This is a genomic window from Amycolatopsis sp. lyj-346 (assembly GCF_046548975.1).
Classification (GTDB): domain Bacteria; phylum Actinomycetota; class Actinomycetes; order Mycobacteriales; family Pseudonocardiaceae; genus Amycolatopsis.
This window is the reverse complement of the sequence record NZ_JAJPWT010000005.1, coordinates 334,388-389,556: the sequence shown is the minus strand read 5'-3', so window position 1 is coordinate 389,556 and position 55,169 is coordinate 334,388. Positions and strand designations below refer to the sequence as shown.

Annotated in this window: 62 protein-coding genes and 1 tRNA gene (2 of these 63 running past the window's edge); 54 read left to right on the top strand and 9 right to left on the bottom strand. The window is 70.6% G+C overall.

Going from position 1 to position 55,169, the window contains the following annotated elements; translation table 11 throughout:
• The 27 genes from ACLJQE_RS19605 to ACLJQE_RS19475 form a co-directional block, all read left to right on the top strand.
• Positions 1-412 carry the 3' portion of a hypothetical protein gene (locus tag ACLJQE_RS19605; RefSeq protein WP_410640698.1) on the top strand. 5 nt of this gene lie to the left of the window's left edge, so the window shows 412 of its 417 coding nt (coding positions 6-417); its start codon lies off the left edge, out of view; the stop codon is at positions 410-412.
• A gap of 3 nt (positions 413-415) precedes the next feature.
• Entirely contained in the window at positions 416-934 is a 519-nt protein-coding gene (locus ACLJQE_RS19600; protein ID WP_410640697.1) for an NUDIX domain-containing protein, read from the top strand.
• Positions 931-1,317: an SsgA family sporulation/cell division regulator gene (locus ACLJQE_RS19595; protein WP_410640696.1), complete on the top strand. Its 387-nt coding sequence runs from the start codon at positions 931-933 to the stop codon at positions 1,315-1,317. The genes ACLJQE_RS19600 and ACLJQE_RS19595 overlap by 4 nt, the downstream gene beginning before the upstream one ends.
• A gap of 44 nt (positions 1,318-1,361) precedes the next feature.
• Positions 1,362-1,679: a hypothetical protein gene (locus ACLJQE_RS19590; protein WP_410640695.1), complete on the top strand. Its 318-nt coding sequence runs from the start codon at positions 1,362-1,364 to the stop codon at positions 1,677-1,679.
• A complete protein-coding gene (locus tag ACLJQE_RS19585) occupies positions 1,676-1,882 on the top strand; it encodes a hypothetical protein (RefSeq protein WP_410640694.1) in 207 nt (68 codons plus the stop codon). The genes ACLJQE_RS19590 and ACLJQE_RS19585 overlap by 4 nt, the downstream gene beginning before the upstream one ends.
• A gap of 13 nt (positions 1,883-1,895) precedes the next feature.
• A complete protein-coding gene (locus ACLJQE_RS19580; RefSeq protein ID WP_410640693.1) occupies positions 1,896-2,258 on the top strand; it encodes a hypothetical protein in 363 nt (120 codons plus the stop codon).
• Positions 2,259-2,288: 30 nt separating this feature from the next.
• On the top strand, positions 2,289-2,858 hold the full coding sequence (locus ACLJQE_RS19575; protein ID WP_410640692.1) for a hypothetical protein: 570 nt from the start codon (positions 2,289-2,291) through the stop codon (positions 2,856-2,858).
• Positions 2,855-3,379, top strand: coding sequence for a lytic transglycosylase domain-containing protein (locus tag ACLJQE_RS19570; protein WP_410640691.1), 525 nt, complete (start codon positions 2,855-2,857; stop codon positions 3,377-3,379). Before ACLJQE_RS19575 ends, ACLJQE_RS19570 begins: the two co-directional genes overlap by 4 nt.
• Before the next feature lie 308 nt (positions 3,380-3,687).
• Positions 3,688-3,879, top strand: coding sequence for a hypothetical protein (locus ACLJQE_RS19565; protein WP_410640690.1), 192 nt, complete (start codon positions 3,688-3,690; stop codon positions 3,877-3,879).
• Between the two features lie 79 nt (positions 3,880-3,958).
• Positions 3,959-4,138 (top strand): hypothetical protein, encoded by a 180-nt coding sequence (locus tag ACLJQE_RS19560; protein WP_410640689.1) that lies wholly within the window; start codon positions 3,959-3,961, stop codon positions 4,136-4,138.
• A gap of 99 nt (positions 4,139-4,237) precedes the next feature.
• Complete coding sequence (locus tag ACLJQE_RS19555) at positions 4,238-4,426, top strand: hypothetical protein (protein WP_410640688.1); 189 nt, start codon at positions 4,238-4,240, stop codon at positions 4,424-4,426.
• Positions 4,427-4,444: 18 nt separating this feature from the next.
• Positions 4,445-4,750 carry a hypothetical protein gene (locus ACLJQE_RS19550; RefSeq protein WP_410640687.1) on the top strand — a complete coding sequence of 102 codons (306 nt, stop codon included), beginning with the start codon at positions 4,445-4,447 and terminating at the stop codon, positions 4,748-4,750.
• 54 nt (positions 4,751-4,804) lie between these two features.
• Positions 4,805-5,068: a hypothetical protein gene (locus tag ACLJQE_RS19545; protein WP_410640686.1), complete on the top strand. Its 264-nt coding sequence runs from the start codon at positions 4,805-4,807 to the stop codon at positions 5,066-5,068.
• Between the two features lie 126 nt (positions 5,069-5,194).
• Positions 5,195-5,896 (top strand): hypothetical protein, encoded by a 702-nt coding sequence (locus ACLJQE_RS19540; RefSeq protein WP_410640685.1) that lies wholly within the window; start codon positions 5,195-5,197, stop codon positions 5,894-5,896.
• Positions 5,897-6,038: 142 nt separating this feature from the next.
• Positions 6,039-7,247 (top strand): hypothetical protein, encoded by a 1,209-nt coding sequence (locus ACLJQE_RS19535; RefSeq protein WP_410640684.1) that lies wholly within the window; start codon positions 6,039-6,041, stop codon positions 7,245-7,247.
• A 141-nt stretch (positions 7,248-7,388) separates the two neighbouring features.
• Positions 7,389-9,779, top strand: a complete 2,391-nt coding sequence (locus ACLJQE_RS19530) for an FtsK/SpoIIIE domain-containing protein (protein ID WP_410640683.1) — start codon at positions 7,389-7,391, stop codon at positions 9,777-9,779.
• A gap of 345 nt (positions 9,780-10,124) precedes the next feature.
• Complete coding sequence (locus tag ACLJQE_RS19525) at positions 10,125-10,274, top strand: hypothetical protein (RefSeq protein ID WP_410640682.1); 150 nt, start codon at positions 10,125-10,127, stop codon at positions 10,272-10,274.
• 23 nt (positions 10,275-10,297) lie between these two features.
• Entirely contained in the window at positions 10,298-10,669 is a 372-nt protein-coding gene (locus ACLJQE_RS19520) for a hypothetical protein (RefSeq protein WP_410640681.1), read from the top strand.
• Positions 10,670-10,697: 28 nt separating this feature from the next.
• Positions 10,698-11,474, top strand: a complete 777-nt coding sequence (locus ACLJQE_RS19515; protein ID WP_410640680.1) for a hypothetical protein — start codon at positions 10,698-10,700, stop codon at positions 11,472-11,474.
• Positions 11,475-11,549: 75 nt separating this feature from the next.
• Entirely contained in the window at positions 11,550-12,038 is a 489-nt protein-coding gene (locus ACLJQE_RS19510; RefSeq protein WP_410640679.1) for an RRQRL motif-containing zinc-binding protein, read from the top strand.
• A 17-nt stretch (positions 12,039-12,055) separates the two neighbouring features.
• Positions 12,056-12,763, top strand: coding sequence for a DUF4417 domain-containing protein (locus ACLJQE_RS19505; protein WP_410640678.1), 708 nt, complete (start codon positions 12,056-12,058; stop codon positions 12,761-12,763).
• A 140-nt stretch (positions 12,764-12,903) separates the two neighbouring features.
• A complete protein-coding gene (locus ACLJQE_RS19500) occupies positions 12,904-14,028 on the top strand; it encodes a hypothetical protein (protein ID WP_410640677.1) in 1,125 nt (374 codons plus the stop codon).
• Positions 14,029-14,114: 86 nt separating this feature from the next.
• Positions 14,115-14,288 carry a hypothetical protein gene (locus ACLJQE_RS19495; RefSeq protein ID WP_410640676.1) on the top strand — a complete coding sequence of 58 codons (174 nt, stop codon included), beginning with the start codon at positions 14,115-14,117 and terminating at the stop codon, positions 14,286-14,288.
• Between the two features lie 299 nt (positions 14,289-14,587).
• Positions 14,588-16,171 (top strand): YfjI family protein, encoded by a 1,584-nt coding sequence (locus tag ACLJQE_RS19490; protein WP_410640675.1) that lies wholly within the window; start codon positions 14,588-14,590, stop codon positions 16,169-16,171.
• Positions 16,172-16,771: 600 nt separating this feature from the next.
• Positions 16,772-16,972, top strand: coding sequence for a helix-turn-helix transcriptional regulator (locus tag ACLJQE_RS19485; RefSeq protein WP_410640674.1), 201 nt, complete (start codon positions 16,772-16,774; stop codon positions 16,970-16,972).
• Entirely contained in the window at positions 16,969-18,396 is a 1,428-nt protein-coding gene (locus tag ACLJQE_RS19480) for a tyrosine-type recombinase/integrase (RefSeq protein WP_410640673.1), read from the top strand. The genes ACLJQE_RS19485 and ACLJQE_RS19480 overlap by 4 nt, the downstream gene beginning before the upstream one ends.
• Before the next feature lie 78 nt (positions 18,397-18,474).
• Entirely contained in the window at positions 18,475-18,651 is a 177-nt protein-coding gene (locus ACLJQE_RS19475; RefSeq protein WP_410640672.1) for a hypothetical protein, read from the top strand.
• Between the two features lie 142 nt (positions 18,652-18,793).
• Here ACLJQE_RS19475 and ACLJQE_RS19470 read toward each other — a convergent pair.
• Positions 18,794-18,866, bottom strand: a tRNA-Arg gene (locus ACLJQE_RS19470).
• 149 nt (positions 18,867-19,015) lie between these two features.
• Here ACLJQE_RS19470 and ACLJQE_RS19465 point away from each other — a divergent pair.
• From ACLJQE_RS19465 to ACLJQE_RS19455, 3 genes are all read left to right on the top strand, one after another.
• A complete protein-coding gene (locus ACLJQE_RS19465; RefSeq protein ID WP_410640671.1) occupies positions 19,016-20,116 on the top strand; it encodes an epoxide hydrolase family protein in 1,101 nt (366 codons plus the stop codon).
• A gap of 171 nt (positions 20,117-20,287) precedes the next feature.
• Positions 20,288-21,208: a cation diffusion facilitator family transporter gene (locus ACLJQE_RS19460; protein ID WP_410640670.1), complete on the top strand. Its 921-nt coding sequence runs from the start codon at positions 20,288-20,290 to the stop codon at positions 21,206-21,208.
• 162 nt (positions 21,209-21,370) lie between these two features.
• On the top strand, positions 21,371-21,526 hold the full coding sequence (locus ACLJQE_RS19455) for a tetratricopeptide repeat protein (protein WP_410640669.1): 156 nt from the start codon (positions 21,371-21,373) through the stop codon (positions 21,524-21,526).
• Here the strand turns inward: ACLJQE_RS19455 and ACLJQE_RS19450 are convergent.
• Together ACLJQE_RS19450 and ACLJQE_RS19445 are read right to left on the bottom strand one after the other, a co-directional pair.
• On the bottom strand, positions 21,523-22,230 hold the full coding sequence (locus tag ACLJQE_RS19450) for a DUF305 domain-containing protein (protein WP_410640668.1): 708 nt from the start codon (positions 22,228-22,230) through the stop codon (positions 21,523-21,525). The genes ACLJQE_RS19455 and ACLJQE_RS19450 overlap by 4 nt on opposite strands.
• Positions 22,227-23,033: a DUF3105 domain-containing protein gene (locus ACLJQE_RS19445; protein ID WP_410640667.1), complete on the bottom strand. Its 807-nt coding sequence runs from the start codon at positions 23,031-23,033 to the stop codon at positions 22,227-22,229. The genes ACLJQE_RS19450 and ACLJQE_RS19445 overlap by 4 nt, the downstream gene beginning before the upstream one ends.
• Before the next feature lie 196 nt (positions 23,034-23,229).
• On the opposite strand from ACLJQE_RS19445, the gene argS reads away from it, so the two are divergent.
• The 8 genes from argS (at position 23,230) to prfA (ending at position 33,711) form a co-directional block, all read left to right on the top strand.
• Positions 23,230-24,885: an arginine--tRNA ligase gene (argS, locus tag ACLJQE_RS19440; protein ID WP_410640665.1), complete on the top strand. Its 1,656-nt coding sequence runs from the start codon at positions 23,230-23,232 to the stop codon at positions 24,883-24,885.
• Positions 24,886-24,888: 3 nt separating this feature from the next.
• Complete coding sequence (gene lysA / locus ACLJQE_RS19435; RefSeq protein ID WP_410640664.1) at positions 24,889-26,319, top strand: diaminopimelate decarboxylase; 1,431 nt, start codon at positions 24,889-24,891, stop codon at positions 26,317-26,319.
• Between the two features lie 21 nt (positions 26,320-26,340).
• A complete protein-coding gene (locus ACLJQE_RS19430) occupies positions 26,341-27,666 on the top strand; it encodes a homoserine dehydrogenase (RefSeq protein ID WP_410640811.1) in 1,326 nt (441 codons plus the stop codon).
• Complete coding sequence (gene thrC / locus ACLJQE_RS19425; RefSeq protein ID WP_410640663.1) at positions 27,663-28,724, top strand: threonine synthase; 1,062 nt, start codon at positions 27,663-27,665, stop codon at positions 28,722-28,724. The genes ACLJQE_RS19430 and thrC overlap by 4 nt, the downstream gene beginning before the upstream one ends.
• Before the next feature lie 103 nt (positions 28,725-28,827).
• Positions 28,828-29,715: a homoserine kinase gene (thrB, locus tag ACLJQE_RS19420; protein ID WP_410640661.1), complete on the top strand. Its 888-nt coding sequence runs from the start codon at positions 28,828-28,830 to the stop codon at positions 29,713-29,715.
• Positions 29,716-30,125: 410 nt separating this feature from the next.
• On the top strand, positions 30,126-32,144 hold the full coding sequence (rho, locus tag ACLJQE_RS19415; protein WP_410640660.1) for a transcription termination factor Rho: 2,019 nt from the start codon (positions 30,126-30,128) through the stop codon (positions 32,142-32,144).
• Positions 32,145-32,327: 183 nt separating this feature from the next.
• Positions 32,328-32,558: a 50S ribosomal protein L31 gene (gene rpmE, locus ACLJQE_RS19410; protein ID WP_410640659.1), complete on the top strand. Its 231-nt coding sequence runs from the start codon at positions 32,328-32,330 to the stop codon at positions 32,556-32,558.
• Between the two features lie 82 nt (positions 32,559-32,640).
• Entirely contained in the window at positions 32,641-33,711 is a 1,071-nt protein-coding gene (gene prfA / locus ACLJQE_RS19405) for a peptide chain release factor 1 (protein WP_410640658.1), read from the top strand.
• 26 nt (positions 33,712-33,737) lie between these two features.
• Here prfA and ACLJQE_RS19400 read toward each other — a convergent pair whose 3' ends face one another.
• The 4 genes from ACLJQE_RS19400 to ACLJQE_RS19385 all read right to left on the bottom strand — a co-directional run bounded on the left by ACLJQE_RS19400 (position 33,738) and on the right by ACLJQE_RS19385 (position 37,336).
• Positions 33,738-35,003 carry a mannosyltransferase family protein gene (locus ACLJQE_RS19400; RefSeq protein ID WP_410640657.1) on the bottom strand — a complete coding sequence of 422 codons (1,266 nt, stop codon included), beginning with the start codon at positions 35,001-35,003 and terminating at the stop codon, positions 33,738-33,740.
• Positions 34,996-35,427 (bottom strand): GtrA family protein, encoded by a 432-nt coding sequence (locus tag ACLJQE_RS19395; protein ID WP_410640656.1) that lies wholly within the window; start codon positions 35,425-35,427, stop codon positions 34,996-34,998. Before ACLJQE_RS19395 ends, ACLJQE_RS19400 begins: the two co-directional genes overlap by 8 nt.
• Entirely contained in the window at positions 35,424-36,428 is a 1,005-nt protein-coding gene (locus ACLJQE_RS19390; RefSeq protein WP_410640655.1) for a glycosyltransferase family 2 protein, read from the bottom strand. The genes ACLJQE_RS19395 and ACLJQE_RS19390 overlap by 4 nt, the downstream gene beginning before the upstream one ends.
• A gap of 119 nt (positions 36,429-36,547) precedes the next feature.
• Entirely contained in the window at positions 36,548-37,336 is a 789-nt protein-coding gene (locus ACLJQE_RS19385) for a TIGR03619 family F420-dependent LLM class oxidoreductase (protein ID WP_410640654.1), read from the bottom strand.
• Positions 37,337-37,506: 170 nt separating this feature from the next.
• On the opposite strand from ACLJQE_RS19385, the gene prmC reads away from it, so the two are divergent.
• Complete coding sequence (prmC, locus tag ACLJQE_RS19380; protein WP_410640653.1) at positions 37,507-38,373, top strand: peptide chain release factor N(5)-glutamine methyltransferase; 867 nt, start codon at positions 37,507-37,509, stop codon at positions 38,371-38,373.
• Positions 38,374-39,032: 659 nt separating this feature from the next.
• Here the strand turns inward: prmC and ACLJQE_RS19375 are convergent.
• Complete coding sequence (locus tag ACLJQE_RS19375; RefSeq protein WP_410640651.1) at positions 39,033-41,006, bottom strand: M6 family metalloprotease domain-containing protein; 1,974 nt, start codon at positions 41,004-41,006, stop codon at positions 39,033-39,035.
• A gap of 793 nt (positions 41,007-41,799) precedes the next feature.
• Between ACLJQE_RS19375 and ACLJQE_RS19370 the strand changes: the two genes are divergently transcribed.
• The 14 genes from ACLJQE_RS19370 to ACLJQE_RS19305 all read left to right on the top strand — a co-directional run bounded on the left by ACLJQE_RS19370 (position 41,800) and on the right by ACLJQE_RS19305 (position 53,699).
• Complete coding sequence (locus ACLJQE_RS19370; RefSeq protein WP_410640650.1) at positions 41,800-42,450, top strand: L-threonylcarbamoyladenylate synthase; 651 nt, start codon at positions 41,800-41,802, stop codon at positions 42,448-42,450.
• A 74-nt stretch (positions 42,451-42,524) separates the two neighbouring features.
• Positions 42,525-43,682: a glycosyltransferase family 4 protein gene (locus ACLJQE_RS19365; protein ID WP_410640649.1), complete on the top strand. Its 1,158-nt coding sequence runs from the start codon at positions 42,525-42,527 to the stop codon at positions 43,680-43,682.
• Between the two features lie 47 nt (positions 43,683-43,729).
• Positions 43,730-44,173 (top strand): hypothetical protein, encoded by a 444-nt coding sequence (locus ACLJQE_RS19360; protein ID WP_410640648.1) that lies wholly within the window; start codon positions 43,730-43,732, stop codon positions 44,171-44,173.
• Positions 44,174-44,717: 544 nt separating this feature from the next.
• Positions 44,718-45,503: a F0F1 ATP synthase subunit A gene (gene atpB, locus ACLJQE_RS19355; protein ID WP_410640647.1), complete on the top strand. Its 786-nt coding sequence runs from the start codon at positions 44,718-44,720 to the stop codon at positions 45,501-45,503.
• Between the two features lie 58 nt (positions 45,504-45,561).
• Positions 45,562-45,819, top strand: coding sequence for an ATP F0F1 synthase subunit C (locus ACLJQE_RS19350; protein ID WP_043777226.1), 258 nt, complete (start codon positions 45,562-45,564; stop codon positions 45,817-45,819).
• Between the two features lie 29 nt (positions 45,820-45,848).
• Positions 45,849-46,409: a F0F1 ATP synthase subunit B gene (locus ACLJQE_RS19345; protein WP_410640646.1), complete on the top strand. Its 561-nt coding sequence runs from the start codon at positions 45,849-45,851 to the stop codon at positions 46,407-46,409.
• Positions 46,410-46,415: 6 nt separating this feature from the next.
• Entirely contained in the window at positions 46,416-47,240 is an 825-nt protein-coding gene (locus ACLJQE_RS19340; protein WP_410640645.1) for a F0F1 ATP synthase subunit delta, read from the top strand.
• A 57-nt stretch (positions 47,241-47,297) separates the two neighbouring features.
• Positions 47,298-48,938: a F0F1 ATP synthase subunit alpha gene (gene atpA, locus ACLJQE_RS19335; protein WP_410640644.1), complete on the top strand. Its 1,641-nt coding sequence runs from the start codon at positions 47,298-47,300 to the stop codon at positions 48,936-48,938.
• A gap of 11 nt (positions 48,939-48,949) precedes the next feature.
• A complete protein-coding gene (locus ACLJQE_RS19330) occupies positions 48,950-49,885 on the top strand; it encodes a F0F1 ATP synthase subunit gamma (RefSeq protein WP_410640643.1) in 936 nt (311 codons plus the stop codon).
• Positions 49,885-51,312: a F0F1 ATP synthase subunit beta gene (gene atpD, locus ACLJQE_RS19325; protein WP_410640642.1), complete on the top strand. Its 1,428-nt coding sequence runs from the start codon at positions 49,885-49,887 to the stop codon at positions 51,310-51,312. Before ACLJQE_RS19330 ends, atpD begins: the two co-directional genes overlap by 1 nt.
• 114 nt (positions 51,313-51,426) lie before the next feature.
• The gene (locus ACLJQE_RS19320; RefSeq protein ID WP_013229521.1) at positions 51,427-51,792 is read left to right on the top strand and encodes a F0F1 ATP synthase subunit epsilon; all 366 of its coding nucleotides are present in this window, start codon (positions 51,427-51,429) and stop codon (positions 51,790-51,792) included.
• Between the two features lie 25 nt (positions 51,793-51,817).
• Complete coding sequence (locus tag ACLJQE_RS19315; protein WP_410640641.1) at positions 51,818-52,252, top strand: DUF2550 domain-containing protein; 435 nt, start codon at positions 51,818-51,820, stop codon at positions 52,250-52,252.
• A gap of 60 nt (positions 52,253-52,312) precedes the next feature.
• The gene (gene aroA, locus ACLJQE_RS19310; RefSeq protein ID WP_410640640.1) at positions 52,313-53,551 is read left to right on the top strand and encodes a 3-phosphoshikimate 1-carboxyvinyltransferase; all 1,239 of its coding nucleotides are present in this window, start codon (positions 52,313-52,315) and stop codon (positions 53,549-53,551) included.
• A 1-nt stretch (position 53,552) separates the two neighbouring features.
• Positions 53,553-53,699, top strand: a complete 147-nt coding sequence (locus ACLJQE_RS19305; protein WP_410640639.1) for a hypothetical protein — start codon at positions 53,553-53,555, stop codon at positions 53,697-53,699.
• A 1-nt stretch (position 53,700) separates the two neighbouring features.
• Here the strand turns inward: ACLJQE_RS19305 and ACLJQE_RS19300 are convergent, their stop codons facing one another.
• Positions 53,701-54,273 (bottom strand): cob(I)yrinic acid a,c-diamide adenosyltransferase, encoded by a 573-nt coding sequence (locus ACLJQE_RS19300; RefSeq protein ID WP_410640638.1) that lies wholly within the window; start codon positions 54,271-54,273, stop codon positions 53,701-53,703.
• Between the two features lie 61 nt (positions 54,274-54,334).
• Here ACLJQE_RS19300 and murA point away from each other — a divergent pair, with 61 nt between their 5' ends.
• Positions 54,335-55,169 carry the 5' portion of a UDP-N-acetylglucosamine 1-carboxyvinyltransferase gene (murA, locus tag ACLJQE_RS19295; RefSeq protein ID WP_410640637.1) on the top strand. It continues 440 nt past the right edge of the window, so only the first 835 of its 1,275 coding nucleotides appear in the window; it begins with the start codon at positions 54,335-54,337; the stop codon falls past the right edge of the window.

Below are 55,169 nucleotides of genomic sequence, written 5' to 3'. Positions count from 1 at the left end.
TGCTGCGCTCACGACGCTGACCGGGGTGGCCAAGCTGACCACGGTCGCCCGGATGTTCGTCCGGGACACCCCAGCTCCGGAACCGTGCTTCCTCACCCTCAACCCCCACGACAACCAGATCGAGCTTCAGCCCACCGTCCCCACCAGGCGGGACCCGGTGGCGGTGCTCGGGGCGCTGCTGATCTGGACCCACCGACTGACCGGGATCGCCGGCAGCTGGCGCCACACCCGCAACGGCGCGCTGTTCATCGAGCTCACCGGCCGAGGCCCGGCCGGGGTCCGCATCCAGGTCTACAGCTCGATCCCGTTCACCCAGACCGGTGGACACGTGGCGTTGGCCGCGGGGGCGGGGGAGTCGGTCACCCCGGACGAGCTGTACCGCCTCGCCCTCGAAATCCGGAAAGGACAGTGACCCATGAGCCTGCTCGGTTCGTTCGCGGCCAAACTGGCCGCCCGCCTCGACGATCGTCACCCGGTGTTCTACGCCGCCGACGTGGTCCTGTTCGCCCCGGCCGACGGGGTGTGGCACGTACTGCTGATCGAACGCGGTTGGCCCCCGCACCGCGGCCGGCTGGCCTTCCCCGGCGGCCACGTCGAACCGCACGAGACGTCGGCAGAGGCCGCGCGCCGCGAAGCGGCGGAGGAAACCAGCCTGGACCTGACCGACGTCGCGCTGGACCGCATCGGGATCTACGACGCGCCGGGCCGCGATGCCCGCGGCCGGTACGTGTCGGTGGCCTACGGCGCCATGCTTGAGAGCATGCCCGCGGTGGTCGCGGGGGACGACGCCCGGCTGGCCGCGTGGCTGCCGCTGCGGGTGGCGGCGCGGATCGCCGCCGGGGCCGGGTTCGCGTTCGACCACGCGGTGATGCTGCACGACGCCGCGGCCCGCTTCAGCCTGCCCCTGGAGCCCGGCGTGGGCGGTGGGCGATGACGACCGTGACCCACCCGGCCACCGGCGTGCTGCTGGGGCCGAACGTGAAACTCGCGCTGGAGCTGATCTACGACTCCGCCGACCCGTGGGCCGTGAGGCTCCTGGCCGCCGGCCGGGAGTGGCTGTTCGCCCGGGACCTGCTCGCTTCGGGATGCAACGAGCCGGCCGGGGACGGCGACGTCCAGATCCGCCCGGACACCGGCGGTGACCTCAGCCGCGTGGTGGTCGCGCTGTCCTCGCCGACGGGGGCGGCGGAGGTGGCGGTGCCGCGTGGCGACGTCGAAAGCTTCCTGGACACCGCCGAAGCGCTGGTGCCCACCGGTCACGAGTACATCGACTGGGCGATCGAGTCGGCCCGCCTGGCGGGCGGCACCGCGGCCTGACCCCTCCTGCACCGCTTCATCCACTGTCCAGACAGGAGCCGACCATGACCAAACACGCGATCACGATCGAGTTCGACGACGACGCGGTCACCAACAACTCGGATGAGCACTTGGCGTTGCTGTGGCACGTTGCGCAGGCCAACCCAGCACCGCACGGCGACCGCGCCGCCGGTGACGCGGTTGAGCGTATCGGCCGGGAGATCATCCGTCGCTGGCTGCGCGCCACCCCGCCATCGCTGTGGCACCACCAGGGGCACTCCTACTACTGGAGCCACCTGTGCCGTTTCGCCAAGTACGTGGACGGCACCTGGGTTCCCCGAGACACCGAACTGCCCACCACGCACAGGGAGGCGACTTCGTGAGCGTGTTCGAGATCGCGAAGGAGCACGGATCGTGGCGGCTGGCCGGGTTCGCGCTGGCGGTGCTGCTGTTCCTGGCGTTGTCGCTGCTGCGGTGGCCGCTGCTGCTGGTCGCGCGGGTGCTGCTGGCTGTGCAGTCCGGGTTGGACGCCCGGATCACCGCAAGTTTCGCCGGAGCGGTTCCGGTGTCTCCGGAGACCGGGTGAAGGGAGAAACACGATGGCAGGCAAGACGTTGCGTCGCCGCGACCGCGGTGAGGTGACCGAGACCGGCGGCGGCCCGGTCGTCGACCGGGCGATCGCCCGCGTCGGGTGGTGGCTGCCGGAAACGGTGGTCGCTGCCGCGCTGGCCGGGCTGGTCCTGTGGGCCGGGATCGACTGGCTGGTTTGGCCGATCGCCGCGGGGCTGGGAGTGCGGATCGGGTGGGAGTGGCCGCTCACCCGGCGTTCCGCCCAGCTCATCACCGCCTTGGCTGCGGCGATCGCCGACTGGTGGCGCCGCCGAAAGCACCGGCACGAGGACAAGGGATTGGCCGACGTGACGGTGCCGGCCGGGCACGAGCGGGACGAGGCCGCCTCGTGACCACTCGCCAGAAGTCATGAGGAGTGTCGAATGTGGCAAACCGTGATCACCGTTGTAGCCGCCCTGTTCGGCACCATCAGCGGGACCGTGCTGGGCAGCGTGCTCAAAACCCGGGCGGACACCGCCGCCCGGGTGCACGAGTGGCAGGTGTCGATCGTGGGCATCTTCGGAGACCTGATGTCGGCCCTGTCTTCGCACTACGCGGCGATGTGGGACCTGGAGGCCGCGCGGATCCGCGACGACCAGGACGAGATCGACGTCGCACTCGCGGCGTCACTGGTCACCCGTGATGCCATCACCCGGCCGCGCACGCAGCTGGTAGTGCTGGCGCCGCAACTGCTCCCCGAGATCAACCAGGCGGTGGCAGCGGTGTACGCGATGGACACCGCGCTGGAGACGGCCCGCACCACCGAGCAGCTGACGGTCCGACGCCTGGCAGCGAAGGCTGCGCTGGAGGTGCTGGAGACCACGACGGCCGCGGTCATGAACGGTCTCGGTGCGGGACTGCCCGGCGCTGACCGCCTGGCCCGACGTCACGCGACCGCCGGGGCCGACAGCGCCGCGGGCGGACGAAAGCGGAGAGGAGGTGAACACTCATGACGCTGTTGGGCAAGGTCGGCGGCGCGGCTGCTCTGTTCGTGGTCGCCGCGGTCGCCGTCGGCTACACCCGCGAGGGCGGACTGGACTTCGGCGACGGGGTCGGCCTGGCCGCCGACGCCGGACCAGGGGTGGCCGACATCCCCGGCCCGTACCTGAGCAAGTACAAGGCGGCGGCCGGCACCTGCCCGGCCCTGGACTGGGCACTGCTGGCCGGAATCGGGAAGATCGAAACCGACCACGGCCGACTCAAGGCCCCGGGGGTCCGCTCCGGGGCGAACTTCGCCGGCGCGGCGGGGCCGATGCAGTTCCTGCCCGCCACCTTCGCCGGGGTCCGCAAACGCCACCCGGGCCTCGGGGGTGACATCTACGACCCGGCCGTCGCGATCCCCGCGGCGGCGCACTACCTGTGCGACTCCGGCCTGGCGGCCGGGGACACCCGGCGGGCGATCTTCGCCTACAACCACGCCGGCTGGTACGTCGACAAGGTCCAGGCCCAGGCCGCCGCCTATCGTCGCGCCTGACCCGCCGACGCCGGGCGGCTCGGGGGCCACGCCGCCGTCCGATGGACGGCGGGCGCTCGCGGGAACCTCCGATTTGGGAATGGTGTCTCGAGCATGAGACAGCCACCCTGGTGGACGCAGACCCACGACCCCACTGTCCACCCACGACACCTGTAACCCCGTTTTCGCGGACGGTTTCTCCGGCCGCACTCCACTGCACCACCGTTTTCACCCGCACCACCCGGTGTGGGTGGCTTCGTGCTGCCCACATGCCGGAGCTCCGCCTGCTCCGCCTTCCTGTTGCGCACCAACCACCCTTGGAGAAAACCATGTCGAAGTTCATCGCGTTCATCGTCGCCGCCGTCTCGGCCTGGCTCGCCTACGGCGCGTTCAGCCTGCACCAGAAGGACCCCGCCCACTACGGCACGACCTTGCCCCTCGCTCTGGGCGCGGTCGCGGTGATCTCGCTGCTGTTCGTCTTCGCCGGTGGCAAGGCCAAGGCCAAGTCCAGCCGCCGCTGACCCGGCGCCTCCAGCCGCCTCGCCCTCGCTGCATCTCGTTCGCCGCAACCACGCTCGACTACCCCCTTGGGAGAAGACCATGCGGATCGCCGCGTACATCGTGTTCGCCCTCTCGGCCTGGCTGACCTACGGCGCCAACAGCCTGCACTACAAGGACCCGGCCCACTACGGCATGGGCCTGGTGTGGGTCCTGTTCACCATCGCCGCCGTCAGCGGCTTCTTCGCCGTGCTCGCCACGGACAAGGCCACCACCCGCTGACCCCGCACCACCCCAGCCCCGGGTTCCGGGCGGCGCCCACCGACGGCCCGCCCGGAACCCGGCACCACCGCCCACCCGCGACACCTTGGAGGGCTGCTCGTGGATCGCCCGCCCCGCGCCTACCCGCTCCCGCCACCGGAGAACGACCCGCGGTTCACCATCGGCCTGGTCCTGGACGTCGCCGACGTCCTCGCCCGCCACGGGTACCCGCCGCTGTCCGGCGGCGGGGACGACCACGTCCAGCTGCAACAGGCCCTGTTCCGGTTCCTCTACACCCCGTCCACCTGAACCATCCCGAAAGGACTGATGCCCGTGCGCATCACCTCGGTCCTGGTCGTGCTCGCGGCGGCCACCCTGCTCTGTTCCGGCTGCAACTCCGAGCCCGCTACCACGACCACGCCGGCCACCCACGGCCCCAAGTGGATCGTCGACCACGTCGCGACCGCGGACGACCCAGTCACTGGCGGTCCGGTCTACACCGCCTACTGCGCGCGGACGGAGACGATCAACCCCGCCCACGTGCCCACCGACGACGAGCTGGACCCGGTGAGCATCACCGATAACGAGTACCGCCGGTTGCAGTCCGGCGACGCCTGCCCGGGCCGCCGGTAGCCAGGCCCGCACGACCCCAACACCACGACCGCCCCCAGAAGGGACTGATGCTGCTTGCGGATCATCATCGGCTTGATCGTGTTCGTCGCACTGTGGACGCTGTACCTGATCGGCTACCGCGTCACCGCGCCGCCGGACCCGGCGCCGCTGGCGCCCGGCACGAGCACGTGCCCGCCACCGCCGGAAACCACCGCCTCGACCACCGCCGCGACCCAGTCCGGCGGCGGGGCCGGCATGGTGGCCCGGCCGATGCGCGGGTGGTCGTGCCCGGCGGTCACCTCGACCATGACCGTCACCGCCGTGCCCGCGCACCAGTGAGGTCCGGCCCGGACCTGCTCGGTTGGCGCCACCCGCGTTGCAACTGACCACTGTGGACACCCCCGCGCCCGCGCTTCGGGTTCGGGGGTGTCCGTTCCTGCCCCTTCGACTGGGAAGGCCACCACCATGTTCGGTTTCGGCAAGAAGAAGCCCAAGCCCGCCAGGAAGTCCACCGCGCGCAAGGCCACGCCCAAGCGCGCCACCACCCGGAAGGCCACCGGCGCGAAGAAGGCTGCCCCGGTGCGGAAGGCCGCGGCGCCGCGGAAGTCGCGGGCGCTGTGCGTGGTGTGCCGGGAGCGCACCCAAACCAACACGACCCTGCGGATCTGCGGTCGACGGAGGTGCGCCGCCGAACTGCGGGCCCGCTCCCAGGGCAACACGGCCGCCGCGAAGCCTGCCGCGCCGCGGCGAGCACCGGCACCGCGTCGCGCGGCAGCCTCGCGCACCTGGACCGCGTCCACCGTCGCGCCGCCGGCCGACAGCAGCCCGGCCGGCTGGCTGCGGGACGCTCTGGCTGACGCTGCGCGCTCCCAGATCAGGGATTGGAACCACCGCCACCGGCAGTGGCGCGACGAGATCGCCCGCAACGCCGCCGCGCTCAACCGGGCGGCGGCGCTGCTGTCCGGGCCCGACCGGGCGGTGCTGAACGACATCGCTGCCACCGTCGCGGCCATCACCGACGATCAGATCGGCCGCGCCGCCGACGCGGACACGCGGGCCAAGCGGCCCAGCAGCACCGCCGCCCGCCTGCTGGCCCTCAGCGAGCGACTCGCCGCGCTCACCGCGAAGTACGAGCGAGCCGGGGTCATCCGCGTGACCCGCTCCTAGCAACGCCGCCTCGAACCTGCTCGGTTGGCGGCCCGCACGACGCCCGCCGCGGCTTCACCGGCGCCCCGATGACTGACCACTGTGGACACCCTGCGCCCACCGTCCGGGCGCGAGGTGTCCCTCTTACCGGAAGAGGTTGACCATGAGCTGGCAGGAGGAACGCCGCGCGAACCTGGCGGCGAGGGCCGAACAGGCCCGGCTGGATCAGGCCGCGGCCACCGGCGACGAGATCGCGCGGATGAAGGCGGCGAGCGACGTGGCCCGCGCCGACCGTGAGCTGGCCGCCGAACTGGAGCAGAAGGCGAAGGACGCCGCCGCGCTCAAGCGCAAGCAGCGCCGCGACGACCGGAAAGAGCGGTGGGAGAGGATCGCCGCGTTCGTCCGCGGTCACGTGGCGGATGTGCTGATCTACAGCATCGCGGTGGTGTCGTTCGTGATGGCCGCCTCCGCGATGGCCGGCTACGGCGCCGACGTCTACGCCTCCGGCGTGGGCAGGCTGCTGCCGCTGATCACCGAGCTGGGCATGTGGGCCTTCGCCGTCTCGGTCCAGATCGTCCGCCGCAAGGACCGGACACGGTCGGTGTGGGGCCTCAAAGTCGGGGTGTGGGTGTTCGGGACGCTCGCGTTCGGCACCAACGCCGTGCACGGCCTCGCCCGCGGCTGGGACGCCATGGTGATCATGGGCGTGGTGTCGGTGGCCGGCGTCATCGCTCACCAGCTGGCGATCGCCGACCCGCCCCGCTCCCGCGCCCAGAGGGCGGCGGACAAGCTCGCCGCCGCCCAGGTCGCCAAGACGAACGCGGCGGCACGCGCGGCACTGAAGATGGCCACCGCGCAGATCGACGCAGACGGCAACGCCCGCCTCACCTTCGCCCCCGGCACCTACCAGGTGAAGCGCCGCCGCCTGATCGCCGTGACGCCGGACCTGGACGTTCCCGGCCCCCCGGACGCCCTCGACGCGGCGATCGCCAACCTGCTCGATTCGAGCGGCCCTACCACCGGTCCGGACCGTCACAGCGACGGCGAGCCCGACACCCAGCCTGGGGGCGGGGTCGCCACCGCCGACAAGCCTGCCGGCCCCGTCGACGACACCACCCCGGCGAGCCCGGACCGGTCCGCGCAGAGCCCGGCGCCGCGTACCAGTGGCCGGGCCGGTCGGTCCCGCCCGGCGGGGCGCCCGACCGGGGACGCGCACATGGCGAAGCTCCGCAAGCGGCTGGACGAGGCCGTCGCCGCGGGCGAGCTGGACCCGGCCACGGCCACCCCGTACCGGATCGCGAAGACCCTGCACTGCGGCAAGCCCGCCGCGAAGAAGCTGCGCGCCGAACTCGACAACCCCACCCAGCCCTGACCGCACCCGACCCGGCATCCCGCCGGTCTGGTCCGGCCCGGCCCGCACACCCGCACCCGGGGTGTCCGGGCCGGGTCCGGTCCGCACCGGAACCCGCCGCACGAACCCGGCCGCGGAACCGAAGAAAGGACCACCCCAACCATGACGCAGGACAACACCACACCCCCCGGGACCGGGGACAACACCACGCCCGACCCGAACAGCACCGGCCCGGACCACACCGCGGACACCGGTCCCCGGACCGGTCCGGAGAACGGTTCCGACGGCGGTCCCGACGGGTCCGGCACGGTTGTCCCGTTCCGCCGCCCGGCCCCCGGAACCGACCAGCAGACGATCGAGGGAGAGGTGATCGAACCGGGCACCGAGATGACCGTCGGGGCGGTCCGCCAGACCTGGGGGACCCGGGTCGTGCGGAGCACGGGCCGGGTGCTGGCCGGGCCGTCGGATGAGACCCGGGCCCGGCTGGCGGAGGCCACTGTGGAGTTCTCGCACACCGCCGGGCACCGGATCGGGACCGGCACGCGGACCGGTTTGCGGACGGCCGGCCGCGGGTGGCGCTTCACCCGCCGGCACGCCTCGATCATCGGCAAGGGCATCGAGGCCGCCCGGCAGCGCAAGCGCGCGGACCGGGAGTACACCGACCTCAAGGCCGCCCGCGCCGAAGCCCGCGCGTCCGGTGACCACTCCGCGGTGGAAGCCCTGACCCGGCAGTACAACGAGGGCCGGCACGTCACCGTCGACACGATGCGCAAGTGGGCCGAACTGGTCTGGGGCGTCGCCTGGCGCACCGCCGCCGCGCTCGGGGTGCTGTTCGTCGTCTCGGTGGTGGTCGGCCTGGTCAACGGGCTGGGCCGCTGGCTGGGCGAGTTCAACGCCACCGACGTGCTCGCCGTGTGGCGCGGGGCGCTGGCGTTCGTCTGGGCGGTCGGGGTGTTCGTGGTGACCTGGTGGTGGGCCATCCCCACTGCCGCGGCGCTGGTCAAGCTGTCGCGCTGGTGGCGTGACGGCAACCGGCTCGGAGAGCAGGTTTTGCCCGTCCACCTGCGGAAAGATGCCACCCGCAACCTGCGGGTGGAGCTGTCGGAGTCCGCGGTGGTGGCGGCGCTGGCCAACATCAACAACGGCAAGCTCAACGCGTCCATTAAGGACGGCTGGCCCAACCGCGACGGGGAGAACCCGTGGGTCCAGCCGCCGATGATCGACGGAAAGGGCTGGTCAACGAAGATCCGGCTGCCCCAGGGCGCGCCGGTGAAGGCGATCGACAAGGCCAAGGAGATGCTCGCCCACAACCTCGGGTGCCGGCCGATGGAGCTGTTCATCCGCGCCGACGAAGACGACCCGACGGTGCTGGACCTGTTCCGGCTCAACCCCGGCGCCCTGCGAGACCCGGTTGATGCGTATCCGCTGCTCAGCGAGGGTGCCACCGACTACTGGAGCGGGTTCCCGGTCGGGGTGAACCTGCGCGGCGAGCCGATCGTCGCGGACATGCCCGAACGCAACTTCGTGATGGCCGGGGCGCCCGGCTCGGGCAAGTCCACCCTGATGATCACCCTGGCGACCGGGGCGGTCCTGGACCCGCTGGTGGACGTGGACGTGTTCGTCTTCGCCGAGAACAACGACTACGAGGCCCTGAAGCCCTGCTTGAAGACGTACTCGCCAGGCGCGGGGGAGGACAACGTCAACGCCGCCCTGGACCACCTCCAGGCCCTCTACGACGACCTGACCGAGCGGGGCCGGCTGCTGCAGAAACACAACGTCAGCAGCGTGCTGGAGGCCGGACGGGAGATCGTCGCGAAGGAGCCGGGGTTGCGGCCGCGGATCGTGGTGCTGGAGGAGTGCCAGCGGCTGTTCCGCCAGGACAAGGCCGAGGACCGCAAGCGGATCGTGAACCTGGTGATCAACCTGTTCATGGCGAGCCGCAAATACGCCGTCCACCTGGCGTTTCTCACCCCCAGCCCGTCGGACCAGAGCCTGCCGCGGGACCTGGTGGCGATGTCGACCAACCGCGCGTGCGGGGCGGTCAACGGCAACAAGGCCCGCAACAACGCCGTCCTCGGGGAGAAGGCCCACGAGGAAGGGATTTCGGCGCTGGACCTGCGACCCAAGACGAAATCCGCGCTGAACGACTGCGGGACGCTGATGACGGTCGGGTTCATGGATGAGCCCGGCGCACTGCGCAGCTACTTCCTGACCGAGCCCCAGAAGGCCGCCATCGTCGCCCGGGCGCTGGAGGCCCGTGGCGGTGCTTCCACCACGGCGGAGGTGGAAGTGGTGCGGGATCCGCTGGCCGACATGCTCGCCGTGCTCACCGAGATGACCCCGCGCGAAGGCGAGCAGCACCCGCGGGCGGCAGCCGTCGCCGCGGCGCTGGCGGCCCGCTGGAACCACTACAGCGGGTGGCAGATCAAGCAGGTCACCGACCTGCTCGCCGCCTACGGCTACAAGGTCCCGACTACGGACCGTCAGTATCCGGTCGACCCGTCGCGGGTGGCGGACGTGCTCTCCGCCCGGGACGCCGTCGGCGCCGAATGAGTCTGCCCGGGGCCGCCCGCACCCACCGAAATCGGGGGTGCGGGCGGCTCCGGCGGGGCCGACTCATCCACCGCATTCGGCTCATTCCGACGCATTCGCGCTGATCAAGCCGCTGACCAGGTAACTCATCCGCAAAATGAGCCAACTCATTCGCTTTCGCAAAACTCATCCGGCGACTCATTCGCAACTCATCCGCCGCCGGGCCCGCACTCCGGGCCGCGGCGCGCGGCGCACCCCACCAGGCTGCCACGCAACGTAGCCGCCGGGTGGAGATGTTCGCGTCCACGCTCGGCACGGGCGGACCGTGTCCGAGGACTACTGAAAGTGATGGAAAGCCTCATGGTCATGACGTCTCCGGCCGCGTCGCGGCTGTCCGCGCACCACCAGCCCGTCACGTCGCTGCGCACGCGGTGGGGGTGCCGCTCGTGCGGGGCCCGCAACCGGATGCGGCAGCGGGTGTGCCACCGCTGCTGCCAGAACCGCCCCCGCCACTGACCTTCGACCGGAAGGAAGTCCGCATGAGCGACACCACCGGCCGCTCGGCCAGGCTCGCCGTGCCCGCGTTCGTCTCGGTGCCGTGGCTCGAGTATCGGGCGCTGGTCGCCGACGCCGGCCACTGGCGGCTGCTGAACACCAGCCCGCACGTGGCGGAACTGCTGGCGGAATGGGTCGAGTGGGACCGCCGCCGCACCGCCCGGGAGACCTCGAACGCGGTGGCCGCCGCCGCCGACTGGCGGGCGCTGGCCGCCGCGCCGACGTACGCCGAACTCGCCGCCCGCCGTGCCGTGGCCACCACTGACCCGTTGTCCCCGGACCAGATCCGGGCCCGCGCCGCCGCGTCGTGGGGACAGATCGAGGAGTGGATCACCGCCCGCCGCCCCGCCGCCTAACTCGCCGACCTGGAAGGGAAAGACCTCCATGACCACCACCGAACCCGTCGGCACGGTCGCCGACCGCCCCCGCACCCCGGTTCCCGCCGGGGAGTCGCAGTTGGTCGAGCTGGCCGCCGCGTTCCACAACGGCCTGGCCCCCATGGTCGGGCAGAGGACCGCCGTGCCCGGGCTGCTGCTGATGCCCTACGCGACCGGCACGCCACTGCGCTACACCGGCGACTGGTGCCTCACCCACGCCGCCACCGGCGCCCGGGTGTCCCTGCCCGCCGGCCACCTGCACACCCGCGAAGCCCTCCGCTGGCTCGCCGGGCGCGGCGTCGACTGGACCCAGCCCGCCCCGGCAATCCTCGACGACCCGGCCGCCAAGGACGCCATCACCGCGCTGTTCTACGAGCTGTGGGAGGCCCGCGAGGACCACCGTCCACTGGTCTACGCACGCACGTCGTGGCGGGAGTGGCCGCCGCGCTACCGCATCCGCCACCGCGGCATGGTCTCGATCGAGGCGTTCGACACCTTCGAGGCCGCCGCCGAACTCGCCGACGACGCCGTCACCATGCAGGACGGCGCGCTGCACCTGCACCCCGACGCGGAGATCTACCGCGAGCACCGCGGACCCGGCTGGGGACTGCGCTGTTGCTCGATCGACTGTGGCGACTCCTCCTGGCTCGTGGACTGGGCCGCCGACGAATGGCACGCCCTCGGTACCCGCACCGACATCGCCGACCTGGCCCGCGAGGAGGGCTGGGCCTGGCATCGGGGCGACTACTGGACCTGCCACGGGTGCACCCGCCAGTACCACTGACCACATCGGACACAGGGCCGGGCACCACGTGGTGCCCGGCCCTTCCCTATGCCCACCGCAGGGAGGTGACAAGTTATGGCACGCCGGTATCCGTGGGTGCTGGCCCCGGTGCCCTGGTCGAACGAGCTGGAGTTCACCCGGGGCCGCTGGCACGGCAAACCCCTGCTGTCGCACAACACCGCACCGCGGAACCTGCTCGCTACGCGCCGCCAGCTGCGCGCGCTCGGGAAACGCCCGGGCGGGCAGGACCCGGTGGCGTTCCTGTACTTCCGGTGCCGCAAGGCCGCCAAGATCGTGCACGCCAACCTGTACCTGATCGCCGACGCGAAACCGGTCCGGCCGATGACCCCGGCCCGCGCCGCCGCGCTGGCGAAAGCGATGGCCGCCCGCCGCACCTGCCGTGAGTGCGGCGAGACCGGGTGGGCGGAACTCCCGCGGGCGCACCGCACCTGCGAAGCCTGCCTCTACCGCGCCGGCCTCGCCCCGGACTCCTACCTGCACGACTACCTGATCGGCGAACCCACCCTCGACGCAGCCGGCCACGCCGCGCTGGCCGCGTCCTGACCCCGCGGAGGAAACCGATGACCCTCACCACCACCGATACGCCCGCGAGATCCGCGCCTCAGCTGGGGCTGGGCGGGACCCGCAGCAGCCACCGCTGGAAGGGCGTGCCCGGCAACTTCGACAAGCTCAACTGCCGCGCCCTGTTCCCCGCCGACAACGAGTGGGGAATCCCGCTGCTGCCGCGGGCGACGTTCGAGCCTGCTCGGTTAGTGGCCTACACCGACCGCCACGCCACCAGCACCGCCGGGCCAGGCGCCGCGGTGCACTTCTTCCTGGACGACTACCGGTTCGAGGTCGTGTGGTCCAAGCCGGAGCGGGGCCTTCCCCGCTGCCAGCGCGTGGGTGCGGCGCTGACGCCGGACTTCAGCCTGTACCGGGATATGCCGCTGGTGATGCAGCTGTGGCAGGTCTACCGCTCCCGCTGGTGCGGCGCCTGGCTGGGCCACCACGGCGTCACCGTCGTCCCGACCATCAGCTGGTCCACACCGGACTCCTACCCCTTCGCCTTCGCCGGAATCCCGGTCGGCTCGGTGATCGCGGTGTCCACGGTCGGGGTGTGGCGCGACCCGGCGGCCCGGGAGCTGTTCGCCGCGGGCTACGCCGAAATGCTGGACCGCCTGGACCCGGCGCTGGTGCTGGTGCACGGCAAGCCCCCAACCGAGCAGGCCCAGGCCGGGACGCCGGTGCGGTGCTACCCGTCGCGCTGGGACGGCGGTGACCGGTGATGGGCGGGAGAGGCTCATCCCTGGGCAAGGGCAACCGGCCGCCCGCCACCAGCGGCAGCGGTGGAGGGGGCCCGGCGCGAGTGGAACCGGCCGTGCCCGCAGCCGAGCAGGCTCCAAGCGGGAGCGCTGATCCCGCCAGCGTGGACGACGAGCTACCCGACGTCGAACAGTCGACGGCAGCGGCTGTGGCCGCGCGGCTGCGGGAGACGGCGACCACGGAGCAAGGCGCCGCCTACCTGAAGGATCAGCAGCTCGACCGGGAAACCCTGCTCGCTGTCGCCGGTGAGCTGGGGCTGACTCGGATGGACCGGCTGAGCAAGACGAAGTTGCAGGAGCGCGTCCTGAAACAGGCGATCGGTGCCCGCAACAAATTCCGCGGCCTGCGCGAAGGCTGGCAAGAACAGCGCGACCTGGTCGTCACGCCGGTGCCCGCGGAACCTCAGCACGCCACCGAGCCGCACACCGCAGAGGCGCCCGGTCAGGTGGACGTCGCACCCGCCGCCGAAGCAGACGCTGGCCCGCCGCCAACCCAGCAGACACCCACCCCCGTTGCTACCGAACGTCCTACATCGGCGGTGAACGCCAACACCGAACAGTCCGCGGCAGCGGCTGTGGCCGCGCGGCTGCGGGAGACGGCGACCACGGAGCAAGGCGCCGCCTACCTGAAGGATCAGCAGCTCGACCGGGAAACCCTGCTCGCTGTCGCCGGTGAGCTGGGGCTGACTCGGATGGACCGGCTGAGCAAGACGAAGTTGCAGGAGCGCGTCCTGAAACAGGCGATCGGTGCCCGCAACAAATTCCGCGGCCTGCGCGAAGGCTGGCAGAAACAGCCGGTCAATTCGGCAGCGCCGCCGCGCTCTACCGAGGCCCGTGTGCGCGACGCGGTGTCCAAGCTGGCCGCGGAAGGCGCATGGGTCGGGCTCGCGGAACTCCGCAGGGAACTCGGGGACGTCGACCACACCGAGGTGACCCGGGTTCTGCGGGACATGAACCGCAACGACCCCAACGTCCACATGGTGCCGGAGGACAACCTCAAGGCCCTGCGAGCCGAGGACCACGCCGCGGCCGTCCATATCGGCGGCGACGACCAACACGTCATGCGGATCGAGCGCCCACGCGACACCAGCGCCAAGGACCGCGTGCAAACCGCCGGCGTCGGCAACGCCAGCGCGGACGACCTCGCCCAGGCACTGCGGGACCCGCTGATCCCGTCGCGGACCTACGACGAGATCCGAGCCGAGCAAAAGCGCCGCGGACTCGCCTGAGGGGGGCCTCGGGCAGACCTGCTCGGTTCGCGAACGGCTACGCGCCCGCACCCCCATCCAGTCCCACCACCGTAAGGAGGAGAACCATGAAGATCCGCATCATGGGCACCCGCGCCGAAACCGACGACGCCGTCAAGGTGTTGCGACTGGCCTTCGACGTGCTGGAGGTCTCGGACTTCCGGCCCAACCGCGGCGACTCCCGGCTCGGCCGGGTGTACGTCGAAGCCAACCCGCCGGCCGACCCACTGCCCGGCACCTGAACCTGCTCGACCGACCACACAGGACACCGAGTCGAGAGGCCGGGCACCGCGCGTGCCCGGCCTCTCCCGTGTCCACCGCCGTTCCCGCAGAAGTCCAAGCGCAAGCAGGTCCGCGGCTGGGGCAACGCCGTCCCGCCGGCCATGGCCGAAGTCCTCGCCAGCGCCCTGGTGGAGACCTTCTCCGGCGGGCCGCTGGAACCGGCCACCACCTGAGCAGGTTCCCGGCGTGAGCACCCCCGCAGTCCTCACGCCCGCCCCATGCCTGCCTGCACGACCACGAGAGATCGCGGAGGTACTCGATGTCCGCAGAAACCCACGACAACGTCCGGCACCTGCCCCACGCCACCCCCAGCAGCCCCGACGCGGCGGGGCCGGCGGCGATGGCCGCGCACCTGTGGCCGGACAAGCCCGCCCCGATCACCACCCTCGGGACGCTGGCGCCGTTCCCGGTCGCGGCGCTACCCACGTGGCTGGGCGCCTACGCCGAAGCGGTCGCCCACACCATCCAAACGCCGCTCGACCTCTCCGGCGCCCTCGCCCTGGCCACTCTCTCGACCGCCGCGGGTGGCCGGGTCATGGTCGAAGTCCGCCCGTCCTGGCGGGAGCAGGCCACCCTGTTCACCGTCGTGATCATGGAACCGTCGGCGCGGAAATCGCCGGTGTTCACCGCGATGACCGAACCCATCCGGGCGCTGGAGAAGCTGCTGCGGGAGGAGGCCCGCCACTCGATCGAGACCGCCAAGATGCACCAGGCCATGGCCGAATCCGCCCGCGAGAAAGCCGCCAAGGAGGTCGCCGCCCTCGCCGGGGACCAGCTCTCCGACGACTCTTCCCGGGAGGAGGCGATCGCCGACGCGGTCGACGCGGCGCTGCGGGCGGAGGCGATCGCGATCCCGCACGCCCCGCAGCTGATCGTGGACGACGTCACCCCGGAGCAGGTGGCCACAATCCTGGCCGATCAGGGCGGGCGGCTGTCGGTGCTCTCGGACGAGGGCACGGTGTTCGGGATCGTGGCCGGCCGCTACTCCGGCGGGGTCAACGCCGAAGTGTTCCTCAAGGGCTACAGCGGCACCGAGCTACGGGTCAACCGCGGCAACCGCGCCGAACACGTCCCCCGCCCCGCCCTGACCATGGGCCTGACCATCCAGCCCGCCGTGATCGAAGACCTGCCGGGCAAGCTGCGCGGCAACGGGTTCCTCGCCCGCATCCTCTTCGCCCGCCCCGCCCCGCTGTCCGGACGGCGCACGATCCGGCCCGGCCCGATCCCGGCCGACGTCGCCGACACCTACATGCACAACATGCTGGCCCTGGCCACCGAGTTGCACGGCTTCGAGGAACCGATCACCCTCACGTTCTCCCAGGCCGCCGATGACCTGATGGCCGACATCGAAACCGAGATCGAACCCAAGCTCGACCCCGAGAACGGGGAATGGGCCGATATCGGCGACTGGGCCGGGAAACTCGCCGGGCAAACTGCCCGCATCGCCGCGCTCCTGCACCTGGCGGCCCACCCCAACAACGCGTGGAACCACCCGCAGATCTCCGCCGACACCGTCGCCGACGCCTGGTGCATCGCCAGCTACTACGCCACCCACGCCCAAGCCACCCTCGCCAAGATCGGAGAATCCCCCGCCGTCGCCGTCGCCGAAAAGATCCTCGACAAGGTCACCGCCCGCACCTGGCCCCACGGCCACCGCTTCCAGGTCAAGGACCTCTTCAAGGCCATTCGCTGCAAAGCCATCCTGACCATGAAGGACCTGCAAGCCGGCCTCGACCTGCTCGACGACCTCGGACACGTCGCCGCCGAACCGGAACCCGTCCTCGCCCGCCGGGGACGCCGTCCCAGCCCCTTCTACTGGCTCCACCCAGAACACCGCCGCTAGCACCACCGGCCCGGCCCGGGCACGCCTCGAGGCCCGGCCGCGCCGGACCCCTCCCACAGAAAGCACAGAAAGCACAGAAATCGCGGCAGCCACCGTTCCCGCAGGTCGCAGCCTCGCCGCGACCGTCGTGCGAGACCGCACAGAAATCGCCCGCAAATAGCCCCCGTCGCACAGAAATACCCGGACCTGCTCCGCTCCCGCGGTCACCTGGAGTCACCGCGGGGCGGGGTTGCCGCGCCTGGTGCGGCTGTCGGGGGTATTTCTGTGCGGGCAGGGGGTTTTCTGGGCGAATTCTGTGCGACCCACACCTACCCGTCCGCCAGGCCGCTGAGCAGTACAAACGCAGACCCAGCGGAATTCTGTGCTTTCTGTGCTTTCTGTGCGAGGCCGTCGCCGACCTCTCCTAGCGGCATCACAGAAAGTCACTTTTGTTCCCGCCTCGCCGCACAACACGGACGCACCCCGCGGCCAACCGGCCGCCGCACCACCTGCCAGCCATCACGGCGACCATCTACGCAACGTCACCAGATCGGCCCTCGACGCGCTCACGTCGGAGGCCGGTTTCTCATGCCCGCTCGTCCGGGCGTTCGGAGGCAAGTCATGGCGCACTCGCGCGCAACCAGTCGGCAGTTACTCAAGATTGCGGAGGTCTGCGACGAGTTGGACATCGCACCGTCCACTTTCTACGAATGGCGCGCGAAGGACTGCGCGCCGAAGTGCATCAAGCTCCCCAACGGCAGCGTCCGGATTCGCCGCGCTGACCTGGAAGCCTGGCTCGAAGACCGTGAGGTGGCAGCGTGATCAACTCGTCCTACAACGTCCGGGTCTGGGCGCTCGACACGCGCCGCAACGCGGCGGGGCAAATCACCAGCTATCGCGTGCGGTGGCGTGTCGAGCGCGAGGATTTCCGCGAGTCATTCAAGCACTACCGGCAGGCGGAGAACTTCCGCTCGGACTTGCTGTCCGCGCAGAACAAGGGCGAGTCGTTCGACCTGGTATCCGGCCTGCCGTCTTCGATGACGCGGCCCAAGGGAGACATGTCCTGGTACGACTTCACGGTCGCCTACATCGACATGAAGTGGCCGGACACCGCCGCCACCGCGCGACAGACAAGGGCCGAAGCGCTGATGCGCGTGATGCCGGTCTTCATCAAGGCAAGCAAGAACTCGCCGGACGCGAAGGTGGTGCGGTCCGCGCTGCGACAGTGGGGATACAACACCGAATACCGCACCGCCCGCGAGGTGCCTGCCGACGTGCGCAAGGTGCTCGACTGGCTGGCGCGCAACACGTTGTCGGTCAAGGCGGCCACCGACCCGGACATCCTTCGGGCGCTGCAGCGCGCCGTGACGCGGCGGCTGGACGGCAAGAAGTTCGCCCCGAGCGTGGCCCGCAAGACGCGCGGCGTGCTGTTCAACGCGCTCGACTACGCCATCGAAAAGAAGCTGATCGAGGCGAACCCCCTGGCGTCGGTGAAGTGGACCGCGATGCCCAAGGGCAAGCGCAAGGTCGACACGCGAGCGGTGCCGAACCCGATCCAGGCCCGCACGTTGCTGGCCGGCGTCGGCGCGCTGCCACGCAGCGGGCCACGGCTGGAAGCGTTCTTCGGCACCATGTACTACGCCGGCTTGCGGCCGGAGGAAGCCGTATCGCTGAACAAGCGGAACCTGGCGTCCTTCCCCGAGCCGGTCTGGAACGAGGAGACGAACGAGTTCGACTACGACTGGGGCGAGTTCCGTCTCGACAAGGCAGAGCCGCACGTCGGTGGCCGGTGGACCGACAGTGGGAAACCCCGCGACGACCGGCCGCTCAAGTCCCGCGACGACGACGAGGAACGCACCGTGGCGTTCCCGCCGGACCTGACTCGGCTGCTGTGGCGGCATGTGCGGATGTTCGGGTACGGGCCGGATGGCCGGCTGTTCCAGGCAGAGCAGGGTGGCGAGATACCGATGATCACCTACACGCGCGCCTGGCGGGCGGCGCGCAAGGCGGTTCTAACCGAGCAGGTTCGCGCCACGCCGCTCGCTGCCCGACCGTACGACCTTCGCCACGCGGCCGTCAGCACCCAGCTGGCCGCGGGGGTTGACCCGGCGACGGTAGCCGAGTGGGCCGGCCACTCGGTCGCGGTGCTACTGGAGATTTACGCCGCGTTTCTGGACGGGGGACAGGCTGCCAACCGGGCGCGGATCGAGAAGATCCTTGGCCACAAGCCGAAAGGCGAGTCCTGACGGTAGGTAGTCAGGGATGCGACGCTGGCGGGGCGGGGCCTGTGCAACAACAACTGCTGAGCCGAAAGGGTGATCATGGTGTCGCATGACGAAGCGAGTCCTGAAGACGAAGAAGGCTCGCTCGCTGGCCTTGTCAGTGGCATCTGCCGCAAGTGCGAGGCAGAGGTCGTGGACGTCACGCCGGACGAGGGGCAGCGCTGGGAGGAGCAGCATCGCAGCACGTGTCCGCGCCGTGATGAGCTGCCGATCTGGTGAAAGAACGGCTGCGTCCGTGGGCACGCATTGGGCGTGAACACTCGTTCATAATCGGATGCAGCTGGAGTCAGCCGGAGTGCGGGAAGAACCGCTTCATGCTCGAAACCGCTGGTGGGAAGCGGTTTTTCCCGCTCCCGTAGGGTGCCCTCGGCAGGATTCGAACCTGCGACACCTGCCTCCGGAGGGCAGTGCTCTATCCCCTGAGCTACGAGGGCCCATCGCTGGGCGACTCCGAAAGCTTAGCGCATGCCCCGAGACCCTCTTCCCGCAGGTGGCCCGACTGACAACCGCGCTGGTCAGGGGGTGAAGTTGATCGATTCGGCGGGACGTCGCTAGCGTGGTAGGCCCACCTGAAGGAGCCGAGATGGCCGAGCCGTTCCAGGTAGTTCTCGATGAGGGCGATGTCGCCGATCTGCGGGAGCGGCTGCGGCGGACTCGGTGGCCCGAGGCGGAGACCGTCGATGACTGGTCGCAGGGTGTTCCGCTCGCCTACGTGCGCGAGCTCTGCCGTGATTGGGGCGAGGAGTACGACTTCGGGTTCGCCCGGCGGCTCAACGCCTTTCCGCAGTTCCGGGCCACCGTCGACGGGGTCGGCCTGCACTTCCTGCACGTTCGGTCGCCGGTGGCCGATGCGCTGCCGCTCGTGCTCACGCACGGGTGGCCGGGGTCCGTGCTGGAGTTCCTCGACGTCCTCGGGCCGCTGACCGATCCCGCCGCGTACGGCGGTGATCCCGCCGATGCCTTCCACGTGGTCGCGCCGTCGCTGCCCGGGTTCGGGTGGAGTGACAAGCCCGCGCTGAAGATCCGGCGGGTCGCCGAGCTGTGGGACCGGCTCATGACGTCGCTCGGCTACGACCGCTACGGCGCGCAGGGCGGTGACTGGGGTGCCGCCATCACGAACGCGGTGGCGCGGTCCGGCCACGTCGCCGGTGTGCACGTCAACTTCGCGCCCGTGCGGATGGACACCGCCGATCCGACGCCCGGGGAGCGTCAGGCCCTCGCCGACCTCGAGGAGTTCCGGCGGACCGGCAGTGGCTACTCCGCCCAGCAGGGCACCCGCCCGCAGACGCTCGGCTACGGCCTCACCGACTCGCCCGCCGGGCAGGCCGCCTGGATCGCCGAGAAGTTCTGGGCCTGGACCGACCACAAGGGTCACCCGGAGGAAGCCGTCGACCGGCAGTGCATCCTGGACGCGATCTCCGTCTACTGGTTCACCGCGACGGCGGTCTCGTCGGCGCGGATGTACTGGGAGAACAACGACCGCGATCTGTCCACAGTGGATGTTCCGGCCGGGGTTTCGGTGTTTCCCAAGGAGATCGTCCGGCCGTCGCGGCGGCAGGCCGAGCAGCGCTACACCGATCTGCGCTGGTTCGAGGAGCTGCCCGCCGGTGGGCACTTCGCCGCGCTGGAGCAGCCGGCGCTGTTCGTCGAGCAGGTCCGCGGGTTCTTCCGGCTCGTGCGGTAGGGGCGACGCCGAAGCGTGACGAATCCATCAGGCGGGAAGCCCCGGCTGGTGGATTGGGCGGCTTTGCCGTGCGCGGTAGCTTGCGAAAGGGTGATCTTAGGCTGCCCTCTGTTGCATATATGCGCATCCGACTATATGTTTGGCCGGACGGTAACCGGGAACGGAGGCGGCATGGGTCAGGGACACGGCCACGGGCACACGATCGCGCCGGCGAGCGCGTCGGGGCGCCACGTGCGGGCGCTGGCCATCGCCCTGGCCATCGGCGCCGGGTTCATGGTGCTCGAGTTCGCCGTCAGCCTGACGACCGGCTCGCTGGCCCTGATGTCGGACGCGGCGCACATGTTCACCGACGTCCTCGGCGTCGGCATGGCACTGGCCGCGATCATGCTGGCGCGGCGCAGCGGGCCGACGGTCGGCCGCACGTTCGGGCTCTACCGCGCGGAGGTGCTGGCGGCGCTCGCCAACGCGCTGCTGCTGTTCGGTGTCGCGGGGTACGTCCTGGTCGAAGCGATCGGCCGCATCGGCGACCCGCCGGCGGTCCCCGGCCTGCCGGTCCTGCTGGCCGCGGCGGCCGGCCTGGTGGCCAACCTGGTGTCGTTCGCGGTGCTGCGCGCGGGCGCGAAGGAGAGCCTCAACGTCCGCGGCGCGTACCTCGAGGTACTGGCCGACCTGATCGGCTCGGTCGGCGTCCTGGTCAGCGGCGCGGTGACGCTGCTGACGGGCTGGCGCTACGCCGACCCGATCATCGGTGTCGCGATCGGGCTGTGGGTGCTGCCCCGCACGTGGACGCTGGCCCGCCGGGCGCTGCGCATCCTGTTCCAGCACGCACCGCAGGGCGTCGACGTCGGAGCGATCAGCGCGGAGCTGTCGGCGCTCCCGGGCGTGGCCGACGTGCACGACCTGCACGTCTGGACGCTGACGTCGGGCATGGAGGTGGCCTCGGCGCACCTGACGCTGGCGCCGCCGGCCCAGCAGTCGGACGTGCTGACGGAGGCGCAGAACCTGCTCTCTTCGCGGTACGCGATCGAGCACGCGACGCTGCAGGTGGAGGCGCCGCAGTGCGCGCGCCGCTGCCAGGAACTGTCCTGGTGACGCTGTAACAGCGGGGCCGGCCGGGGAAGATTCAAAAGCTCGACTCTGGCGAAGGACACGGCGACGGTCGCGGTGAAGGACGCGTACGCGGGCCTGAAGTCCGGCGTACGGCGTCTCGTCGGCCGCGATGCCGGACGACCCCGGGGAGCTGGCCGAGCGAACGTGGGCGACGACGCGGAGGTGCTCGAAACCGCGCGGGCCGTGCTGCGCGAGGCAGACCCGGACCTCCAGGATGCTCTCGATCGGCGCAAACGCGTCCTCGGTGAGAACCATCCCGACACGCTCAGAACCGCCGAAGCGCTCAAGAAGGCCGGCTAAAGAGGCTGGGCGCCCCGGCCCGAAAGCATCAGCTTGATCTGGTCCATTTCCGCGCCCTGCGACGTCAGAATGCTGTTCACCAGGGCCTTCAACGCCGGCAGCGACGAATGCGCCGCCGCGTACTGGGCCATTGACGTCCCGCCTTCATGGTGGCGGAGCATCAGCTGCAGGAAGTACACGTCGAAAGCGCGGCCCGACAGGGACCGCAGCTTCTTCAGCTCCGTGTCCGTCGCCATGCCCGGCATCAGCGGGCCGCCCGCCGGGTTGACCGACGAGGGGGTCATCGACATCCCGTCGTGGCCCGGCATCGGTTCCGTCATCCACTGCATCGGGGCGCCGATCGGCTGCTCGGGCTGGTCCCACAGCATGAGCCAGCCCTTCATGCGGCCGACCTGCTCGAGCTGCGTCCGCTCGATGTCGAACGACAGCTGCTCGATCTCCGGGTCGGTCGAGCGGTCGCGGGCGATGCCCGCCATCGTCACCGCCTGGAGGTGGTGCGTCGACATGTCCTGAGCGAAGCCGACCTCGACGGAGCCGGCGGCCGGGGTGGCCGCGGCCGGTTCGTCGACGGCGCGGGTGAGGAACATCCCCGCCGTCGCGCCGAGCAGCAGGACCGCGAGGAGCGTCCCGCCGATGATCACCCAGCGCGACCAGGTCGGCTGCTCGGTGACCTCTTCGGTGTCGAGGCCGGCTTCGGTGGTCACTTGGTCGGCGGGGCGGAAGCGGGGGCGGGGGCGGGGGCGGACGGCGCGCCGCCCTGGTCACTCTGGGCGGCGGTGCTGCCCTTGTAGTCCATCGGCTTCGCGTCGGGACCCGGCTTCGACGGGTCGAACGGCGGCGGGTTGTCCGGGTCGAACTGGCCCGGCACCGCGTCGCAGGACGCGCCGACCTCGGGGTACACGCCGTTCGGGTTGCTCCGCAGCGCCACGATGAACTGGTCGATCCGCGGGTCGTTGGCGTCGTCCAGCTTCAGCTGGTGGCCCCACGACTGCAGCGAGATCGGCTTGTCCAGGCCCGGGTAGGGCGACATCATCGTGTACGGCTTGTCCTTGGCGCGGACGCTCAGCAGGTTGAGCGCCTCGCCGGTGACCTGCTGCGGGTTGTAGGCGATCCAGACGGCGCCGTGCTCGAGCGCGTGCACCATGTTCTCGGTGCGGACCGCGGTCGGGTACACGATGCCGGTGCAGGTGGCCCACGTCTGGTCGTGCGGGCCGCCGAACGGCGGGGTCTTGTCGTAGGCGACGCGCTCGGTCGGGAGCACGTGGACGCTGCCCGTGTAGGTCGCGGTCACCACGCCGGGGATGCGCTTCGAGGGATCGGGTTCCGACGCGGTCGGCGCGAACGAGGCGGCGGCGGCCTCGCGGTCGGCCTGCTCACGCTTCGGCGCGGACTGCACCATGTAGTAGATGATCACCGAGGCGGCCAGCGCCACGATGGCGATGACGGCGACGATCGTGCCCCAGGGCGTGCCCTTCTTGCTCACCACGGAGCCACGGGCCGCCTTCACCGCCGACCCCTTTTTCCGAGTTGTCCCGTTCGCCATGGCTCCCGCGTTCTCCCTCTGGTGGCTGCGGACGGATTCCCGCCCGGGCCAGTGTAGAGACCACGCGTCTGATCACCGTTAACGCCTCACAGACCAACCGGCCGTGACGTGGCCGAGACCGATGCACGCGCCGGACCTGGGCACACCTAGAATTCGGCGGGTGACTCCCGCCGCTCTCGCCGACCTGGTCCGCAGCTCCGCCGTGCAGGTGCTCGCCGCACGCGGCATCGACGACGCCGTGCTGCCGGAGCAGGTGACCATCGAACGCCCGCGCAACCCCGACCACGGCGATTACGCGACGAACCTCGCCCTCCAGGTGGCCAAGAAGGCCGGCCTCAAGCCGCGTGACTTCGCCGAGGCGCTCGCCGCGGCGGTCTCGGCGGACGACGGCGTCGCCTCGGCCGAGGTCGCCGGGCCCGGCTTCCTCAACTTCCGCCTCGCCGCGGCCGCGCAGGGCGACATCGTGCGCCAGGTCCTCGACGCCGGCGCCGGGTACGGCCGCGGCGACACGCTGACCGGCACCCGGATCAACCTCGAGTTCGTCTCGGCGAACCCGACCGGCCCGATCCACCTCGGCGGCACCCGCTGGGCAGCGGTCGGCGACGCGCTGGGCCGGGTGCTCGCCGCGCAGGGCGCCGACGTCACCCGCGAGTACTACTTCAACGACGCCGGCGCCCAGATCGACCGGTTCGTCCGGTCCCTGATCGCCGCCGGGAAGGGCGACCCCGCGCCCGAGGACGGCTACGCCGGCGGGTACATCAACGACATCGCCGCCGAGGTCATCAAGGCCGAGCCGAGTGCGCTGTCCCTGCCGGAGGAGCAGCGGCACGAGACGTTCCGCCGGATCGGCATCGAGCTGATGTTCACCGAGATCCGGCAGAGCCTGCACGAGTTCGGCACCGACTTCGACGTCTACTTCCACGAGAACTCGCTGCACGAGTCCGGCGCGGTCGGCGCCGCCGTCCAGCAGCTGAAGGACTCCGGGAACCTGTACTTCGACGAGGGCGCCTGGTGGCTGCGCTCGACGGAGTACGGCGACGACAAGGACCGCGTCGTCATCAAGCAGGACGGCAACCCGGCCTACATCGCCGGTGACCTGGCCTACTTCAAGGACAAGCGCAACCGCGGCTTCGACCTGTGCATCTACATGCTCGGCGCGGACCACCACGGCTACATCGCCCGGCTCAAGGCCGCGGCGGCCGCGTTCGGCGACGACCCGGCGACGGTCGAGGTGCTGATCGGCCAGATGGTCAACCTGGTCAGCGACGGCAAGCCGGTCCGGATGTCCAAGCGCGCGGGCACCGTGATCACCATGGAGGACCTGGTCGAGGCCGTCGGCGTCGACCCGGCCCGCTACGAGCTGATCCGGTACTCCGTCGACTCCACTTTGGACGTCGACCTGGACCTGCTGCGCAAGCACTCCAACGACAACCCCGTCTACTACGTCCAGTACGCGCACGCGCGGCTGGCGTCCCTGCAGCGCAACGCCGCCGATCTCGGCTTGAAGTCTGCTTCGGACGTCGATTTCGGACTGCTGACGCTGCCCGCCGAGGGCGACCTGATCCGCACCATCGGCGAATTCCCGGAAACCGTGCGCCGCGCCGCCGACATGCGGGAGCCGCACCGGATCGCGCGCTACCTCGAAGAACTCGCGGGCGCCTACCACAAGTTCTACACCGTGGGCCGCGTGCTGCCCATGGGCGACGAAGAGGCGACCCCTCTGACGTACGCCCGGCTCGCGCTGTGCGAGGCCGCCCGCCAGGTCCTGGCGAACGGCCTTGCCCTCCTCGGTGTCTCCGCTCCGGAACGGATGTAAGAAATGGCGCACCCCGCAGGCCCAAGGCACGCCGACGTCTACCCACACGCCGACACCTCCGGGCTTCAGCCGTCCGGGGTCGAGGAGCTCGACAACCTGCCGGCGAAGGTGTGGCCGCGCAACACCTTCCGCGGCGCCGACGGCGTCGTCCGGATCGCCGGTGTCGACGTCCGCGAGCTCGCCGAACGGCACGGCACGCCCCTGTTCGTGGTCGACGAAGCCGACTTCAAGTCGCGCTGCGCGGACTACGCCGAGGCGTTCGACGACCCCTCGCTCGTGCACTACGCGTCCAAGGCGTTCCTCTCCATCGAGATCGCCCGCTGGGTCGCCGAGCAGGGGCTCAGCCTGGACGTCTGCAGTGGCGGCGAGCTCGCCGTGGCGCAGCGCGCGGACTTCCCGGCCGAGCGGATCACCTTCCACGGCAACAACAAGTCGCCCGCCGAGCTCGAAGCCGCGGTCGCCGCCGGGGTCGGCACGGTCGTGCTCGACTCCTACTTCGAGATCGCCCGGCTGGCCGACATCGCCGCGCGGCACGACATCGTGCAGCCGGTGCTGATCCGGGTGACCGTCGGCGTCGAGGCGCACACCCACGAGTTCATCGCGACCGCCCACGAGGACCAGAAGTTCGGCTTCTCGCTGGCGAGCGGTTACGCCGCCGAGGCGGTCCGCCGGGTGCTCAACGCGCGTTCGCTCAAGCTCGTCGGCCTGCACAGCCACATCGGCTCGCAGATCTTCGACGCCGACGGCTTCGAGGTCGCCGCCCGCCGCGTCGTCGGGCTGCTCGCCGACCTGGCCAAGGAGCACGGCCCGGAGCTGCTCGACCAGCTGAGCCTGGTCGACCTCGGCGGCGGGTTCGGCATCGCCTACACCGAGAAGGACAACCCGCCGCCGCCCGCGCAGATGATCACGCAGATCCGTGAGATCGTCCGCAAGGAGTGCGCGTACGCGGGCCTGCCGGTGCCGCGGATCGCCGGCGAGCCGGGCCGCGCGATCGCCGGTCCGGGCACGGTCACGCTGTACGAGGTCGGCACCATCAAGGACGTCTCGCTCGGCGACGAGTCGGCGCGGCGGTACGTCAGCGTCGACGGCGGGATGAGCGACAACATCCGCACCGCGCTCTACGACGCGGTCTACGACGTCCGGCTGGTTTCCCGTTCCGCGGGCGACAACGAGCAGCCGGTACCGGCCGTGTTGTCCCGGGTCGTGGGAAAACACTGTGAGTCCGGCGACATCGTCGTACGAGACTGCTGGCTGCCCGACACGCTGGCTCCCGGCGACCTGCTGGCGGTCGCGGCGACCGGCGCGTACTGCTACTCGATGGCGAGCACGTACAACCGGATGCCCCGCCCGGCCGTGGTCGCCGTGCGCAACGGCAGCTCACGGCTGCTGCTGCGGCGGGAGACGACCGACGACATGCTGCGCCTGGAGGTCTGAGCAACAGTGTCTGCTTCCGAACTGCCTGCTTCCGAACTGCCTGCGGCCGAACGACGTCCGATCCGGGTCGCGCTGCTCGGCTGCGGGACCGTCGGCGGCCAGGTCGCCCGGCTGCTCACCGAGCAGGCCGGGGAACTGGCCGCCCGCGCCGGCACGCCGGTCGAGCTGGCCGGCATCGCCGTCCGCCGCCCGGACAAGCACCCCGAGCTGCCCCCGGAGCTGCTGACCGCCGACGTCGAGCAGCTCGTGACCTCCGACGACGTCGACGTCGTGGTCGAGCTGGTCGGCGGGATCGAACCGGTGCGCGGCTGGCTGCTCGCCGCGCTGAAGGCCGGGAAGTCCGTCGTCACGGCGAACAAGGCGCTGCTCGCCGAGCACTCCGCCGACCTGTTCGAGGCCGCCGACGCCGCGGGCGCCGACCTGTACTTCGAGGCGGCGGTGGCCGGGGCCATCCCGCTGCTGCGCCCGCTGCGGGAGTCGCTGGCCGGCGACCGGATCACCCGCGTGATGGGCATCGTCAACGGCACCACGAACTACATCCTGTCCGCGATGGACTCCACCGGCGCGGGCTACGCCGAGACGCTCGACGAGGCCAGCCGGCTCGGGTACGCCGAGGCCGACCCGACCGCCGACGTCGACGGCTACGACGCCGCGTCGAAGGCCGCGATCCTCGCTTCCCTCGCCTTCCACACCCGCGTCACGGCGTCGGACGTGCACCGCGAGGGCATCGCCGACGTCACCGCCGCGGATCTTGCCGCGGCCCGGATGCTCGGCCGGACGGTGAAGCTGCTGGCCATCTGCGAGCGGGTCACCGACGACGACGGCGTCGAGTCGGTGTCCGCCCGGGTGCACCCGGTGATGATCCCGCGCAGCCACCAGCTGGCGGGTGTCGGCGGTGCGTTCAACGCCGTCTACGTCGAAGCCGACGCGGCGGGCGAGCTGATGTTCTACGGCCAGGGCGCGGGCGGCGCGCCCACGGCGAGCGCGGTGCTCGGCGACCTCGTCGCGGTGGCCCGCAACCGGGTCGTCGGCGGCCGCGGCCCCCGCGAATCGGCGCACGCGGCCCTGCCGGTGCGGCCGATGGGCCAGACGCCGACCCGGTACCACGTCAGCCTGTCCGTCGCCGACCGCGCCGGTGTGCTCGCCCAGGTGGCGCAGGCGTTCGCCGACCACGGCGTCAGCATCGCGGCCGTGCGGCAGAGCGACGTCGGCGACCGCGCGAGCCTCGTCGTGGTGACGCACCAGGCGCCGGACGCCGCCCTGCAGTCCACTGTGGACGAAATCGGGCGGCTCGACGTCGTCCACGAAGTTGTCAGCGTGATGCGCGTGGAAGGCGAAGACGCATGATCAGGCAGCCCTGGCCGGGAATCATCGAGGCGTACCGGGACCGCGTCCCGGTCCCGGACGGCGCGCGGGTCATCACGCTCGGGGAGGGCAACACGCCGCTGCTGCCCGCCCACCACCTCTCCGAGCTGACCGGATGCGAGGTGTACCTCAAGGTCGAGGGCGCCAACCCGACCGGCTCGTTCAAGGACCGCGGGATGACCGTGGCCATCACCCACGCGCTGGCCAGCGGGCTCAAGGCGGTGATCTGCGCGTCGACCGGCAACACCTCCGCCTCGGCCGCCGCCTACGCCGCCCGCGCCGGGCTCACCTGCGCGGTGCTGGTGCCGCAGGGCAAGATCGCGATGGGCAAGCTCGCCCAGGCCGTGCTGCACGGCGCGCGGATCCTGCAGGTCGACGGCAACTTCGACGACTGCCTGGAGCTGGCCCGCAAGACCGCGGCCGACTACCCGGTCACGCTCGTCAACTCGGTCAACCCGGTGCGCATCGCCGGCCAGAAGACCGCGGCCTTCGAGATCTGCGACGTGCTCGGCACGGCGCCCGACATCCACTGCCTGCCGGTCGGCAACGCCGGCAACATCACCGCCTACTGGGCGGGGTACGGGGAGTACGCCGCCGACGATGTGGTGAAGAACACGCCGCGGATGTTCGGCTTCCAGGCGGCCGGTGCGGCGCCGCTGGTGCACGGCGAGCCGGTGCGCGACCCGGACACGATCGCGACGGCCATCCGGATCGGCAGCCCGGCGTCGTGGGCCGCCGCGGTGAAGGCGAAGGACGAGTCGGACGGGCTCTTCGAAGCCGTCACCGACGAGAAGATCCTCGAGGCCTACCGGCTGCTGGCCGGCCGCGAAGGCGTCTTCGTCGAGCCGGCCTCGGCCACCAGCGTGGCGGGCCTGCTGGCCACGGCGGCCGACGGCAGGCTCCCGCGCGGGTCTCGCGTGGTCTGCACGGTCACCGGGCACGGCCTGAAGGACCCCCAGACGGCACTGGCGGGCAACGTCGAGGTCGAACCGCTGGCCGTGGACCCCTCGGCCGTCGCGGCGGCCCTGGACCTGCGGTGAGCGCCACCCTGCCAGCGCCCCAATGTGGCCTTGGGTGCGTTGGACGCACCGAAGGCCACATTGGGTGCGTTGAGCGCACCGAAGGCCACCTTGGGGCGCTCCGGTGAGCGGCGGGTTCCGGGTGACCGTTCCGGCGTCCACGGCGAACCTCGGGCCCGGCTTCGACGCCTTCGGGATGGCGCTGAGCCTGTACGACGTCGTCGAAGTGCGGGTCACCGACACCGGGCTCAAGGTCGAGGTGGCGGACGCCGGCGCCGGTGACGTCGCGGACGTCCCCACCGACGAGACGCACCTGGTCGTGCGGGCGATCCGCGCAACCTGTGAGCACCTCGGCGTCGAGCCGCCCGGCCTGCACCTGCGCTGCTTCAACGCCATCCCGCACGCCCGCGGCCTCGGCTCGTCCGCGGCCGCGGTGGTGTCCGGGGTGGCCGCCGGGTACGCCCTCGCGGGCCGGGAGATCGACGTGTCCGGCGCGCTGCAGCTGGCCGCCGGGTTCGAAGGCCACGCCGACAACGCCGCCGCGAGCCTGCTCGGCGGGCTGGTACTCGCCTGGTGCGACGACGGGCGCTTCCACGCCGAACGGCTCACGCCGCACGCGTCGATCCGGCCGGTCGTGGCCGTGCCGTCGGTGCGCTCGGCCACCGCCACGACGCGCGGCCTGCTGCCGTCGGTCGTGCCGCACGCCGACGCCGCGCACAACGCCGGCCGGGCCGCGCTCGCCGTCCACGCGCTGACGGCGAAGCCGGAGCTGCTGCTCGCGGCCACCGAGGACCGCCTGCACCAGCACTACCGTGCCCCCGCGTACCCGGCCAGCACGGAGCTGGTGGCGACGCTCCGTGCACAGGGCGTGCCCGCCGCCATCTCCGGCGCCGGTCCGACGGTGCTCGCCCTGACCACCGGCGGAATACTTCCCCCTGACGTGCGCGTTGACGATTTCGACGTCCTCGAGCTGCCCGTGGATCTCACGGGTGTGCAGGTTGCGGTGCAGTAAAGGGTGGGTCACGTGCCTGCCGCCAGGCCCGCCACGCGGGGGGTGGTTGTTGCACCCGGCACCGCTGCGGTCTACCCTCGGGGGCGTTCGATCACCGTGCGTTTCCGCACCCGATGCCGGTCCCGGGGAATCCCGAGGATCGCATCCTTCGTCGATCCGCCGAATCCGCACCGCCTGGCACGCGGGGTAACGCGGAGGGACGCAGGCGGGTTTCCGGTCTCGGCGGTGCCGAATTCCGTGTCCTCCGAATGGAGGACGCAAACCCCTGTGGTGGAGGCGCTCCCGCTGTGTTTCGCACGGCCGAAGAGCTCATCTCCCGTATCGGGGGGCAGATACGCCGGTTCGCGATCAGAAGCGAGCGGCAGTCCGCTGATCCGCCTGGAGGCGTGGATCGGTCAGGAAGGACATGTGTGAGCAACACCGATCTTTTGAGCGACGTGGGTAGCGACACGGCCGGGTCGAACGGCACCGCCCCCGCTCCCAAGCGGACGGTCGGCGGGCTGACCGGCAAGACCGTCGCCGAACTGCGTTCGCTGGCTGGGGAGCTCGGCGTCGGCGAGACGACGGGCATGCGCAAGGGCGATCTGATCGCCGCGATCCGTGAGCGCCAGGGCAAGTCTCGCAAGCCACGTGCGACGGCCGAGACGCTGCCGCTGGAGGGCGTCGGAGAGCCGCCCAAGGCGGCTCCCAAGGCCGAGGCACCCGCCGCTCCGGTGGAGACCAAGCCGGAGCCGAAGGCCGAGGCGCCCGCCTCCGCGCCGTCGGACGCCCAGCCGCAGGCCGAGCGCCCGCAGCAGGACGGCCAGGCCCAGGACGGCCAGCCCGAGGAGGGCGGCCGCAGCAGGCGCCGGCGCGGTGCGAACCGCGCCGCCGGTGCGCCGGACGGCCAGCAGGGCGGCGACCGTCAGCAGGGCGGTGACCGTCAGCAGGGCGGCGACCGCCAGCAGGGCGGTGACCGTCAGCAGGGCGGTGACCGTCAGCAGGGTCAGGGTGGCGACCGCCCGCAGGGCGACCGCAACCGCGACCAGCAGCGTCAGGAGCGCCAGGAGCGTCAGGGCGGTGGCAGCCGCGGCGACAACCGGGGCGACAACCGCCAGGACGGCAACCGTCAGCGCAACAGCCAGCAGGACGGCAGCCGCGGCGGTCAGGACAACCGCGCCCAGCAGCAGCAGGACGACGACGAGGAAGGCGGCCGTCGCGGCCGTCGCTTCCGCGATCGCCGTCGCCGGGGCACGGGCGGCGGTCAGCGCGAGGGCGGTTCGCCGGACACCGAGATCCGCGAGGACGACGTCCTGCTGCCCGTGGCGGGCATCCTGGACGTGCTCGACAACTACGCGTTCGTCCGCACCTCCGGCTACCTCGCCGGCCCGAACGACGTGTACGTCTCGCTGTCGCTGGTCCGCAAGTACGGCCTGCGCCGCGGTGACGCGATCACCGGTGTCGTGCGCCAGCCGCGCGACGGCGAGCAGCAGCGGCAGAAGTTCAACCCGCTGGTGCGCGTCGACTCGATCAACGGGCTGGAGCCGGACGAGGCCAAGCGGCGTCCCGACTTCACCAAGCTGACCCCGCTGTACCCGAACGAGCGGCTGCGCCTCGAGACCGAGTCGCACAAGCTCACCACTCGCGTGATCGACCTGATCATGCCGGTCGGCAAGGGGCAGCGCGCCCTGATCGTGTCGCCGCCGAAGGCGGGCAAGACCACGATCATGCAGGACATCGCGAACGCGATCTCCACGAACAACCCCGAGTGCCACCTGATGGTCGTCCTGGTCGACGAGCGTCCGGAAGAGGTCACCGACATGCAGCGCTCGGTGAAGGGCGAGGTCATCGCCTCGACCTTCGACCGGCCGCCGTCCGACCACACGTCGGTCGCGGAGCTGTCGATCGAGCGGGCCAAGCGCCTGGTCGAGATGGGCCACGACGTCGTCGTGCTGCTCGACTCGATCACCCGCCTCGGCCGCGCGTACAACCTGGCGGCCCCGGCGTCCGGCCGGATCCTGTCCGGTGGTGTCGACTCGACGGCGCTGTACCCGCCGAAGCGGTTCCTGGGTGCGGCGCGCAACATCGAGAACGGCGGCTCGCTGACCATCTTCGCCACGGCGATGGTCGAGACCGGCTCGACGATGGACACGGTCATCTTCGAGGAGTTCAAGGGCACCGGCAACGCCGAGCTCAAGCTCGACCGGAAGATCGCCGAGCGCCGGGTGTTCCCGGCGGTCGACGTCAACCCGTCCGGTACCCGCAAGGACGAGCTGCTGCTCTCGCCGGACGAGCTCGCGGTCACCGTGAAGCTGAGCCGGGTGCTGCACGCGCTCGACTCGCAGCAGGCCATCGACCTGCTGATCTCGCGGCTGCGCAAGACCAAGACCAACGTCGAGTTCCTCATGCAGGTCTCGAAGACCGCCCTCGGCGGCGGCGAAGACGACTGAGTCCTGGCTGCGGAAGGGGCCTTCCCGGGTGTCCGGGGAGGCCCCTTCCAGGTCGGGAATAGCTGGTCAGCGGGGTGCGTTCCAGTACACGTCTGCCCGTCTGGCAGAATCACCCGCTGAAGTCCGGCGCCGGTTCACCCCGCGAGAACGACTGGGGACCCGGAGCCAACGAGAGAGGACACCATGAAGAGCGGTATTCACCCCGAGTACGTGGTCACGGACGTGAACTGCGACTGCGGTAACAGCTTCACCACGCGCAGCACCAAGACCAGCGGCAACATCCACGTCGAGATCTGCTCGAACTGCCACCCGTTCTACACGGGCAAGCAGAAGATCATGGACACCGGTGGCCGGGTCGCGCGCTTCGAGGCTCGCTACGGCAAGCGTCAGAAGAAGGACGCCGACGCCAAGTAGCTTGATCAACGGCGCCCATCCGGTACTTCCGGGTGGGCGCCGTTTCTTGTTTTTGTCTTTTCCGGGCTGAGAGGTGGCTGAGGTGGATTCGAGCTCGCTCAAGGGACTGCTCGCCGAACACGCGGAGCTGGAGACCCAGCTGGCGGACCCGGCGGTGCACGCCGACCAGGCGCGCGCCCGCAAGCTCGGCCGCCGCTACGCCGAGCTGTCGCCGGTGGTTCGGGCCGTCCACGAGCTGGACACCGTCCGCGACGACCTCTCGGCCGCGAAGGAGATGGCCTCGGAGGACGCGGAGTTCGCCGCGGAGGCCGAGGAGCTGAGCGCGCGGATCCCCGACCTCGAGTCCAAGCTGACCGAGCTGCTGCTGCCGCGCGACCCGTACGACGGCTCCGACGTCGTGATGGAGATCAAGTCCGGCGAGGGCGGCGAGGAGTCGGCCCTGTTCGCCGGCGACCTGCTGCGGATGTACCTGCGCTACGCCGAGCGCCACGGCTGGAAGGCGGAGGTCCTCGACTCGGTGGACTCCGACCTGGGTGGCTTCAAGGACGTCACGCTGTCGATCAAGAGCAGGACGGCCGGCGTCGACGGCGTGTGGTCCCGCCTGAAGTTCGAGGGCGGCGTCCACCGCGTCCAGCGCGTGCCTGCGACCGAGTCGCAGGGCCGCATCCACACGTCCGCGTCCGGCGTGCTGATCTACCCGGAGCCGGAGGAGGTCGAGGTCGAGATCGACCCGAACGACCTGCGCATCGACGTGTTCCGGTCCTCGGGCCCGGGCGGCCAGAGCGTCAACACGACCGACTCGGCGGTCCGGATCACCCACCTGCCGACGGGCATCGTGGTGTCCTGCCAGAACGAGAAGTCCCAGATCCAGAACCGCGCCCGGGCCCTGCAGGTGCTCCAGGCCCGCCTGCAGGCGATCGCCGAGGAGGAAGCGGCGGCGAAGGCGTCGGACGCCCGCCGTTCGCAGGTCCGGACGGTGGACCGTTCGGAGCGCATCAGGACGTACAACTACCCGGAGAACCGCATTTCGGACCACCGGGTGAACTACAAGGCGTACAACCTCGACCAGGTCCTGGACGGCGACCTGGACGGTGTCCTGGACGCCCTGGCGACCGCGGACCGCGAAGAGCGCCTGGCGGCCCAGTCGGGCTGACCCGGGCCCGATCCGCGCCGCGGACCCTAGCCGGACCAGAAACCGGTGATGAAGCGCAGGTAGATCATGCCGCAGACCAGCGCGTTCGCGTACAGCACGACGTGCACCGCGCCGCGCAGCCGCGGGCGGCGCTCGCCGAACAGGACCAGCGCCACGTACATCACCAGGCACGGCAGCAGGTAGCGGTGGACCGACACCACGTTGTTGTTCATCGTCAGCATCACGATCGACGCGAACCCGAACAGCGCCAGCGGGACGCCCTTCGAACGCAGCGCCACCAGGACGTACACCGACGACGCGAACAGCAACGCCAGGCCGATCATCGGCAGCACGTGGCTCATCAGCGTCCACGCGTCCATCCGGGTGTCCCCGAGCAGCGCGTGGCCCGTGATCTTGGCTTCGCGCCACAGCGTCTCGAGGATGTTCGGGTTGAACTGGTGGTACGCCCACGCCCGCACGCCCTTGAGCGCGTTGAAGCTGGCGAAGAAGTCGCCGGTCTGGATCTTCATGGCGATCAGCACGCCGCCGAGGCCGAGGAACGCCGCCGGGAACCACAGGAGGTTCCACGACAGCAGGCCGCGCAGCTTCCAGTCCTTCGACCGCCAGAACTCCAGGAAGCACAGGCCGACGAACACCGCCGCGGTGATGCGGGAGGCCGTCAGCGGAATCAGCGTCAGGCCCATCCAGAGCCATTGGCGGCGCAGCGCGAACAGGTAGGCCCAGAAGCCCAGCGCGCAGAACACCGCTTCGCTGTAGAACGAGTGCAGGAAGAACGCGGCGGGCGCGGTGAGGAACGCCGCGACGACCAGCCACGGGGCCCGCTCGCCGTCGAAGAAGTGGCGGCCGATCTTCAGCAGCGCCACCGCGGCCAGCCAGGTGGCCACCAGGTTGACCAGGAACCCGGCGGCGAGCAGGCCGAGCGTGCCGAAGCTGGCCGTCTGCACCAGCCAGACCAGTAGCGGGAACACCGGGTAGAACGCCCGTGTCGGGGCGTAGCTGCCGGTGTAGGCGTGCATGGCGATTTCGCCGTAGTTGCCGGCGTCCCAGCGGTAGGTGTGCGCCAGGAGGCTCATCGTCGAGCCGATGCCGGTCTTCGGGATGCCCTCGTCGATCGGGCTGGACGGCGCGAACAGGTACGCCAGGGCGATCAGCACCAGGTTCCAGGCCAGCACCACGGCGAAGACGCGGGCGTAGTCGCCGTTCAGCCAGGCCCAGCGGCTCGCGCGGGCTGCCTCCGGGCGCTCCGGCTCGGCCTGGCCGGCGACCCGGGACGGGACGGCCGTGCTAGTCATGCGTAACCTCCGCGACCGGCGTCTCGGCCGCCACGGGCCGGTGCCGGAAGACGACCTTGTTGTAGAGCACGTAGTTCCAGACCAGGCCGACCGCGATCCCGGCGAACTTCGGGATCAGCACGTTCACCCCGGGGAACGCGCTGGTGACCGCGAAGATGATCGCCGCCTGCACCACCCACAGGCCGAACGCGGTGACGCCGAAGAACAGCAGCGCCTGGCGGCGGACGTTGCCGTCCTTGGCGCGGAACGTGAAGTTCCGGTTCAGCGTGAAGCTGAGGAGCATGCCCGTGGTCGTCGAGATGAAGTTCGCGACGAACAGCGGGACACCCAGCGTCACCAGCAGCGCGTAGCCGAGGGCGTCGACCAGCGTGTTCGCCACGCCGACCAGCCCGAAGCGCAGCTGGGTCGCCGAGATCAGCTTCACCGGGCGCTTCTTCCCGCGTCGGCGCCCTCACGGGCCTCCGCCGGCACCGCCGGGCCCGTGCGCACCGACGCGACGCCGTAGAGCGGCCGGTTCTGCACCTGCGAGTACGTGCGGCCGATGTAGCTGCCGAGCACGCCGAGCATGATGATCTGGATCCCGCCGAGGAAGAACATCGCGATCCCGAGGAAGGCCCAGCCGGGCACCGCGGTCTCCGGCGCGAACAGCTTGACGCCGCCGACGTAGAGGACCCCGACGAAGCTCAGGAACGAGATCAGGTAGCCCATGCGCGTGATCATCCGGAGCGGCGTCACCGAGAAGCCGAGGATGCCGTCGGCGGCGAAGCGCAGCATCTTGCGCAGCGGGTAGCCGGTGACGCCGGCGTGCCGCTTGTCGCGGTCGAACTGCACGGCCGTCTGCTTGAAGCCGATGTAGCTGACCAGCCCGCGCAGGAAGCGGTCGCGCTCGCGGTACTTGCGCAGCTCGTCGACCACCTTGCGGTCGATCAGCCGGAAGTCGCCGGTGTTCTTCGGGATGTCGACCGCGGCCATCTTCCGCAGGAACCAGTAGAATCCGCCGGCGGTGAGCTTCTTGAACGTCGAGTCCTGGCGCGAGCGCCGCTGGGCGTAGACGACGTCGAAGCCCTCTTCCCACTTTTCGATCAGCTCGAGCGCCACCCGCGGCGGGTCCTGCATGTCGCTGTCCATGATCACGACGGCGTCCGCGTCGACCAGGTCCAGCCCGGCGGTGACGGCCATCTGGTGGCCGAAGTTGCGGGAGAGCTCGACCACCGTGACCCGTTCGTCACGGGCGCTGAGCTCGGTGAGCTTGGCCAGCGAGCCGTCCCGGCTGCCGTCGTCGACGTAGAGGAAGCTGAAGTCGTACTTCCCGGCGAGGGGGGCGGTCACCTCGTCCACCGTCCGGTGCAGCAGGTCGATGTTCTCTTCCTCGTTGTAGATCGGGAAGATGAACGCCACCCGGCGGGTGATCGGCTCTGTGGGCACTGCGGGGCTCCCCGGAGTTCGGTGCGGAACGGGTTCGGGCGGCGCCGTCGAGCAGGCGAATCCCCGACCCGGTGCCCTGCATCCTAGAAGATCGGGCCTGCCGCGACGCCGGGACCCGGTCAGCCTGCCGCGGCGGCCAGCTCGGCCATCCGGCTTTCGGTGCCCTCGTGGCCGCCGAAGTGGACGACCACGGTGTCGGCGCCCGCGTCCCGGTACGCACGGACCTCGGCGGCGGTCGTCCGGACGTCGTCCCGCCACGGCGTCCGCGCCGCCGCCCGGACCGGCCGCCCGCCGGTCAGCCGCCGCAGGGCCACGACCCGCTCGCCGAACTCGGCGGGGGACAGCCCGGCGCTCTGCCAGGTCGTGCCGATCCGGGCGGCGCGCCGCAACGCGGCCGCCGAGTTGCCGCCGACGGTGACCGGCACCGAACCCACCGGCCGGGGAGCGAAGTACCCGCCGCCGGGCCCGCGGCCGGTGCGGAACAGCTCGGCGAGCAGGTCGAGCGTCGCGTCGGTCCGCTTGCCCCGGGTGCCGAAGTCCGCGCCGACCTCGGCGAACTCCGGCTCGTTCCACCCGGTGCCGACGCCGAGGTCGAACCGGTGGCCGGACAGCCGGTCGAGCGTCGCGACCTGTTTGGCCAGCGCGAACGGCTCCCGGAGGGGCACGATCAGCACCGACGTCCCGAGCCGGATCCGGCTGGTCCGCGCGGCGATGTGCGCGAGGGTGACCAGCGGCTCGTACACACCGCCGAACACCTCGCCGTACGGGCTGGGCGGCATCAGGTGGTCGGGCAGCCAGGCGGCGCGGTAGCCGAGCTCTTCGGCGAGCCGGGCCAGCTCCGCGGGCCGGGCGGGGTCGAGGTCCGGCTGCTCGTTCGGCAGCACCACTTCCAGGAAATGTCCGGTCATGGCGTCGACGTTAGGCATTCACATCGGTGTGAAGGTCAAGGACGCCGGCGGGGTACTTGTCGGCCAAACCGCGAGGGTGCCTCGATACGCTGGACGGCGTAGGACCGGCGCGTGTCCTCACGGGGGAGTTCCGCCTGGTGTGCCAGGCTCGACGAGGTGAAGGACGACGAGTGAATCGGCAGCCGCTGCGCTTGGCCATCATGGAGGCCACCCGGATCCTCGAGCGCGCGGGCGTCGCCTCACCGCGGTTCGACGCCGAGGTGATCGCCGCGCACGTGCTCGGGGTCGAACGCGGCCGCCTGCCGATGGTGCCGCTGGTCGACCCGCCGGTGATCGAGGCCATCGGCCAGCTCGTCCAGCAGCGCGCCAAGCGCATCCCCCTGCAGTACCTGACCGGCTGGGCCGCCCTCGGCGACATCACGGTCGCGGTCGGCGCCGGCGTGTTCGTCCCGCGGCCGGAGACCGAGCTGCTGCTCGAGTGGGGGGTCAAGTTCCTGCAGGGCCGCGAGTTCCCGGTGGTGGTCGACCTGTGCACGGGCTCCGGAGCGCTGGCGCTGGCGGTGGCCCACGCACGGCCGGACGCGGTCGTGTATGCGGTGGACATCGACCCGCAGGCGCTGGCCTGGGCCCGCCACAACGCGGACGTGCACGCCGACGCGGGCAACACGCCGATCAGGTTGTACTCGGGCGACATCGGCGACCCGACGATGTTCGCCGAGCTCGACGGCCTGGTCGACCTGGTGCTGTGCAACCCGCCGTACGTCCCGGAGGGCACCCCGGTGCCCCCGGAGGTCGCGGAGCACGACCCACCGCGAGCGGTGTTCGCGGAGGAGAGCGGCCTGGCGGTGATCCGCCACGCCATCGCGGCGGGCGCCCGCCTGCTGAGGCCCGGCGGCGGACTGGCCATCGAGCACGACGACACGCACGGCTCGGCGGTCCCGGCACTGGTCCGGGCGCGCAGGGTGCTGACCGGGGTGGAGGGCCACGCGGATCTGACCGGCCGGGCGCGCTTCGTCACGGCCCGCCGGCTGGGCTGAGCGGTACCCGCTGGTCCCGAGCAGCCTCGTCACTCCCGGCAGGGTTCCGGCAAAGTCCTGGTCCGGCCGTTCCGGCCACGAGTCCGGGTCGGTGGGGCGTCCGGGCGGCGGCGAGGGCTCCGATTCCGCCGAACCGCCACCAACGACACCGCAGCGACTGCCTACCCCGCCGGCCCGGTCCGGCCCGGTCCGGCCCGCGACGGACGGCGCGAACGCAGATGGGCAACTGCGCCGAAACCCCGCCGCCCGCCGGGGGCGCCCCCCGGGTCCAGCGTATCGGCCGCCTCCGACGAAAAGCCGGGAAAACCGCTGCTGCCTCCGGTTTGTCCACACCCAGGCCGAGTTGTGGACAGACCGTTTGGCTTCGGTCCACAGGAGACCGGCGAGACAGGCAGCCGGTGCGGTTGGCGGTCAGCAGCCGAACACCGTGCAGCTCGTCCGGCGAACCGGCTGCCGCGATCATGAAGCTGATTCGGGAGTCGTCGCCGGGTGCCCGAGGGTGGCCGGGCACCCGTCGCCGAGCTGGTGGGCCCGGGCGAGGCGGTGCCTGACGCGGACTGAGCAGCCCCCGTTTTCCACGCTACCGGTGGGGACCGACAGGTTCCGGCAGTCCGGAGGGGCCGCGGACCAGGTTGTCCACAGCCCCTCCGGACCACTTGCTAGAAGCCGAACGCCGTGCAGCTCGCCGTTGCGGTCTTCGACGGGTTGCTCACCGATGTCGCCGTCAGCTTCACCCTCGCCGCCAAGTCACCGCCCTGGCCGCGCTTCGCGTACGCCGGGACCTTCACGTGGCCGCCGAACTTCGCCGTGGCCAGCTCGTTCGGCTGGCGGACCTCCCAGCCGCGGGCGTCCGTCGACACGCTCAGGCGGTACGTGTCCGTGTCGTACGGGGCCTTCGCGCCCTGGGCCGAGCCCGTGTTGAGCAGGCCGAATTCGCAGGTGGCCAGGCCGCCGCGGGCGACCGCGGGAAGAGCCGGGGTCAGCGCTGCCCCTCGCGTCTGGCTGCCCGCGCCGTCCAGCGAGGCCACCGTCACCGTGTACGACAGGATTCCGCGGCGGTCGCGGGACACGTCCGTGATCAGGAAGCGCAGGCGGTTCGCCTCGTCGGTGTACTCGTACGGGCTCGCCGCTTCGGTGCCCGCCTTGAACAGGGCGTCGTTGAGCTGGCGGTAGTCGCCGATGGTGATCTTCACCGGCGTCCCGTCCGGCTTCGTGTAGTCGGTGATGCCGATGTCCTGCGGGTTGGCGTCGATCACCCAGTCGAACGGGGCGGTGTCCTTGTTCTTCGTCTTCGTGATCAGCACGCCCGAGTCGGGCGTGAACGAGTCCGCGCCCATCCGGTCGACGACCTCGACGGTGTAGTTGTCGTACCCGCCGCCGTCGCAGAACGGGTCCGTCGCCCGGTCGCACTTCGGGGCCTTGTCGCCGCCGGTGAGCTTGATGTTCAGGCCGGTGAACGCGCCGGGCTGCGCTTCGACCTCGCGGGCGGTGAGCCGGGCCGACACCGGGCCGGTCGACGCCAGCTCGGTGCGGTCGAGCTGCAGCACGTCCGCCGGGTCGACGATGCCGAGCTTCAGCTTGTTGCGCAGCTGGTGCTGGGCGCCCATCGAGCTGCCCTGCGTCGCCGGGATCTGCCAGCGGGTGTGCGGGCCGCCGGGCCCGTTGAACGTGCCGCGCGACAGCATGTCCCACGGCCCGCTGTACGCCCGCGACGGCGGGTTCCCGAACGGGTTGTTGTAGTTGTCGCCGATGCCGAGGATGTGGCTGAACTCGTGCGCGTAGGTCGACTGGCCGGAGCTCTCGGCCTGCACCGAGCTGCCGTTCTGGGCGTTCGGCCAGATGCTGGCCGCCGACGCCCACGACGTCCACGGCACGTACCGCGTGGCCGCGTGGTTGGGCAGGTCGTGGTTCGGCGGGCCGAACGCGTCGGGCACGTTCTCCTTCGTCCCGAACTTCATCTCGCCGAACTCCTGCCAGGTCGAGCTTTCGTCCTGGCCGGCCGAGAGGTAGAAGACGAAGTCGAACTGGTTCGCGGTGTCGCCGACGTCGGCGCGCCAGGCGTCCCCGGCGTCCTTGCGGATGTCGCGCGCGCAGTTCGCGCCCGGCGGGCAGGCGCCCGGCTGGAACTCCATGCCGTACTCGTAGGACTTCCCGGGCATCCGGTACGGCCCGAACGCGGTCAGCTGCACGCCGAACCGGCCGCCGGAGTCCTCCATCCAGTACTCGTTGATCGTGTGGCCGTTGTTGAGGGCCTGTGGTTTGTTGAGGAAATCGTGGTAGTACTGCGCGACCTGGGCCCGCGGGATGTCCGCCGCGGTGGGCGCGGGGTTGCCGAAGACGGTCGAGCGGGCCGGCCGGGTGACGACGAAGTCCTGGTCCGGGTAGTCGGCGAGGACGACGGCGCCCTTGAAGGTGCGCTGGGTGGGTTTCAGGTTCGGATCGGCCCAGTTCGTGCCGGGGATCTTGCGGTAGTCGGACCAGGTCATGTGGTCCTGGTTCTCCCAGCGCGCGGCGTCGATCGGGGCGGGCCAGCCACGGGTGAGCGGCTCCGCCGCGGCGGTCCCGGCGCCGAGCCCGGTCAGGACGGCGACCGCGGCGAGCAGGGCGAGCGCTTTCGGGGTTCTGGGGCGCATCTGCGGCTCCTTCGCTGGGAACCCACGGGGGTGGTGGTTCCCGAAGATCGACCGTATTGAGCCCTGCTGTCGCGGTTCCGCCCCGCGGCGAGGTTTACCCGCTTGCCCCACGACGAAAGTCTGGCCGGTCGCCGGCCCGGCGACGAGCGCTCGGCGTGTGCGGAGGCATCGGGTGCGCGGGCCTGTGCCGGGGCAGCTGGGCCGGGCCTCGGGTGGCGGCGAACGGCCCGGACAGCCTCCCTTCGGCGCTGGCCGAGGCCCACGGTTGCGGCCGAGGCCCCGCGGTTGTGGCCAGGGCTCGCGGCGCTGGCCGAGGCTCGGCGGTTGTGGCCAGGGTTCGCGATGCTGGCCGAGGCTCCGCGGATGCGGTCAAGGCCCGCGGCGCTGGCCAAGCCCGCGGTTGTGGACAAGCCCCGCGGTTGTGGACAAGTCCGGCCGCACGCACCGGAAGCGCCGGAAACTGTCGGTGCCCGCCGGTAGCGTGGAAGACGGGGGCGCCCCCAAGGCGCCTGGCCTCCGCGGCTGCCGACCGGCACCCCGCCCCAAGGCGCCAGGGATCGCCAGGGAGGCCCTTCGCGGCGACCGAGGGGCGTCGGGGCGACGTTCGGAACCCGCTGCCGCACCCGGCTGACACCGGCAGCACGGCTGCTCGGCCGACTTCGCCGGAACCCGCCCCAAAGCACCCCGCCCGGACCGGCACCGGCGGGTCGCCACGACCCGCCCGGTCCCGCACCCCCGGCCTGGCGTGACGCGGCGAACACCCCCACAGGCAGCGGGACTACTCTTGGCGCCCATGAGCGTGGTCTACGACTGCAGCAAGCGGGAGACCCGGGCCGACGGGCTCGCCGCCGCCGCCGGGGCGGTGCGGTCGAGCAGGCTGGTCGTCCTGCCGACCGACACGGTTTACGGGATCGGTGCCGACGCCTTCGACGCCGGCGCCGTCCAGGCGCTGCTGCGTGCCAAGAACCGCGGCCCGGACATGCCGGTCGGCGTGCTCGTCGGCTCGTGGTCCACTGTGGACGGACTGGTGCTCGGGGTGCCGCCGCAGGCTCGTGCGCTCATCGAAGCCTTCTGGCCCGGCGACCTGTCCATCGTGCTGCCGCACGCGCCGAGCCTGCAGTGGAACCTCGGCGACGCCCGCGGCACCGTCATGCTCCGGATGCCGCTGCACCCGGTGGCGCTGGAGCTGCTGCGCGACGTCGGGCCGATGGCCGTCTCGAGTGCGAACGTCTCCGGCCGCCCGCCCGCCAGCACCGCGCAGGAAGCGCAGGAACAGCTCGGCGACGCGGTCGCGGTGTACCTCGACGGCGGCTCGAGCGGCGAGCCCGTCGCGTCGAGCATCGTGGACCTCACCGGCACCGAACCGGTGGTGCTGCGCGAGGGCGCGGTGGGCAAGGAGGCCATCGCGGAGGTGCTCGGTGTGCCCGCGGAATCGTTGGCCTGAAGCCGGATCACGGCGGAAACCGCGGCACGATAGCGTGTCGCGGGTGACCCCGACCCCGCGAGCGTGACGCACCCGTGCCGCCCACATCCGGTCTCCTCCCCATCCGGGAATACATCCTCGTCGCCCTGACCGCGACGGCCGTGACCTACCTGCTCACCGGTGTCGTCCGGCGGGTCGCGATCCGCGTCGGCGCGATCGCCAACCCGCGCGCCCGTGACGTCCACGTCGCCCCGATCCCGCGCATGGGCGGGATCGGCATCTACCTCGGCGTCGCCGCCGCGATGGGCCTGGCCCACCAGCTGCCCGCGCTGTCGCACGGCTTCGACGCCTCGTTCGACTCGGTCGGCGTGCTGCTGGCCGCCGGCGTCATCTCGCTGATCGGCGCGCTCGACGACCGGTTCGAACTCGACGCCTGGACGAAGCTGGCCGGCCAGGTCATGTGCGCCGGCATCCTGGTCATCTTCGGCGTGCAGTGGGTGTCGTTCTGGGTGCCGTGGGGCGGCACCGGCGGCTCGTTCGGCTCCGTGCTGGTGCTGGACAAGAACCAGGGTGCGCTGCTCACCGTCGTGATGGTCGTGGTCATGGTCAACGCGATGAACTTCGTCGACGGCCTCGACGGGCTGGCCGGCGGCCTCGGCTTCATCGCGGCCGCCGCCACCTGCGCGTTCTCCCTCGGCCTGCTCGACAGCTCCGGCGGCGACGTCGGCACCTACCCGCCGGCGCTGATCGCGGCCACGCTCGCCGGCGCCTGTCTGGGGTTCCTGCCGTACAACTTCCAACCCGCGAAGATCTTCATGGGCGACTCCGGCTCGATGATGATCGGCCTGGTGCTCGCGGGCGCGACGACGTCGGCGTCCGGGCGCGTGCCGTACCCGCAGTTCAGCGGCAAGGACGCGATCGCGCTGCTCTCGCCGCTGGTGGTCGTGGCGGCGGTGCTGTTCGTGCCGATGCTCGACCTGATCATGGCGGTCGTCCGGCGCACCCGCCGCGGCGAAAGCCCGTTCGCGGCCGACAAGATGCACCTGCACCACCGCCTGCTGGAAATCGGCCATTCCCAGCGCCGCGCGGTCCTGCTCATCTACTTGTGGGCCGGCATCCTGGCCTTCGGCGCGGTGTCGGTGACGCTGTTCGACGACGCCGCGGCGCTGTGGATCATCGGGGTCGGGCTGGTGTTCGCGGTGGTGGTCTCGATCGTCCCGCGGCTGCGCTCGCGCAACCAGCCGGGCACCTGACCCGCCGGGGTCTCTACACTCGGGGGTGAACCGAGCAGGGAGCCAGTGTGAGCGAAACCGAAACGCACGAGCAGGAGAACCCGCACGCCAAGGTGGTGCTGCAGGCGGCCCGCGCGATGACGAAGGCCTCGCTGCTGGTGACCCCGCCCGCGGTGCTGGTGTGCATCGCCTTGTTCAGCATCCTCAACGGCCTGCCCGGCTTCCTGGGCTCGCTCGTCGGCGGGGTGCTCGCGATGCTGGCGTCGCTGTCCACGCTGGGCATGATGAAGTTCAGCGCCGGGCAGGACCCGATGTTCGTCATGGTCATCGCGCTGGGCGGGTACGTCGTGAAGGTCGTCCTGCTCTTCGGGGCGCTGACGCTGCTCAAGGGCGTCACCGCGCTGCACCCGATGTCGCTCGGCATCACGATGATCGTGGCCATCATGCTGGCCGCCGCGGCCGAGTTCGCCGCCTTCCGCAAGACGAAGATCCCCACGATCATCCCGTCCTGACGCTGTCCGCTTTGCCCGCTGCTTCCGTTACGCACGGTGAGATCGGGCTGCGGCCACCCGAGTGTGACCGGGACCACGGCCGAATGCCTTCGCGAGCCCGGCCGGACTCGGCCGGGACCCGGCCGGAGCCGGTGCCTGCGGTGTTCCGGACGGGGGTCCCGGCCCGCACCGGACCTGGGTCCCGGGACGACCCGGGACCTAAGTCCTGGGCTGATCGGTTGGTTAGGAGTACGCCCGTCCGGCACTGATTGACCTGCTGGTATGGTCCGCGTCAAGGGTGGCGGCCTCGGCCGCGCGCTTCCCGAGACGAACCGCGATCAGCAGTGTGGCGACCGTGTAGTTCCGCCTTCCGGCCGCTGGTCCGAAGTAGACCGCAGGGCAGTGTTCACGCGAGACAACCCCGTGTGCAGAACGTGAAGTCGTGTTCATCGCACAGTGGGGCAGCCGCCTCCGACGTCCCGATACGTATCGGGTACGTTAAGTCCAGATCGTGACGATTCCCCCGGCGGAGTGAACGCCGGCCGGGAGAACCGGAAGGAGCCCAGTGGGCGCGCTGGTACTGACCGAGGGTGGCATTTTTACGCCCCCCGGTGCCGAAAGCTTCGAGTTGCCTGCGTTGTTCGGCAATGTCACCAAGCCGATGCTGCTCGTCGTGCTTTCGGTTGTCATCATCGCGGCGTACTTCCTGCTGGCGACCCGCAAGCTGCAGGTCGTGCCGGGCAAGGGGCAGTTCGTCGCCGAGTCGATCTACGACTTCAGCCGCAACAACATCGCGCGCGAGCAGATCGGCTCGAAAGACTTCAAGCCGTTCGTGCCGCTCGTTTTCGCGTTGTTCACCTTCATCCTGGTGAACAACCTCTACGGGATCATCCCCCTCCTCCAGTTCCCGACCATGGCGCGGTTCGGTTTCCCGCTCGCCCTGTCGGTCCTCGTCGTCTACCCGGTGTACCACTACGTCGGGTTCAAGCGGCACGGGTTCAAGGGGTACTTCAAGAAGGAACTCGCGCCGCCGGGCGTGCCCAAGCCGGTCCTGCCGCTCTTCGCGCTGATCGAGTTCGCGGAGAAGTTCCTCCTCAACCCGCTCACGCTCGCCATCCGTGTTTTCGCCGCCATGTTCGCGGGTCACCTGATCCTGGCGGTGTTCACCCTCGGTGGCACCTTCCTGCTGACCGAGACCTCGGGCTGGGCGTTGAAGCCGGTTTCCCTGGTGGCGTGGCTGTTCGCCATCGCGATGACGTTCCTCGAGGCCTTCATCCAGGTGCTGCAGGCCTACATCTTCGCCCTGCTGTCGGCCGGGTACATCGGCGCCGCGCTGGCGTCGGAGCACTGAGAAACACACAAGCCCCCGATCCGCGCGAGCGCGTGGACCGAAGTGAAGGGAAATGCACGTGAGCAACATCGTTCTGGCCCAGGCCGCCGAGCAGGCCGTCAACATCAACCCCGGCCTCGCCGCGATCGGCTACGGCCTGGGCGCGATCGGCCCGGGCATCGGTGTGGGTCTGATCTTCGCCGCCGTCATCAACGGCACGGCGCGTCAGCCGGAGGCGCAGGGCAAGCTGCAGGGCATCGGCTTCTCGACCTTCGTGCTGACCGAGGTGCTCGCCCTGATCGGCATCGTCATCTACTTCATCGCCTCCGCAGGCTGAGTAACACTCATCTCGCTTAAGGAGACGCCGTGCTGAACAGTGCCTTGTTCCTCGCCGCAGAGGGCGAAGTTCACAACCCGATCATCCCCGACATCTCGGAGCTGATCCTCGGCATCGTCGCCTTCCTGATCCTGCTGTTCATCCTCAAGAAGTACGTCGTCCCTCGCTTCGAGGCCGCGTACGAAGAGCGTGCGCAGAAGATCGAGGGAGGCATCGAGAAGGCCGAGAAGGCGCAGGCCGAGGCCGAAGAGGCGCTGGCCAAGTACAAGGCCCAGCTGCAGGAGGCCCGGACCGAAGCCGCGAAGATCCGCGACGACGCCCGGCTCGAAGCCGAGCAGATCAAGGCGGAACTGCGGGCCGACGCGGAGGCCGAGTCCCAGCGCATCGTCGCACAGGGGCAGGCCCAGCTGCAGGCCCAGAAGGCGCAGATCATCGCCGAACTGCGGGCCGACATGGGCCGCAACGCCGTCGAGCTGGCCAGCCGGATCGTCGGCGAGTCGCTCGAAGACGAGGCGCGCCGTCGTGGCACCGTCGACCGGTTCCTCGCGGAGCTGGAGACCGCCGGTACCTCCAACGGAGCGGGGAAGTAGCCAGAGATGACGCTGCATGCTGCGAGCCGTGAAGCGCTCGGCCTCGCCGAGGAACGCCTCGGCGAGGTTCTGGCCGACGCGGGAGCCGACGCGGCCACGGTCGGCGACGAGCTGCTCTCGGTCGTCGACCTCCTGGACCGCGAGATCGGCCTGCGCCGGGCGGTGAGCGACGCCTCCGCGACGCCGGAGGCGCGCACCACGCTGGTGCGCCGTCTGTTCGACGGCAAGCTGTCCGAACCGGCCCTGAAGGTGCTCGACACCGTGGCCGGCAGCCGCTGGTCCAGCCCCCGCGAGCTGACCGACGGCCTCGAGTCGCTCGGCCGCTCGGCCCTGCTCACCTCGGCCGAGAAGACCGGGAACGTCGACATCGTCGAGTCCCAGCTCTTCCAGGTCGCGCGGGTGGTGGCCAACCACCCCGAGCTCGAGAAGGCGCTGTCGGACCTGACCGGTTCCGCCGAGGCGAAGCGCACGCTGGTGCGCGGGCTGTTCGCGGACAAGGTGGACGTGGTGACCGAGACCCTCGTCGAGCAGGTCGTCCGCCGGGCCAAGGGCCGTGGCGTCGGCGTCGGGCTCGACAAGCTGGTCAAGCTGGCCGCGGAGCGGCGTCAGCGCTCGGTCGCCTACGTGACCAGCGCGAACGCCCTGTCCGACGAGCAGACCGCCCAGCTGGGGACGAAGCTCAACGACATGTACGGGCGGCAGATCGCGCTGCACATCGAGGTCGACCCGCGGCTCGGCGGCGGGCTCGTCGTCCGCGTCGGCGACGAGGTCATCGACGGAACCGCGGCGGGGCAGCTCGCGGCGCTGCGCAGGCGGCTGGCCCGGGCATAGCCCCAGGTCACACAAGACTTTGCATACTGGCAAGAACGAAGCGAGAGCGGGAAAGACATGGCCGAGCTGACGATCTCCTCGGATGAGATCCGTAGCGCGATCGAGAACTACGTCTCGAGTTACGCCCCGGACGTGAGCCGGGAAGAAGTTGGCGTCGTGATCGACGCGGGTGACGGTATCGCCCACGTCGAGGGCCTTCCCTCGGCCATGGCCAACGAGCTGCTCGAGTTCCCCGGCGGCGTCCTGGGCGTCGCACTGAACCTGGACGCGCGCTCCATCGGTGCCGCGATCCTCGGTGACTTCGAAAGCATCGTAGAAGGACAGCAGGTCAAGCGCACCGGCCAGGTCCTGTCGGTGCCGGTCGGCGACGGCTACCTCGGCCGCGTCGTCAACCCGCTGGGCCAGGCGATCGACGGCCTCGGCGACATCGAGACCACCGAGCGCCGCGCGCTGGAGCTCAAGGCCGCCTCGGTGGTCGAGCGCCAGCCGGTGTCGGAGCCGCTGCAGACCGGCATCACCGCCATCGACGCGATGACGCCGATCGGGCGCGGCCAGCGCCAGCTGATCATCGGTGACCGCAAGACGGGCAAGACCGCCGTCGCCGTGGACACGATCATCAACCAGAAGGCCAACTGGGAGACCGGCGACCCGAAGAAGCAGGTCCGCTGCATCTACGTCGCGGTCGGCCAGAAGGGCTCCACGATCGCCGCGGTCAAGAAGTCCCTCGAGGACTCGGGCGCGATGGAGTACACCACCATCGTCGCGGCCCCGGCTTCGGACTCCGCCGGCTTCAAGTGGATCGCGCCGTACACCGGCTCGGCCATCGGCCAGCACTGGATGTACGAGGGCAAGCACGTCCTCATCGTGTTCGACGACCTGACCAAGCAGGCCGACGCGTACCGCGCGATCTCGCTGCTGCTGCGCCGCCCGCCGGGCCGCGAGGCGTTCCCCGGCGACGTCTTCTACTTGCACTCCCGTCTCCTCGAGCGGTGCGCGAAGCTGTCGGACGAGCTGGGCGCCGGCTCGCTGACCGGTCTCCCGATCATCGAGACCAAGGCGAACGACGTGTCGGCCTACATCCCGACCAACGTCATCTCGATCACCGACGGCCAGTGCTTCTTCCAGTCGGACCTGTTCAACGCCGGCCAGCGCCCGGCCATCGACGTGGGTATCTCGGTGTCCCGCGTGGGTGGTGCCGCGCAGGTCAAGGCGATGAAGTCGGTCTCCGGCTCGCTCCGGATCGACCTGTCGCAGTACCGCGAGCTGGAGGCCTTCGCCGCCTTCGCCTCGGACCTCGACGACGCCTCCAAGGCGCAGCTCGAGCGCGGTGCCCGCCTGTACGAGGTGCTCAAGCAGCCGCAGTACTCGCCGATCCCGGTCGAGGAGCAGGTCTGCACGGTGTGGCTCGGCACGAACGGCCACTACGACTCGGTCCCGGTCGAGGACGTCCGCCGCTTCAACCTCGAGTTCCTGGACTCGGCCCGGCGCAAGCACTCGGACGTGCTGGGCGCGATCCGCGACAGCGGCAAGTTCGAGGACGAGACGGCCGACAAGCTGGTCGCCGCGGTCAACGAGTTCAAGCAGGAGTTCACCACCTCCGAGGGCAAGTCCCTGGTCGAGGCGGACGCCGACGCGATGGACGCCGACAAGGTCGGGCACGAGACCGTCAAGGTCAACAAGCCCGCTCCGAAGAAGTGAGCTGATAGCTCATGGCCGCACAACTCCGGGAACTCCGGTCGCGCATCAAGGCGACCAAGTCGATCGGCAAGATCACCAAGGCGATGGAGCTCATCGCCACCGCGCGCATCACGAAGGCGCGGGCGAAGGTCGCCGCTTCCCGGCCGTACGCCGACGAGATCACCAACGTGCTCTCGGCGCTGGCCGGTGCGGCGGCCAACCTCGACCACCCGATGCTGGTCGAGCGCCCGAACCCGAAGCGGGCCGCTGTCCTGGTCGTGACCAGTGACAAGGGCCAGTGCGGTGGTTACAACTCCAACGTGCTGCGCGCGACCGAAGAGCTGCTTTCCCTCCTGCGTTCCGAGGGCAAGGAAGCTCAGGTCTACGTCACCGGCAACAAGGGCCTGAACTACTACCGGTTCCGCAACCGCCCGGTCGAGGACAGCTGGACGGGCTTCTCCGACCAGCCGAACTACGCCGCCGCGGTGGCGGCCGGCGAGGCCCTCGTCCAGTCGTTCATGGCCGGCGTGGACGACGAGGACGGCAACGCCGACGGCATCACGGGTGTCGACGAGATCCACATCGTCTACACCGAGTTCGTGTCGATGCTGACGCAGCGGCCGACCGCCAAGCGCGTCGCGCCGCTCGAGGTCGAGTACTCCGAAGGCGAGGAGAAGCCTGCCGGGCTGCTCCCCAGCTACGAGTTCGAGCCGAGTGCCGACAAGCTGCTGGACGCGCTCCTGCCGAAGTACATCAACACGCGTCTCTACGCGGCGTTCCTCGAATCCGCGGCGTCCGAGCTGGCCGCCCGCCGGACCGCGATGAAGGCGGCGTCGGACAACGCGAACGAGCTGGTGGGGAACCTGACGCGGGAGATGAACCAGGCCCGCCAGGCGCAGATCACCCAGGAGATCTCCGAAATCGTCGGTGGCGCGAACGCGCTCACCGCAGCAGGAAGTGATGATTGATGACCAGTACTGAAGCCCCGCGCGCCAAGGGGCGCATCGTGTCGGTGACCGGTCCGGTCGTCGACGTCGAGTTCCCGCGCGGTTCCGTGCCCGACCAGTTCAACGCGCTCAAGGTCGAAATCGAGTTCGAGCAGCTGCGCAAGACGGTGACCCTCGAGGTCGCCAGCCACCTGGGCGACAACCTCGTCCGCACCATCTCCCTGCAGCCGCAGGACGGCCTGGTGCGTGGCGCGGAGGTCACCGACACCGGCGGCCCGATCACCGTCCCGGTCGGCGACAAGGTCAAGGGCCACGTCTACAACGCCCTCGGCGAGTGCCTCGACGAGCCCGGCTACGGCGAGGACCTCGAGCGCTGGGGCATCCACCGCAGCGCGCCGTCCTTCGACCAGCTCGAAGGCAAGACGGAGATGCTGGAGACCGGCCTCAAGGTCGTCGACCTGCTGACCCCGTACGTCCAGGGTGGCAAGATCGGCCTGTTCGGCGGCGCCGGCGTCGGCAAGACGGTGCTCATCAAGGAGATGATCACCCGCGTCGCCCGGAACTTCGGTGGTACGTCGGTGTTCGCCGGGGTCGGCGAGCGCACCCGTGAGGGCAACGACCTCTTCCTGGAGATGTCCGAGGACGGCGTCATCAACGACACCGCCCTCATCTTCGGCCAGATGGACGAGCCGCCGGGCACGCGTATGCGCGTCGCGCTGTCCGCGCTGACCATGGCGGAGTACTTCCGCGACGTCCAGAACCAGGACGTGCTGCTGTTCATCGACAACATCTTCCGGTTCACCCAGGCCGGCTCCGAGGTGTCGACCCTGCTGGGCCGCATGCCGTCGGCCGTGGGTTACCAGCCGACGCTGGCCGACGAGATGGGGCAGCTGCAGGAGCGGATCACCTCGACCCGGGGTCGCTCGATCACCTCGATGCAGGCGATCTACGTCCCCGCGGACGACTACACCGACCCGGCCCCGGCCGCGACGTTCGCCCACCTGGACGCCACCACCGAGCTCTCGCGTGGTGTCTTCCAGAAGGGCATCTTCCCGGCGGTGGACCCGCTGGCATCGACGTCGACGATCCTCGACCCGGCCATCGTCGGTGAGGACCACTACCGCGTGGCCTCCGAGGTCATCCGGATCCTGCAGAAGTACAAGGAACTGCAGGACATCATCGCGATCCTCGGGATGGACGAGCTCTCGGAAGAGGACAAGCTGACCGTTCAGCGCGCGCGCCGCATCGAGCGGTTCCTGTCGCAGAACATGCTGGTCGCCGAGGCGTTCACGCAGATCCCGGGCTCGACGGTGCCGCTGTCGGAGACCATCGAGTCGTTCGACCGCATCACCAAGGGTGACTTCGACCACTACCCGGAGCAGGCGTTCCTGGGTATCGGTGGCCTCGAGGACCTCGAGAAGAAGTACAAGGAAATCACCAAGAAGTGAGCTCGTGGGCACGGCGGGGGCAGCGTCCTATGTGGACTCGCGCCCCCGCCGTTCTCGTAGTCTGAGTCAGACCTATTACACTCGGGAGTAACACCCCGAGCTAAGGAGTGCTACGTGGCTGAGATGTCCGTGGAGCTGGTGGCCGTCGAGCGCCGTCTCTGGTCGGGTACTGCCACTTTCGTGGTGGCCCAGACCACCGAGGGTGAGATCGGCATCATGGCCGGTCACGAACCCGTGCTCGGGCAGCTCGTCGAGGGTGGCGTGGTCAAGGTGACGACCACCGACGGTGAGACGGTCTGCGCGGCCGTCCACGGCGGGTTCCTCTCCGTGACGGGCACCGGGGTGAGCATCCTCGCCGAGAGCGCCGAGCTCTCCGACGAGATCGACGTCGAGGCGGCCAAGGCGGCCCTGACCGGGGACGATGAAACCGAGCGGGCGAGGGCTTCGGCCCAGCTCCGCGCAGCGGGTCAGACGGCCTGAGCGCGAGACGGGCAGGAGCCGGGCCGTGAAGATCACCGTGGTCGTAGCAGGGCTCCTGATCGTGCTCGCGGTGCTGGCCGCCTGGTACGGCCAGCGGTGGATCCGGATGCGCCGCGGTGGTGGCGTGAGCGTCGCGCTGCGGTGGCGTCCGGACAGCCCGCGGTCCAGCTGGCACCTGGGGCTGGGCCGCTACGAGGGCGACGAGTTCGTCTGGTACCGGGTGTGGAGCCTGCGGACCGGCGCGGACCGCGTCTTCCAGCGCGAAAGCATGCAGATCGCCGACCGCCGCGACCCGTCCGGCAGCGAGGCCTACGCCGTTCCGGAAGGCTCGACGGTGCTGCGCTGCGAGTCGGAGACCCAGGAAGCGATCGAAATCGCCATGGGACCGGGCGCGCTCACGGGCTTCCTCTCGTGGCTCGAGTCCGCTCCGCCCGGACGGCGCCTCCCCCGCGCCTCCTGACGCTGGACTGACCCGAGCGGCACTTTCACGTGAAAGTGCCCCTCTCCGTAGACTCGGGGGGTGACTCTCGTCGAGATCCCCGGCTCCAAGTCCGTCACCGCCCGTGGCCTGTTCCTGGCCGCCGCCGCGCACGGCACCACGACCCTCGGCCGTCCGCTGCACTCGGACGACACCGAGGGCTTTGCCGAGGGTCTGGCCAAGCTCGGCTACCACGTCGACCGGCAGCCGGGGGCGTGGACCATCGAGGGTCGCCCGTCGGGCCCGGGGGTCGCCGAAGCCGACGTCTTCTGCCGCGACGGCGCCACGACCGCCCGCTTCCTGCCCGCGCTGGCCGCGGCCGGCACCGGGACGTTCCGCTTCGACGCGTCGGACCAGATGCGCCGCCGTCCGCTCGGGCCGTTGACCGACGCCCTGCAGGAGCTGGGCGTCGACCTCGAGTTCGGCGGCGAGCCGGGCCACCACCCGCTGACGGTCCGCGCGAACGGCATCAAGGGCGGCGAGCTGACCCTGGACGCGGGGCTGTCTTCGCAGTTCCTGACGGCGTTGCTGCTGGTCGGGCCGCTGACCGCGGAAGGGCTGCGGATCACGGTCACCGACCTCGTGTCGGTGCCGTACGTCGAGATCACGCTGGAGATGATGCGCCGCTTCGGCGTCGACGTCCGTCGGGAGGGGCAGACGTTCGTGGTCCCGGCGCAGCCGTACCGCGCGTGCGAGTACCCGGTCGAGCCGGACGCGTCGACGGCGAGCTACTTCCTCGCCGCGGCCGCGGTCACCGGCCGCACGGTGACCATCCCGGGCCTCGGTTCCGAAGCGCTGCAGGGTGACGTGCGGTTCACCGACGTGCTGCGCGAGATGGGGGCGCACGTGGAGCTGGGGCCGGACTCGGTGACGGTGGCCGGCCCGTCGGACGGCCTGCGCGGCGTCACGGTGAACATGCGCGACATCTCGGACACGGTCCCGACCCTGGCGGCGATCGCGCCGTTCGCGTCCGGCCCGGTGCGCATCGAGGACGTCTACAACACGCGCATCAAGGAGTGCGACCGGCTCGACGCGTGCGAGGAGAACCTGCGTGCGATGGGCATCGAGGTGGCGACGGGCCGCGACTGGATCGAGATCCAGCCGGGAGAGCCGACGGGCACGCTGGTGGCGTGCCGCCGCGACCACCGGATCGCGATGGCGTTCAGCATCACGGGCTTGCTGGTCGACGGGGTGACCCTGGATGATCCGGACTGCGTGAAGAAGACCTTCCCCGGCTTCCACCAGGCGCTGGGGTCACTGCGGAAGAGCTGGGGAATCTGAGATGGCCGAAGAGGGCAGGTTCGACAAGCTTCCGGAGCGGGTCCGGCCGGAAGACATGGTGACGACCAAGCCGGTGGACCCGGGCTTCGACGGGACCCCGGAAGAGGCCGACCTGGACCGCTACTGGTCGGCTCACCTCGGGGGCTGAGTCAGGGCTGCCCGCCCGGCTGCCACAGCACGTCACCCTCGGGGTTGGCCAGCCGGGCGAGGATGAACAGCAGGTCCGACAGCCGGTTCAGGTACTTCAGCGCCACCGGGTTCGTCGTCTCCGGCTCCGCCTCGTACAGCGCCCACGCCGACCGCTCGGCCCGGCGGGACACCGTCCGGGCCTGGTGCAGGAACGCCGCCCCCGGCGTTCCCCCCGGCAGGATGAACGACGTCAGCTTCGGCAGGCGCTCGTTGAACTCGTCGCACCAGCCTTCGAGCCGCTCGACGTACTTCTCCGTGATCCGCAGCGGCGGGTACGGCGGGTCGTCGGAGATCGGGAGGCAGAGGTCCGCGCCGACGTCGAACAGGTCGTTCTGGATCGTGCGCAGCACGTCCGTCACCTCGCCGGGCAGCCCGCCGACCGCGATGGCCAGGCCGAGCACCGAGTTCGTCTCGTCGGTGTCCGCGTACGCACCCAGCCGCGGGGACGTCTTCGGCACGCGCGAGCCGTCGCCGAGCGCGGTCGTGCCGTTGTCGCCGACCTTGGTGTACACGCGGTTGATGCGAACGACCATGGACCCACCATAGCGGCCCCCGCCCGGGCCGAATCCGGGCGAGAGGGCATGATTGGCGGCCATGAGCGAGCACTTCGACGTGCATGGCGGAGCCCGGCTGATCGGCGAGGTCGACGTGGTCGGCGCCAAGAACAGCGTGCTGAAGCTGATGGCTGCGGCCCTGCTGGCCGAGGGCACCACGACCATCACGAACTGCCCGCAGATCCTCGACGTCCCGTTGATGGGCGACGTGCTGCGGAGCGTCGGCTGCGAGGTCGTCATCGAGGGCGACACCGCCACCATCACGACGCCGGCCGAGCTGTCGCACCGCGCGGACTCGGCGGCGATGGGCAAGCTGCGTGCGTCCGTCTGCGTGCTGGGACCGCTGGTCGGCCGGCTCAAGCAGGCCGTCGTGGCGTTGCCGGGTGGTGACGCGATCGGCTCGCGGCCGCTGGACATGCACCAGAACGGCCTGCGCAAGCTGGGCGCGACGAGCACGATCGAGCACGGCTGCGTCGTCGCGAAGGCCGAGACGCTGGTCGGCGCGCAGATCTGGCTGGACTTCCCGAGCGTCGGCGCGACCGAGAACATCCTGATGGCGGCCGTGCTGGCCGAGGGCACCACGGTCATCGACAACTGCGCGCGCGAGCCGGAGATCGTCGACATCTGCACGATGCTCATCGAGATGGGCGCGAAGATCGAAGGCGCCGGGACGTCGACGCTGACCGTGCACGGCGTGGAGCAGCTGCACCCGACGACGCACAGCGTGATCGGCGACCGGATCGTCGGCGCGACCTGGGCGTTCGCCGCCTCGATGACCCGCGGCGACATCACCGTGCGCGGGGTCAACCCGCACCACCTCGACCTGGTGCTGAACAAGCTGCAGCTGGCCGGCGCGGAGGTGGAAACCTTCGGCG

Coding starts and splice junctions, on each gene's coding strand:
- ACLJQE_RS19600 (WP_410640697.1), top strand. CDS start 416: ATGAGCCTGCTCGGTTCGTTCGCGGCCAAACTGGCCGCCCGCCTCGAC.
- ACLJQE_RS19595 (WP_410640696.1), top strand. CDS start 931: ATGACGACCGTGACCCACCCGGCCACCGGCGTGCTGCTGGGGCCGAAC.
- ACLJQE_RS19590 (WP_410640695.1), top strand. CDS start 1,362: ATGACCAAACACGCGATCACGATCGAGTTCGACGACGACGCGGTCACC.
- ACLJQE_RS19580 (WP_410640693.1), top strand. CDS start 1,896: ATGGCAGGCAAGACGTTGCGTCGCCGCGACCGCGGTGAGGTGACCGAG.
- ACLJQE_RS19575 (WP_410640692.1), top strand. CDS start 2,289: ATGTGGCAAACCGTGATCACCGTTGTAGCCGCCCTGTTCGGCACCATC.
- ACLJQE_RS19570 (WP_410640691.1), top strand. CDS start 2,855: ATGACGCTGTTGGGCAAGGTCGGCGGCGCGGCTGCTCTGTTCGTGGTC.
- ACLJQE_RS19565 (WP_410640690.1), top strand. CDS start 3,688: ATGTCGAAGTTCATCGCGTTCATCGTCGCCGCCGTCTCGGCCTGGCTC.
- ACLJQE_RS19560 (WP_410640689.1), top strand. CDS start 3,959: ATGCGGATCGCCGCGTACATCGTGTTCGCCCTCTCGGCCTGGCTGACC.
- ACLJQE_RS19550 (WP_410640687.1), top strand. CDS start 4,445: ATGCCCGTGCGCATCACCTCGGTCCTGGTCGTGCTCGCGGCGGCCACC.
- ACLJQE_RS19540 (WP_410640685.1), top strand. CDS start 5,195: ATGTTCGGTTTCGGCAAGAAGAAGCCCAAGCCCGCCAGGAAGTCCACC.
- ACLJQE_RS19535 (WP_410640684.1), top strand. CDS start 6,039: ATGAGCTGGCAGGAGGAACGCCGCGCGAACCTGGCGGCGAGGGCCGAA.
- ACLJQE_RS19530 (WP_410640683.1), top strand. CDS start 7,389: ATGACGCAGGACAACACCACACCCCCCGGGACCGGGGACAACACCACG.
- ACLJQE_RS19525 (WP_410640682.1), top strand. CDS start 10,125: ATGACGTCTCCGGCCGCGTCGCGGCTGTCCGCGCACCACCAGCCCGTC.
- ACLJQE_RS19520 (WP_410640681.1), top strand. CDS start 10,298: ATGAGCGACACCACCGGCCGCTCGGCCAGGCTCGCCGTGCCCGCGTTC.
- ACLJQE_RS19515 (WP_410640680.1), top strand. CDS start 10,698: ATGACCACCACCGAACCCGTCGGCACGGTCGCCGACCGCCCCCGCACC.
- ACLJQE_RS19510 (WP_410640679.1), top strand. CDS start 11,550: ATGGCACGCCGGTATCCGTGGGTGCTGGCCCCGGTGCCCTGGTCGAAC.
- ACLJQE_RS19505 (WP_410640678.1), top strand. CDS start 12,056: ATGACCCTCACCACCACCGATACGCCCGCGAGATCCGCGCCTCAGCTG.
- ACLJQE_RS19495 (WP_410640676.1), top strand. CDS start 14,115: ATGAAGATCCGCATCATGGGCACCCGCGCCGAAACCGACGACGCCGTC.
- ACLJQE_RS19490 (WP_410640675.1), top strand. CDS start 14,588: ATGTCCGCAGAAACCCACGACAACGTCCGGCACCTGCCCCACGCCACC.
- ACLJQE_RS19485 (WP_410640674.1), top strand. CDS start 16,772: ATGGCGCACTCGCGCGCAACCAGTCGGCAGTTACTCAAGATTGCGGAG.
- ACLJQE_RS19465 (WP_410640671.1), top strand. CDS start 19,016: ATGGCCGAGCCGTTCCAGGTAGTTCTCGATGAGGGCGATGTCGCCGAT.
- ACLJQE_RS19460 (WP_410640670.1), top strand. CDS start 20,288: ATGGGTCAGGGACACGGCCACGGGCACACGATCGCGCCGGCGAGCGCG.
- lysA (WP_410640664.1), top strand. CDS start 24,889: ATGGCGCACCCCGCAGGCCCAAGGCACGCCGACGTCTACCCACACGCC.
- thrC (WP_410640663.1), top strand. CDS start 27,663: ATGATCAGGCAGCCCTGGCCGGGAATCATCGAGGCGTACCGGGACCGC.
- rpmE (WP_410640659.1), top strand. CDS start 32,328: ATGAAGAGCGGTATTCACCCCGAGTACGTGGTCACGGACGTGAACTGC.
- ACLJQE_RS19400 (WP_410640657.1), bottom strand. CDS start 35,003: ATGACTAGCACGGCCGTCCCGTCCCGGGTCGCCGGCCAGGCCGAGCCG.
- ACLJQE_RS19385 (WP_410640654.1), bottom strand. CDS start 37,336: ATGACCGGACATTTCCTGGAAGTGGTGCTGCCGAACGAGCAGCCGGAC.
- ACLJQE_RS19375 (WP_410640651.1), bottom strand. CDS start 41,006: ATGCGCCCCAGAACCCCGAAAGCGCTCGCCCTGCTCGCCGCGGTCGCC.
- ACLJQE_RS19370 (WP_410640650.1), top strand. CDS start 41,800: ATGAGCGTGGTCTACGACTGCAGCAAGCGGGAGACCCGGGCCGACGGG.
- ACLJQE_RS19340 (WP_410640645.1), top strand. CDS start 46,416: ATGACGCTGCATGCTGCGAGCCGTGAAGCGCTCGGCCTCGCCGAGGAA.
- atpA (WP_410640644.1), top strand. CDS start 47,298: ATGGCCGAGCTGACGATCTCCTCGGATGAGATCCGTAGCGCGATCGAG.
- ACLJQE_RS19330 (WP_410640643.1), top strand. CDS start 48,950: ATGGCCGCACAACTCCGGGAACTCCGGTCGCGCATCAAGGCGACCAAG.
- atpD (WP_410640642.1), top strand. CDS start 49,885: ATGACCAGTACTGAAGCCCCGCGCGCCAAGGGGCGCATCGTGTCGGTG.
- ACLJQE_RS19305 (WP_410640639.1), top strand. CDS start 53,553: ATGGCCGAAGAGGGCAGGTTCGACAAGCTTCCGGAGCGGGTCCGGCCG.
- ACLJQE_RS19300 (WP_410640638.1), bottom strand. CDS start 54,273: ATGGTCGTTCGCATCAACCGCGTGTACACCAAGGTCGGCGACAACGGC.